Source organism: Paenibacillus sp. EKM211P, assembly GCF_011066175.1.
GTDB classification, from domain to species: domain Bacteria; phylum Bacillota; class Bacilli; order Paenibacillales; family Paenibacillaceae; genus Paenibacillus; species Paenibacillus polymyxa.
Window position 1 is genome coordinate 1 of record NZ_JAAMNS010000003.1, and the last position, 57671, is coordinate 57671.

The window sequence follows — 57671 nt, forward strand, 5'->3', positions numbered from 1 at the left end:
TATATAACATTAACGCGGTGTCGTCTTAAACAAATTTAACATAAAAATAGGCTGTCGAAACTTTCTCGACAGCCTGAGGCCAACTTATGTTGGCCTTTTGGTCTTTCAGTTATTTTTTGCTTTGAGTCACTTTCCCCTTCACATCACCGATGCTTACTTTTCCATTGCCGCTCTGAATAATGACAACATCTTTTGCAACTTGATCAATATCCAGAGAGCCGTCACCTAACTCAATATATGCAGTACCCCCTATTTTATCTGCTTGAATATGTCCGTTTACATTTTCAATATTGACATCAGATGAGCTATTTTGAATAGTAATCCCACCATCTCTGTTGGTTAAATCAATGGCTCCACCGATTTCTTTAAGCGTGATATTACCATTCACATTTTCAATGCTTACATCCGAGGCTAAATTCGTTACTTGAATATCTCCATCTCTATGCGGATGTTTAATTTCTAGTTTCATTTTTTCCGGAATGATTAGCTTGACATCAACTGTTTGGGGACCTGTTGACATGAATTGGCCCTCGAAAAAAGTATTAAGAGTAGCTACACCATCTTTTCCCTCCAGACTTAATTTTAGCTTATCCATGTTGCTGCCATTAGCAACGACACTGGCTTGTATTTTATCTGTATTCTTGTTTCCGACAACTTCAATTTGACCGTTGCTATTATCTAGAACTAAGCTGGAAATACCGGCAGATGATAATTCAAGTTCCTTGTTTAAAGATGTTGCAGGTTTGGATGAACAGGCTGTAATTAACAGTAACATTGAGATCATCACTAAAGTAGTGAGCCATTTCATTACAATCACTCCGTTTCAGAATAGTTAGTATAGATTTAGATTACATCCCGTTTTGTAAAAATAGGATATGAAACGAGATGCATAGCGACCAGATGAAGTAGAAGGAGGAACAGTGAGAAGCCCAAGGTCATTCCTTCCACTGGCGTCGTTCCAAAAAAATAAGGATTGAGATCTGTACTGGAAAACACAAAGTATTTTGTCCAAGGCCATCCATTCATGGTGATACTCAGGACGAATCCTGCTATAGCTGCCAGCATAGAGAACACAATAGAAAATGTAACACTGCGAAATGCTGCAGAAATCATAAATGCAAATGTCAACACGATAACCATAAAAGGTATATTAAATAAAAACCCTCCTAACAAGGCTTGAATCATATCTGCCTGCTGAATGGTTTGATCCTTGACGAAGAAGTAGGGATCGCCGATCCCCTTAAAGCCAAACATTAATCCACCGAAAAATATGGCAGCCAGAAAAGTAAGCAAAACCAAAAATATTCCAAACAAGAGAGTTGCAATATATTTAGAAAAATAAATTTTTGAGCGTGTAGCTGAACGTGTCAGTAAAAATTTGATTGTACCGGCAGAAAACTCAGAGGCTACAATATCGCCAGCCACGATAAGAGCTAAAAGAGAGATACCTACAATTAAATTTCTGGATTGGCTCACTGTAAAACTCCAAGCATTGGATTGAGGAGCGATGTTATGGTCCAAATAATACTGATTCATCAAAATTTTTTCTGCTGCCATTTTTTTCTCAATGGGTAGAGCGTCTGACTTTGCTGCATCTCTCGTTAGCTTTGAATTTTCATGCTGTAAGAGTGTTTTCCATCCTTCATTGTACTCAGTCATACCAGAACTTTTTAAATTAGCCATCTGGATTAATACATACAAAATAAGCAGTATGATGATAAGCCAGGTACGTTTACGCTTATAAATCTTCATGTTTTCATTACGAATTAACTGAATCACTTTTCAATTCCCCCTGTGATTTCAATGAATTTATCCTCTAGTGTCTGTTTCGTAATCTGAACGCTGTATATGTTCACCCCCGTATCCATAAGTTTCTTTGTAATACCCGGAATTTGATCCTTTGTAATGTCAACTTGTAGAGTTTGTTGATCTGCAATAATTTCTTTCCCCGCCAGCATGGACTGGAATACAGGAAGAGCCAATTCGGGTCTGTCTACTTCAAACCGAACAGGAGCAAGCCGATTATCCATCATCTCAGCTACATTATGGATACCAATCAGTTTTCCCTTATTTAAAATCGCTACCTGATCACACATCAGTTCCATTTCAGCCATAAGATGGCTAGAAATAAGAACACCAACGCCTTCTTTTTGAGACAGATTGATTAAATGTTCCCGAAGCTCTCTTATTCCTGCTGGGTCTAGACCATTGGTAGGCTCATCAAGCACAAGTAAGGAAGGTTTATGGGCCAGTACAACGGCTAATCCCAGTCGCTGCTTCATTCCTAGAGAGTAAGTTCCCACTTTCTTATCAATGCTGTCCTCAAGTCCGACGAGCGAGATTACTTCCTGAATACGTTCCGAAGAAACCCCTGGCGACATTCTTGAGAAATGAATCAGATTGTCATAGCCGGATAAATATTTGTACAGATCTGGATTTTCGACGATAACCCCTACATGTCTCATTGCCTTTTCGAAGGAGCGATCAATATCTTGGCCGTGGATAAATACCTGGCCTCCCGATTTTGAACTTAACCCCACGATCATCCGAATAGTGGTCGTCTTGCCCGCTCCATTTGGGCCAACAAGACCCATGATTTCCCCCGCCTTTACATCCAAGGACAGTCCTTCAACAATGGTTTTCTTTCCAATCTTTTTACTTAAATTACGAATCTGTAATAGTGACAACAACGATTCCCTCCCCGCCAACAGTTTGATTGTCTATAAAGTATCAGGAGTGCAGTCATACTCCCTAGTGACAAAATGTCATGACCTTGTTATGATGTGAAAAGATTGAAAAAATTACCTTAATTTAAGAAGAATGGGGTACTTACATGCTTGGATGCAATATGCGCTGGTCTTGGCAGGAATGGATTGTTGCTGTATTCCGAATCTTGTGGTTGATTTGCTTTGTTTTGCTATCGTATCAAGACCGCCCATCTTTCCCTTTCACTGTTGTATTTATCTCTGTTCTCGTTTGCTATTCAATACCTTTGTTCATTGATCGAATTCATTACCGCTGGTATTTGTTGGCGGAAGTATTTCTAGTGGGTGGAATTTCCTTGCTATTTGCTCATCAATATGAGCTTGTCCGACTATTTCTGCCAGCTGTTTTTACGATTTCGTTTTATAGCCGTGGCCGTTCACATGCGGTAACTTTTCCTCTTGCGTTGGTGATGTTTTGTCTGGGAGGAAGAGGGGCGTTTCATTGGACGATAGAAGACGTATTCCAGAACCTAGTGGATGCTTCGTTTGTATACGGTATTGGTTTCGGATTACAAATGGCATTTCGTTCTATAGATCGGATCAAACAAAAACTCGAATTAATAAAAAAGCAGTATCAAACCCTGGAGCAGTATTCGACTCAGGTTGAACAAATGACACTATTGGAAGAAAGATACCGCATGGCTCGCGAGCTGCATGACTCGATTGGCCATACATTCACTTCCATTATCTTAGGTATGGAAACATTACGTCCTTATATCTCTTCTGAAGAGGGGACTGAAAGATTGCAGTCTGTTCTTCAACTTGGTCGCACAGGGCTCGAAGATATCCGAAAGCAAGTTCATCAGATGGACCCTATGGAGGAGGATCCATCTTTGGATCTATCCTTGCTAAATATCATTAATGAATTCAAAAAGAATACTGCCATTCGTGTTGTGTTCAGAACGATGGGGGAGCCGCTTCCTGTCATAAAACAGTCAAAACTGACCTTGTACCGCTGTTTACAAGAATTATTGACTAATGCCAGCCGACATGGGCATGCCAATTCTATTCAGGTGCTTCTTCACTACGACCGTAACCAGATCATTTTGCAGGTGCAGGACAATGGGAAGGGAAGTGACGAAATTAAGTTCGGGTTTGGTCTTTCAGGAATGAAAGAGCGGCTTTCGTCTCTTCAAGGCAAGCTATACCTTCATTCCAAAGAAGGCGAAGGAACGATTGTGACCTGTTCTATACCATTGCTTCAGGATACAGATGTTAGTAATCCAGAGATCAAGGTATTGTTGGTCGATGATCAATTACTCATTCGGGACAGTTTAGGCCTGTTGCTCAAAAACGAACCTGATTTTCGAATTCAAACGGCGGAAGACGGAAACGTTGCTGTAGATCAATGTGCCAGCGACCCGCCAGACGTTGTATTAATGGATGTACATATGCCCCAGATGGACGGTATTACTGCGACGAAGCTAATTAAAGAAAGCTGGCCTAACATACGTGTAATTATGATCACCACCTTTGATGACATTTCGTATGCTACGAAATCACTTGCTTTGGGTGCTGAAGGTTATGTACTAAAATCAATTGATCCAAGAGAGCTGGCTAATACGATACGGCTAGTGCATCACGGAGGAACGATGATAACCCAAGAAGTAGCAAGTACATTGTTTCAGCAAATGACAGGGACGATGAAGAATCCTTATGGACTGACAGAGCGGGAGTTGGAAATTCTGCATTGTTTAACTGAAGGACACCGTTATAAAGCAATTGCAAGCAAGGTTCACTTGTCTGAAGGAACGGTTCGAAACTATATTTCGACCATATACTCAAAAATGCAAGTGCAAAGCCGTGACGAAGCAATTGAAAAAGCTAAAACAGAGTTGCTTACAGACTATTAATAAAATGCAAGATGGATAGACTGCGTGTGTCACTTGTTTAAACAACGTGAAAGAGATATCCTACATTAGATAGAGGTTTTCAGCTTCGGAATTAAAAGAGTAGCTATATACGACCGAACCTAATAGATTGAAGTGAAAATAGCGTCGTCCTAAATTTGGTCAACGCTATTTTTGTATGCTGTGATCCGCAAGTATGTGCAACGTTTACCTTAGCAAAACCGTATATGTAGAATAGCAACTGTATTTTGTTGCATATCCATAGAAGTCTACCATTCTACAAACTTGCATTTGCGCTATCAAATGGGTGATAATGGAAGAGATACTTTCGACAGAAAATAGGGCTAAAGATAGAGAGGATACCTACAAAAGGTAGATCGGATTTACCGCATTTTTGTATATTATTGTAGAATAAGATCGTAATTCAGGTTATAGTAAAGGAAGAAATTAACTAGGATAGATTATACCCAAATACGTAATTGTGGAGGGAAATATGAGTACATTTAAAAATTGGTTGAATACAACTAAAAAAGGACTGGGCGACCAGGTTAAGAAATTTAAGAACAAAGATTTTATGGAAGCTGTTGTTGCAGGTTGTGCATTAGTGGCATTTGCCGACGGTACTATTAGTCCGGAAGAAAAAACAAAAATGGCCGGATATATAAATATCAGTGAGGAATTGAAAGTGTTTGATATGGGTGAGGTCATCAACCGTTTCAATCACTATGTAGCAAACTTTGAATTTTCACCTGAAATCGGCAAACAGGAAGCGTTAAAAGCGATTGGTAAATTAAAAGGCAAGCCTGAAGTAGGTCGACTTGTCGTCGGCGTATGCAGTGCCATTGGTGCAGCTGACGGTGACTTTGATGCCAATGAGCAACGGATTGTTGCTGAGATTTGTGGTGCGCTTGGTTTGAATCCGTCTGAATTTAGTCTGTAAATTTTACGGAAGGGAGGTGTGTTAATCAGTGGCTGTAATTAATCTGGTCAAAGGCCAGAAAATTGATTTGACCAAGGGAAACACAGGACTAACCAAGGTTATAGCCGGATTGGGATGGGATCCCGTGCAGTCCAAAGGATTTTTTGGTTTCAAGAAGCAACCCAATATTGATTGTGATGCTTCTGCCATTTTGCTGGATGCCAACGGGAAACTAACTCAATCTGACAATGTAGTATGCTTCCATAATAAAAAAAGCCCGTGCGGCTCAGTCGTGCATTCCGGTGATAATCTGACCGGAGAAGGTGACGGCGATGATGAACAAATTATGATTGACCTGGCACGGATTCCGGCCAATGTCGATAAAGTGCTTGTTGTTGTGAATATATATGATTGCGTAAACCGGAAACAGGATTTCGGCATGATCGAGAAAGCGTATATCCGCATTCTGGACGGTGCTAATTCTAAGGAACTGGTGACGTTTAATTTATCTGATAATTTTGAGGGAATGACTGCACTGATCTGCGGAGAGCTCTATCGCCATAACGACGAATGGAAGTTTGCTGCAATCGGTGCAGGCACCCATGCCGTACATATTGATGTGCTGGCTCAGCGTTATATGTAATTTTAGATTGCTCATACAAAAACTAATGAGAAACGGGGTACTTACTCATGGCAATTAACTTATCTAAAGGTCAAAAAATCGATTTGACGAAAACAAACCCAGGCTTGTCCAAAATCACGGTTGGTCTCGGCTGGGACACCAATAAGTACGATGGCGGTAAAGATTTTGACTTGGACGTATCCGTATTTTTGGCGAATGCGGACGGCAAAGTGGAAACGGAAAAGAACTTCGTCTTCTTTAATAATCCACAAAACGAGAACGGTTCTGTCGTTCATACCGGAGATAACCGCACAGGTGAAGGTGACGGAGATGACGAGCAAATTAAAGTTGATCTGAGCAATGTACCTGCTAACGTAGAAAAAATCGCTTTTACGATTACGATCTATGATGCACAAGAACGCAGCCAAAACTTTGGACAAGTGTCCCGTGCCTACGCACGTATCGTAAATGAGGCAAACAATGAAGAATTGGTTCGCTTTGATCTGGGAGAAGATTTTTCGATCGAAACAGGCGTCGTGGTAGGCGAGTTGTATCGCCATAGCGGTGAGTGGAAGTTCAATGCCATTGGCAGCGGTTACCAGGATGGTCTTGCAGGCTTGACACGTGATTACGGCTTAGCTTAAAAAATCTACACAAAGAAGGCAGGTATGCAGTATGACGATTAGTCTTTCCAAAGGACAACGTATTGATTTGACCAAAACGAATCCAGGCTTGACTCGTGTTGTCGTAGGTCTTGGCTGGGATACCAATAAATATAGTGGCGGCGCAGAATTTGACTTGGATGCTTCGGCTTTCCTGCTATATGAGGACGGTAAAGCGAAGGCAGCTGACGATTTTGTATTCTACAATAACCCAACAGGTGGAGCGGGTGCTGTTACTCATACAGGCGATAACCGCACAGGTGAGGGCGACGGGGATGACGAGCAAATTATTATTGATTTTGCAAAGATTCCTGCAAATATCCATCGTATTGGAATTACAGTTACGATTTATGACTATGAGGCACGTGCGCAAAACTTTGGACAAGTGTCCAATGCCTTTGTACGTGTGGTAGATGCGGCAACGGATCGTGAAGTGTTGCGCTACGATTTGGGAGAGGATTTCTCCACCGAAACAGCTGTGGTATTCTGTGAATTTTACCGTCACAATGCAGACTGGAAATTCCAGGCTATCGGTAGTGGTTTTGCTGGTGGATTGGGTGCGCTTGCTAAAAACTATGGCTTGGACGCTCAATAATATCCACATGGGGGTGGTGTCCAAAGGGCGCTACCCCTTTCTTTTTAAGCCATTGAAGGGCGTACGCTGAACACGACAAACGGACAGAAAGGTGACACAATCATGGCTGTTATCGTAGTAAAGGGGCAGAAGGTGGATTTGACCAAAACGAATCCGGGCCTGAGCCATGTCAACATAGGGATCGGTTGGGAGTCCTCAGCGGCTCTGGAACTTGATACTTCTGCATTTTTGCTGGGCCCTGGAGGGAAAGTATCAGGCGATGAGGATCTGATCTTTTACAATAATCCGACTACACCTTTTATCACCTATTCAGATGGACAACAGTTTGGTGACAAGAAACAGTTTTCCCTGGACCTAACCAGAATACCTTCCCATATCGAGAAGATTGCGTTTACGCTGACCATTTATGATGCGGATCAGAAACGGCAAAATTTTGGACAGGTTCAAGGCGGATTTATACGTTTTGCTCATCCGATAAGTGGAGAGGTTTTACGATTTAATTTGGATAGTGGCTTTACAGTCGAGACGGCCATTGTAATAGGCGAGCTGTACCGCCATAACGGTGAATGGAAATTTAACGCGATAGGCGCAGGCTTTTCTGGTGGATTGGATGCATTGTGTGAAAATTTCGGCATTGAAGTGGAAAATAATCCGGTTCCTCCGGTGCCGGTGCCTACACCACCTCCAGCACCTCGACCAGCACCAACACCGCCGCCTGCACCTCCTGTTCCAAAGCCAGAGCCATCTGCAACTCCGGTAAATCTGAATCTGCGGAAAATTGAGCTGAAGAAAAAGGGAGATACCATTAACCTGAAAAAGGGCTCAGGCGGTTTAGGTGAAATCCTAATCAATCTGAACTGGAATCAGGTACAGCAGAGTAAGGGCTTTTTCAGTCGTGGCTCCAAGGGTGTCGATCTGGATCTGGGCTGCTTGTATGAGATGAAGAACGGGGATAAAGGTGTCGTTCAGGCGCTTGGGGAAGTTTTCGGTTCTCTAAATCGCTTCCCGTACATTGCTCTGGATGGTGACGACCGTACGGGCTCTGTGAAAACAGGGGAAAATCTCCGTATTAATGGGGCTAAAATTTCTGAAATTAAGCGAATTTTGGTGTTTACCTTCATTTATGAAGGAGTCACGAACTGGTCACAAGCAGACGGGGTAGTCACGCTGTACCAGAAGGACGGGCCAGACATTATCGTTCATATGAATGAACATGACAATCGCAAAGGGATGTGTGCGATTGCAATGATCCAAAATGTGAACGATGAAACGTTTAGTATTGAGAGACTCGTACAGTTTTATGGCGGTCATCGTGAAATGGATCAGGCATATAACTGGGGCATGCGCTGGACGCAGGGTAGTAAATAAATTGAATTATCGGAGGCACTCTTTTCATGTTGAATGATTTATTTAAAAATATCAGCGAGAACTACGGGCATTTCTTTTCATGGAGTGATGTGGTAGGTACGCTTACTGACCCGGTGAGTTGGGGGATTATTGGAACTCTCATTTTGCTGGAAGGTCTTTTGTCGGCGGATAACGCCTTGGTTCTCGCAGTTATGGTTAAGCATTTACCAAAAGAGCAGCAGAAGAGAGCCTTATTTTACGGGATTTTAGGTGCGTATATATTCAGGTTTCTGGCCATCGGCTTGGGTACCTTCCTGATTAAGTTCACGCTGATTAAGGTACTGGGTGCGGCTTATCTGCTCTACATCGCTTACAAGGGCTTATTCAAGTCCGAGGGTGATGGAGAAGTGAAAAACAAACCTACTTCTTTCTGGAAAACCGTATTAATGGTCGAACTGATGGATATTGCCTTCAGTATTGACAGTGTCATTGCCGCTTTTGGTGTGAGCGAGAAAGTATGGGTTCTGTTCCTGGGTGGTATACTCGGCGTTCTGATGATGCGTGGTGTTGCACAAGTGTTCCTCAAGCTCATTGATAAATTTCCGGAACTGGAACAGACAGCCTTTATTATGATCGCCATTATTGGGGGTAAAATGTTGGCTGCTGCTTTTGGCTTTCACATGTCGCAAGTATTATTCTTCGGCATTTTGATTGCCGTCTTTGTAGGCACAATGATTCTTAGCTCGGCGAAAAGAAAGAAAAAGGCCGACAAAGAGGCTTAATGTACAAAGTATAGCGAAATCCCTCCTGAAACTAAGGGGGGATTTCTTTTATACCCGAGGCACAGGGCTTCAGTCAGGCGAGATAGAGCAAGAGGAGGGGAAGGGCCCTGAAATATTTTAATGATTTAACCTCTGAGGAAGTAGAAGCGATCTTTTGTACTCCACCGATGGAGTTTCATAACCGTTCACCCAAAAATATATTGGCTTATGCCATAGGAGCGGCTTTGTACATGCCGGCAACCCGCTCGGAAGTAGCGCAAGAGATCAAAAATGGAAAGCATGAAGGACTAACCACAGTCATTCTGGACTTGGAGGATGCTATAGGGGATCAGCAGGTCGGACAGGCCGAAGAATCGCTGGCACAGCAACTGCTTCTACTCTTGTCCTATGTACGGACAGGGGTGATGAGTGAACAGCAATTACCTTTGCTGTTTGTACGTGTGCGCTCTGTGGAACAGCTGGAACGACTGCTGAACAGTTTGGGAGAAACCCTGGCGCTGCTCACGGGCTTTGTCCTCCCCAAGTTCTCTTCTGATAATGGACGGGCGTATTTTGCACTCATTGCTGAATATAACCGGACTATGCATACAGGGGCAGGAGACGCAAGCCTTACGCCTGTGTTGTATGGATTGCCGATTCTTGAAAGCTCTAAAATTATTTATCGGGAAACCCGTTGGAAAGAACTGCTGGCGATTAAAGAAATTTTGGATGAGGTTCAGGAATATGTGCTGAATGTACGAATTGGGGCCACCGATTTCTCCAGTCTGTATGGGCTGAGACGCAGCCCGGATATTACGATTTATGAAATTGCCGTCATTCGGGATTGCATCGCAGATATTATTAACTTGTTCGGACGCGTGGACTCGGATTATGTTGTTTCCGGTCCTGTATGGGAGTATTTCTCTCACCGAGAACGTATCTTTAAACCTCAATTAAGAGTATCGCCCTTCGAAGACGCATTTGGGAAGCCGGGACGCCACTTGCGAATGGACTTCATCTCAGATGCAGTGGACGGACTGATTCGCGAAGTCATGATGGATAAGGAGAATGGTATTATCGGCAAAACGATCATTCATCCGTCCCACATTAAGCCGGTACAGGCCATGTATGCGGTGACCCATGAAGAGTACATGGATGCACTTGAAATTGTTGAACGTAACGACGGTAGCCTAGGTGTATTCAAGAGCACCTATGCCAACAAAATGAATGAAATTAAGCCTCATTTGAATTGGGCTTATCGTATTATAAATAGATCTAAAGTATACGGGGTGTTACATGAACAACAACATTTTGTCAGCCTCTTACCCAACCATGAAAACACATCTGCTGCCAATTCTGGAGCAGTTCAGCGTTAGAATTACGGAGACTCATAATCCATTCCGTCTTCCTGTGGACAAGCTGTTTGCAATGGCGGCACGGGTCAATAAAAAGCGTTCGTTTTTGTTTGTCAGCAAGGTGCTGGGCAAGCATATTTCGGTAAATCCATACACCTCTCTGTTAAGTGGGGCGGCCCTGGCGATCCTCCTATATAAAGAGCTTGTCCCACAGTCAGGACAACAGATGGATAAACTGATTGGAGAGGCCGTGAGAGGACTTCTTGACCCGAATTATGCAAAAGAGGCCTATCAAAAGCTGATGGATGAGCGTTTGGCTTTTTCTTTTCCAGAACCGATTAAATTTGTTGGTTTTGCCGAGACCGCTACAGCACTGGGACACAGCATGTATCGGTTGTTTGATGGCGGTGCCACGTATATTCATACGACACGCGAGGATATTCCGGGCCTTCGGCCTATTATTCGGTTTGAAGAAGAGCATTCTCATGCTGTTGATCATCGTTGTTATGCACTGAATGAGGATGCTTTTGCCGGAGATGGACCCATTGTGCTGGTAGATGATGAGATTACGACGGGAAAAACAACGCTTAATATTATACGGGATATTCAGGAACATTTTCCGCGCAAACAGTATGTGATAGCTTCGTTATTGGACTGGCGGACAGACAGCGATGAGCGAGCTTTTGCTGATCTGGAAGCAGAGCTAGATATTAGGATTACGCCTCTAAGTTTGCTCAAAGGAAAGATAGAAATACAGGGAACACCGGTACTGGATCACGCAGAATATGCCGGACAGACCGGGAACGCAGAGCATGCAGCCACTAGCACCGCAGAGGTTAATAAAGATTTGTCTGGAACAATTGACCGCTGTTTTGAAGAGGATGCTTCCGCTTTTGAGCGGATATCACATACCTCCATATCTACCGACGGGTACGCCAATACAGCTCCTTATCTTAAATATACAGGCCGTTTTGGTCTACAATCCGCCGACAATCCAGCGCTGGATGCAGAAATCGCGTACACAGCTGAACGACTGAACCAACTTCGTTCAGGACAACGAACACTGGTAATGGGTACGGGGGAATTCATGTACATTCCAATGCGGATTGCAGCGGAGTTAGGCCCGAACGTATATTATCAGTCCACCACACGCAGCCCGGTGTATCCCCATAGAGAAGAAGGGTATGGCGTCGCAAGTGGCGTGACCTATCCCTCACCTGAGGACAGTACGGTACGCAATTTTATTTATAATGTAGAGCCAGGTCAATATGACGAAATATTCGTTTTGCTGGAAAGAGAGTCGGACCCAGAGCGAATGAAGCCCATGTTGGAGGCATTGAGCCGTCTGGGCTGTGATAAAGTGCATGTCGTTTATTTTAATGGTTTAACTAGGCAGGAGAGTAAAGGAGCGCGGATATGAAGCAAGCACTTATGGAGCAAATACAGCAGAAGAACATTCATCCGCCCGTACCGCTAGGCAGTTATCCTGCCTCGGATGTCACCTTTTTATTAAAGGATTTGAGCCAGGTTGCGTTGGAAAAAGGGACGGAGGATCGGGAAGAAGCGATACAGTCGGGCGTCCATTATTCAGAAATGCTGCCAGTGGAATATCAGCCCACAGCAGAGTATATTGGATTGTTTCACGACACGCTTGCCCAATCTGCCGAAAAGGTTGCATTAGCGGCAGCTTCTGTGGCTGAGATGATTGTGAGAAAAAGAGGATTGAACACGGCGATTGTTTCTCTTGCCAGAGCAGGGACGCCTATTGGTATCCTGATCAAGCGTTATATTGACTGGAAGTATGGCGTATCCTTGCCGCATTACAGTATTTCTATTATTCGTGGCAAAGGCATTGACCGGAATGCTATTTTGTACATTCTACAGCAGCATGGGCTGGGGATTGAACTTCAGTTTGTCGATGGCTGGACGGGGAAAGGCGCCATTCGTCAGGTGTTGATCGAGGCCTGTCGTGAGATGAATGCAGATTACGGGCTGCGCCTAAATGATGATCTGGCGGTGCTGGCCGATCCGGGTAGCTGCTCGGAGACCTTTGGTACACGAGAAGATTATTTGATCCCGAGCGCTTGTCTGAATTCAACCGTATCAGGTCTGATGAGCCGGACGGTATTACGCGATGATCTGATAGGTCCGGACGACTTTCATGGGGCTAAATTTTATGAATCCTGGCGGTCGGTGGATCAATCCAATACGTTTGTGGATACGGTGTCCGGTTATTTTCAAGCCGTGGCTAAAACGGCGGCTGCCTATGCGGAACAGATGACATTGAATCCGCCTGTCGTGACGTGGCGGGGCTTACGGGATATTGAGGCGATTCAGCAGGCATTTGGGATTCGGGATATTAATCTGGTCAAGCCGGGAGTGGGGGAGACGACTCGCGTACTGCTCCGCAGGGTGCCATGGAAAATTCTGATTGACCGTGAAGATAATCCGAATCTTCAGCATATTATGCTGCTGGCCAAGGATCGTGGAGTGCCTGTTGAGGTATTTGAAGGATTGACCTATTCCTGTTGCGGGATCATCAAGCCGCTCAAAGGGGGACAAGAATGATCTACGCCAGTGACCTGGATCAGACGCTGATTTACTCCAAACGCTCGCTTGGCGTGCCGCTGGAGTCCCCTGGTCTGTTGCCTGCGGAACAGATCGATGGGGCGACGTCGGCCTTTATTTCTGCACAAGCTTTGCAATGGCTCAAGACACTACCGGCAGATGTCATGTTTATGCCTGTGACGACTCGGACCATGGAACAGTATAGACGAATCACCGTGTTTCAGACGGAGCTGGTTCCCGCATATGCCGTGACCAGTAATGGCGGAAACATCATTGTCGGAGGCGAGGTGGACCGAGGGTGGAATCGACGTATTCACGAACAAGTACGCCGCGATGGTGCTCATGCGGAAGAGGCACGTCAGGTGTTCGGACAGGTTCTTCATGAAGACTGGGTCGTAAACGAGCGTTTTTGCGATGAACTATTTTATGCTTTTGTAATTGAACGGGATCGGATGCCGCTGGAACAGGTGCTGGAGAAGGGGCGGATGATGCATGAAATGGGCTGGGAGGTATCCATTCAAGGGCGCAAAGTATATCTGGTGCCTGCGGCCGTGAATAAACAGGCAGCCGTGGCGCATATCCGTAACCTCACCAATGGGGGAGCTGTGGTTGCATCCGGTGACTCTTTACTGGACCGTTGTCTGCTTGATTATGCCGACTATGCGATTGCCCCGCGTCATGGTGAATTGTATCGGGAACAGCAGCGGGATAAGCTAGAGGTCAATTACCGATTTACGGAAGTGTCGGGGGTTTATGCAGCAAATGAAATTATGGAATATGTCTATGAGGTACACGGGAGCATGACAGCGTCTCGTACTTCATGATTAAAATAATAGGGGACGTGGCGTTGTGAAGAAGGTCAAAGTGTATTTTAACCGCTGGTTTTCGGTGGTGTATCATTATATGAATGCTATACGCAACAATGAGGACGGTATTCCGTTCGAGATCTATGCCACGCACTCTGATCCGCAGCACATGGCACTGCAGGCCAGTGATGTAGCTGAAGTAGAGCCGCGCACGAGCGGTGTGGAGTATGCACAGTTTTGTGCTGATTTTTGCAGACGCCATGAAATTGATATCTTTATTCCACGGTGGAATATGCTCGATATTAGCAAGCATCTTTATTTGTTCGACGATATTGGTACAGAAGTAATGGTGTGCCGGGATACCGAACTGCTGGAGCAATTGATGGAGAAGGATCTTTTTTATGAATCTATTCGTCAAAAGGATATTGTCACCATTCCCGATTATGCCATTGCCAGTAATGCCGAGCAGTTTAAACAGGCTTACGAGTCATTAATGGCGCTTGGGCATAAGGTGTGTTTCAAGCCATGTAATGCAGAAGGTGGAATGGGCTTTCGTATCATTGATAATAAACGTGATCCGCTGGAGGAACTGTTCGGCCATGCACTGAATCATATTTCGTTCGAGGAGGCCTATCGCGTATTGTCTTCCACAGAGACGTTTCCCAATTTGATGGTGATGGAACTGCTGGAGGGATACGAATACAGTATCGACTGCTTGGCTGACCGAAACGGAAAATTGTTAGCAGCTGTTCCGCGTAGGAAGGCAGGAGGACGATTACGGCTGCTGGAGCAGCATCCTGAGCTGTTGAAGGTGGCAGAGAAGGTCGCTGAGGCGTATCACATTCCGTACAATTATAACATTCAAGTGAAATATAACGGCGAGCAGGCCAAGTTGCTAGAGATCAATCCGCGGATGTCTGGAGGACTTCATGTATCGTGCTTGTCTGGTATCAATTTTCCTTACCTGGCGGTGAAATCGGCTTTGGGTTATGAAATCGGTTCACTACACCCGCAATACGACATTCTAGCCAGTCACATCGAGCAGCCAGTCACGATACGCAAATCCTTACATTGACATAGGCAAATATTGTTTTCTACAATATGGTAAGGGTTTACGTCAGGAGGTATAAGCTATGACTTCTAAAATGTGGGGTGCCACGATTGCTGTGGTCAGCTACCTGATTGCGCTTTTACTAAGTTATTGGTTGCCGTTGTTTGTGTGTCTGGCAATCCCGATCATTTGTATCGGAGGATACAGTGCTGTCATGGCTGTTCGCCATCCTCGTCCTAATCTGACCGGTTCCGTGATTCCGGTGATGCAGGAGCAGGCTGATCAGGCACAGCAACATGAAAAGGAAACTACCGCTCTGCGAGAGTCTATCACAGGACAAGCACGTTTGCCAGACCAGATGACCAGTGAATTTATTCAGGTCATGGAGTATTTGGATGTACTGGAGGATATGGTGATCTCCGAGGGACAGAAAGATGCGCTTGATAACGAAATTGTCGAAAAGGCGCTGGCTCTATTTGCACGTTTACAGCGGGTCATCCCGCTTTTGCATGAATTGAACAATAGTGAAGTGAATCACACGGTTCGGAGATTGATTTTGAAGGACTTGAATGGACTGATTAACCCGTTTCTTCGTCTCAGTGGCGACGCGAAACGGACCAACCGCAGGACGCTACTAAACGGATTGCGAGATGTAGATAGCAAAATATCTGTAATTGTATCCACGGTGGAGCATAAGGACCTGATGGAATTACAGAGCAAAGCAGAGCTTATTCACCAGCGGTACAGCAGCTCCGAATTGTAGGTTATTTTAATAGAATACAAAATCAGCAGCATAGCTGCTCTGAAAAACACTATTAGCTTTCAGCAACAGTTGTTTTCAGAATAGGAGGTTAGCATGATGGCGACCCCATGGGCTGAATTGAAAAAAGAAGATGAACAAAAGGTGACTGAGGAGGCTTCACAGCTGATTCAAAAGGTATCGCAAAGCGATGTTATGAGTCTGGATACCTTAATGGATGACATTGGCAAGCTGGGGGTTAAAACGCAGGAACGGGCGGGACAAACCCTTAAAATGTTGGATCGTCCGGTAAACGACCTCATGTCTGGTGACCGGGCTGAGGTTTCGAATATGATCTTAAAACTCCGGGATGAATGCGAAACGCTCCAGCAGAGTAAAGATGTAGGTTTTTTTGGCAAGCTCCTGCGTAAAAGCCCGTTGAAAAACTATATCTACAAGTATCAGTCGGTGAAGACGAACATCGAGAAAATCATTACTGCCTTGAGAGATGGTAAGGATAATCTGGAAGAGAATATCGTCAGCATGAGGCAGTTGAAGAAGGCTTCCATTGAAGAAATCTACAATTTACAGACGAAAATTGCCTTTGGTAATCGCTTGAAAGAGCTGTTCGAAAGCGAGATTGCCAAGCCGGAAAATGAAAATCGTAAGCCTCATCTGGAGCGGGGATTGCGCAAAGTGGTTACTCGCACACAGTCGATGACTGAAATGATTTTGTTATACAATCAGGCGATTGCAGCAACGGATATTATTAATGATAACAATGATAAACTGATTGATTCTGTTAATAATGCGATTGATAAAACATCGAATCTGATCACCGTATCGGCTATGATCGCGATGGCACTGGCGGATCAAGATAAAATTATTTCGGCCGTTTATGCGACTAACCGTACGATTGAGGATCAATTCAAGGAAAATGCGAAGCTTCTCAAAACGACGACCGAGAGAACAACGGATCTGCTTAGCAAGCCTTCTATGTCATTGGAGGCTGTGAATCAGGCGATTGGTGATTTGGTATCTGCTTTGGATCTGTCTGAAAAATCGAACCGTCGAATTATTGAAAGTTGCCACGATTATACAAGTAAAATGACAGCAATCAATGCCAATCTTAACCAGCGTTTGGGCATCGAAGGGAAAGAACAATCCAAACCACTGAAGGACAACCATTCTTCTGAGGGGCTAAGTTCGTTTTTAAACTGATAGCTAATATACAATAACACAATAATCTATGAAAAAAGACGCCAGGGTGATTTCAAAAGGCGTCTTTCTTTGGTTTGGCAGCGGACCATAAAGGACATGATGAACATATATAGCATTCTCGTGCATAAACTCTTAAAAAGTGAAATGACAAAGGAGAGAATGAGCGTATGATGTCCTTTATTTTGGGGTGTGTGATTGTCTTTTTACTCGTGGCTGCCAGTAGTGAAAAAGCAGACTCTATTGTGGAGTTAAATGAAACTGTGAAATAAAATTTTTTATTGAAAATCATGCATTTTCTGATAGGATAGAGTTAAATATTGGAATCCCAAAGGAGAATGCATGCTGGAATTTTCATTTGAAATCATCGATGAATCGAAAATCAACATTGTATATCAGTATGGGAGCAGTAGCTTCAATTTTAATTTATTTTTTAACTACGGTGTGTGGACGCTGCATCCCTTTGATGGGATTCTGCTGCAAAACAAGGAAATGTGCCGTCTGATCGTTACGGATCTGTTTAAAAACAAAGATTTTCATGTCATGCTGGCACGTGAAAATATTTTATTGTCAACCCTGCGTACCTCTATTGATCTCAATCCCGAAACTCGGGGAGAGCGATATCAGGAACAGGATTTTGATGAGCTGTCTGAATTTGCTGAGACACACAGCTTTGAAGATGTGCTGCAAATCGAACAGGATTCCATCCGCGAGCGTATGGATTTTTTCCAAAACATTATCCAAAGGATGTATATGGAAGGATTCGGTCCGGAAGACAATGATTTTAACAAGGTGCAAGCGATTCTCCGCATTTATAAGGCTGCACATGACCAACTCGGAGAATTGAGCGACTTTCCCCTAAGTGGCGACGAGCGACGACGCAGATGGTAGGTTAGACGAGTTCCCGTCATGGCTGCAAGAAGCAAAGGAAAAGCGCATTTATTAAAATAAAAAAGAGAGAGTCCCATGAATAAAATCCACGGAACTCTCTCTTTTTTTTGTAGATCAGTTACAAAGCGGCAGGACAAGTGATTTACTCTTGGTCTAATTCACTCCTACACCTACTCTAAAACATGTAGAAGCTCTATTGGCGGTTGCCAGCGGAGCGGGCAGAATTGTTCTGGGGAAGCGAAGCGTTCGCTTTTGTCCCCGGATTTTAACCTTTACAGGTTCTAATAGAAATCCGGGGGCGGTGGCGATCGGAAGAACAATCTGCACGTGCAGCGCCCACCAACTGCAAGAAAGCTCCTCATCCCCCTAACTCATCCCCATTAATACTATCGAGCAAAGTAAAAGCCCCGCTCCGCACCCCGAAGTATATACCTTGAGGTGGCGGAACATGGATGTTTTCCAGGCTGACAGAGATTCATCGGAACGCAAACGTTCATTTTCCTCCTGCAATGCCTTGGATTGACGAATGAACAACTGCCCGATGTCGGCAAATCCCCGCAGGAAGAGGGTGAGAAAACCACTTTGCAGGACATGGAAGATCGCACCGATTACCAAGCCTAGCAATCCTAATAGAAATAGCAGATTCGCGGTAACCAGGTTTTCACGACCGTACACGAGGTGGGGTGCGGTGTATAGAAATCCTAAGGTACCAACAATCAGGACAGTGATTCCAAAACGTAAAATCATTATTTTACGACCCGTTTTGCAAAACGGAGATCTGGATTCGAACGAGCATCGAATACGATGCCTTGAATTTTAGGACTAATTAATGCAGTGTCCGCAGAGAACTGGATCGGTATAATCGGCAAATCTTCCATCAATACATCTTCCGCCTGATGAAGCTGTTCAAAGCGTTTTGCCGGATCAAGCTCAAAGGTTGAGGATTCGATCAGCTTGTCATACTCCGGGTTGCTCCAGTTGGTAAAGTTGTTCGAATTTTTGGAAGTATAGTGTCCCAATACGCCAAGTGGATCAAGGAAGTTTCCTTCCCAGCCCATACGGGCGATCTGGAAGTTCTTTTGCTTAAAGGTATCAATGTATGTTTTCCATTCTTGATTCTCCAGCGTCACTTCAACGCCCAGATTCGTTTTCAGCATTTCCTGAATAGCTTCAGCTACTTTTTTATGCTTGTCCGATGTGTTGTACTTGAAGGTGATCGGAGGCAGCTTGGTCAAACCTTCTTCTTTCAGACCTTCGGCCAGCAATTGTTTTGCTTTTGCTGCATCAAACTCATAGTATTTTTTCGGCGCTTCATCACGGAAGTCCTTACCAGATGGTGTTATTGTTCCGTATGGAACATAGCCGTATGCCGGAGTCTCGCCACCTTTGGTTACGTTGGTAGCCAGTGCTTCACGGTCAATGGCGTAGGCAATGGCCTGTCTGATTTTTTTATTGTCAAACGGCTTTTGTTTTACGTTGAAAGAATACGTGTACACACTAAAAGATGGGTGCGACAGGAATTCCTTGCTGCTCTTTTCCTGATCCAGTGTATCTACAGGAAGGCTCAAAATCAGATCCAGATCACCTGTTTTGTACATTTGATAATAGGTTGTGGAGTCTTGAACCATTTTGAAGTTAATCGTTGCCATTGTAATAGCATCTTTGTTCCAGTATTGATCGTTTTTCGTCAGCGTAATTTGCTCGTTATGTTTCCATTCCTTGGCTACATACGCGCCGTTGCCGACAATTGTGTTAGCTTCTGCTGCCCATTTGTCGCTTTTCTCCACAACAGCTTGGTTCACAGGTAAATAGGCGTGACCGACAGCAATCGTAGGGAAGAAGCTCAGCGGTGATTTTAGCTCAACGACAAGTGTTTTATCATCTTTAGCCGTAACACCTACGTCTTCAATTTTACCTTTGCCTGTGTTGTACGCTTCGGCACCTTTAATGTAGTAGAGGGCAGAAGGGTCATAAGCAGCCGTTTTCGGATTCAGTACCCGTTTCCAGGCGTATTCAAAGTCTTTAGCCGTCAGCGGGTCTCCATTCGACCATTTTGCGCCGTCGCGAATGGTAAAGGTGTATGTTTTGCCGTCAGGAGACACGTCTACTTTGCTGGCAGCACCTTCTACGATTTTACCGGCTTTGTCGTATGTATACAGCCCTTCGTACAAGTTATCAATGACAAAATAGGACGTTGTATCTGATGCGAAAGCAGGGTCCAGTGTATAAGGCTCACCACCTGCCAGATTGGCTGTAATTTCTTGCGGGACATCTGCTTGAGACGCAGCGGACGAGTCATTGCTTGCTGTCTTATCCCCAGTGCCAGAGCATCCTGCCAAAGCCGTTATGGCCAAAAGTAAGATGATTGTCATCCAATGCATTTTTTTCATCATGGTTTTCCTCCATTATTATGGTTAGTTATTTGAACGTTGTGTATAAATCCCAAAACGATTTCAAATCAGCAATATTATAGAGAGCGAAACGATCAGACGGGATTTATTTATCCTCCTTTCCGAAATGGTATGCCGCGTGTGTGCATTTCCATAAAGGAACTTCCGTTTTTTCTACAGTTAAGCAAGAAGCTGCGGATCATGGTGATACTCCTCCTTGTCCAATTTGAATATCTGCGTTGTTAATGCTGTGAACGCGGATCAAGTGCATCCTGAAGCCCGTCTCCAAGTGTGTTGAACGCCAGCATTGTGAGCGATATCATCAGGCCGGGGAAGAATAGGCGCCACCATTGACCGCTTAAAATAACGCCGAGCGAATCGTTAGCCATCGTTCCCCAACTGGCTGAAGGAGACTGAATCCCCAGACCGAGAAAGCTCAGGAACGATTCGGCAAAGATAGCTGACGGAATAGTGAACGTCAGGTTTACGATAATGATGGCTGCTGCATTCGGCAGTAGATGCCTGAAAATGATGCGTGAATGAGATGTCCCCAAGCTGCGGGCGGCCAGTACGTATTCCTGCTGCTTGAGCTGTAGGATTTGCCCACGTACTACCCGGGCCATGCCGACCCATCCCGTAATAGATAAAGCAATAATCATCGTGAGCAGGCCGGGCTTCATAATGACGAGCAGCAGAATGATGACCAGCAGATAAGGAATGCTGTACAAAATCTCAATAATTCGCATCAGGACATTGTCGATTCGGTCGCCCATTTTACCATGGCCTGCACAATAACCAGCTACACAGCCGACGAGAATGCCAAGCACTAAATCAATGGCAGCAGCAGCAAAACCAATCATAAGTGAAATTCTAGCTCCGGCCCATGTCCGTGCCCATACGTCCCTGCCCAGATCATCCGTGCCAAACCAATGCTCTTTCGAAGGAGAGAGATTCGTCTTCAAAAGGGACTGGTCACTCGGAGCATAAGGAACCATGGAAGGTCCGACAATCGCCAGCACAATAATGATGATAAGTAGGGAAAGCCCCAACAGAGCAAGCTTGTTGTTAAAAAGTCTGCGAAGCCGATCCCGCCAGGGTGACTCTTGGGGTCTAGTCAACGCGGGGGTGGGCATCTGGCTGCGGTCTACAAGACTAAAAAGGCTGTCCTTTTCGACAGTAGGTGCTGCTTTCATGTTAATCTCCTTTGCTGACTAATTTGATTCGTGGATCGACAAGGCGATAGGAAATATCAATTAAAAATAAGGTGACAACCAGAATGGCACTGTAGAAAATGGTCGTACCCATAATGACTGGATAATCCCGGTTAAAGATACTGTCTACAAAATATTTACCGATGCCGGGAATGGCGAATATTTTTTCGACGACAAAGGTACCTGTAATCACGGAAGCGAATAGCGGTCCGATAAAGGACAGCACCGGAATCAATGCATTGCGTAGTCCGTGACGAATGACTACTGCCCAAGAGGACAATCCTTTCGCTTTGGCGGTGCGTATGTATTCCTCATGCATGACTTCCAGCATACTTGTCCGCATAAAACGGGCGATAACAGCAAGAGGTGAAACAGCGAGAGCTAGCGATGGAAGCACCGTATGCTGCCAGGTTCCCCATGAGGCGACCGGAAGCAGATACCATTTGACGGCAACATACTTGATTAACAGTGGTGCCAATATGAAGCTGGGAACGGAAATACCCACAATGGCGATAAACATCGAAATATAATCCAGTGGTCGATTATGGTGTAAAGCAGCCAATGTTCCAAGCGCAATACCGGCTATAATCGCAACCACGATGGATTGAATACCCAGCAGTGCAGAAGGTGGAAAGCCTCTGGCGATAAGCATATTTACGTCGGTTGTTTTCGATTGAATAGACGGCCCCATATCCAGCACGAGCAGATTTTTGAGATACAACACATACTGCACCGCGAGCGGCTTGTCCAGATTGTACCTAGCACGCATGTTTTGCAATACGGCCTCCGGAATAGTCTTGGAATCGTTCGAGAACGGATCTCCCGGAATGATGTGCATGATAATAAACGTTAAAGTGACGATAATCCATAACGTAATGAGCATCGTGAAAAGACGTTTTAAAATGTACATGGGACTTTATTTCTCCTGTCTTTCAAGCTGATTTACATTCTATTGCTGCTGAATCTTTGAAATTAATAAAAGTATATAAGAATACTAGGAAATAATAAAACGGATAAGTTAACATGTCAAGGTAAGGTTTTACATTATAGAACACAGGTCAAATTTCCGTCACAAGTTTTCCATTTTTATAAGGCTAAGATTCCGCTGATTCCTCTCGACGAGTATCCTGCGGTATGTTATGATGATACTCTGATAACGTGTTAACGAACTAAAGCGTTTGCCACCTGTTCTTGAATCGGGGGTCACCATTGTTGGAGGGGAATAAGATGAGAAAAGCAGCCATGTTTACGATGATGATTGGGTTGATTATGATCGTGTTGGCCGGATGTTCCGGCGCTAAGGATAACAGCAAGTTGATTATTGGAATTGATGATAAATTCGCGCCGATGGGCTTTAGAGATGAAAATAATGAGCTGACCGGTTTTGATATTGATTATGCGAAGGCGGCAGGGGAACAAATGGGCAAGCAAGTGGAATTCCAGCCGATTGACTGGTCTGCCAAAGAATCCGAGCTGAACAGTGGACGTATTGATCTCATTTGGAATGGATACACCATTACAGATGAGCGTAAGGAAAAAGTACTGTTCACGAAGCCATATCTGAAAAACAGTCAGGTCATTGTTGTTCCAGCTACCTCCAGTCTTTCCAAGCTGGCTGATCTGGCAGGCAAAACGGTGGGACTCCAAACGTTGTCCTCAGCAGCCGATGCATTAGATGCGAATCCGATTAAAAGTAAATTGAAGTCAGTGTCTGAGTACCCGGATAACGTTCTTGCTTTGACAGATCTGAAAACCGGTCGCCTAGATGCAGTTGTTATTGATGAGGTTGTTGCCAAGTACTATATGTCCAAGGAACAAGGGACGTATAAGCTGCTTGATGAATCACTGGCCCCTGAGGAATACGGCATCGGCGTGAAAAAAGGGAATGAAGAGCTGTTGACGCAGCTACAATCTGCTTTGGATGAGCTACACAAGAACGGAAAAGCAGCTGAGATTTCAAAAAAATGGTTCGGTGAAGATAAAGTATTAAATTAATACGTAATGTAATGAACTAAGGGTTTAGGAGTCGAAGGTTATGAGTATGGAATATATTTTACGAATTATGAAGCCTATGCTTGAAGGGGCACAGATGACGGTCATTTTATTTTTCATTACGCTCATCTTGTCTATTCCGCTCGGATTTATCGTTACGCTGCTGGCCAAAAGTCGGTTTAAGCCTATTGCCTGGTTGATGCACACGTACATCTATGTTATAAGAGGTACGCCGCTTTTGCTGCAATTATTGTTCTTTTGTTTTGGTCTGCCGATGTTGCCTGTCATTGGGGAGTATCTGGTACTGGACCGGACAACGGCTGCGGTACTGGCATTTGTACTGAATTATGCGGCTTATTTTGCAGAGATTTTTAGAGGTGGAATGTTGTCGATTGATAAAGGGCAATACGAGGCTTCGCAAGTGCTGGGCTTGAGCAAGTCGCAAACGCTGATTAGAGTCATTGTGCCGCAAATGGTACGGATTGCTTTGCCTGCGGTAACCAATGAGGCGACGACCTTGGTGAAAGATACGGCTTTGCTGTATGCGGTAGCGGTACCGGAACTTTTGCATTTTGCCAATACGGCTGTAAACCGTGATTTTACGATTGTGCCTTATGTTGTAGCAGCCGTTATTTATTTGTTGATGGCTTTGGTGCTTACCATATTCTTCAGGGCGCTGGAAAAACGTTTTAAATTCGAGTAAAAGGAATGTCGGGATATGAACACTAACGCAATAGAAGTAACCGATTTGAAAAAATCATTCGGCCAGCTCGACGTTCTGAAAAGAGTAAGCTTTAACGTGAAGTCGGGCGAGGTTGTAGCTGTTATCGGTCCTTCAGGTTCAGGGAAAAGTACCATGCTCCGTAGTTTGGTACACCTGGAAGATGTGACGGGTGGGACGATTCGCATCCATGATAAAGCACTGGTGGAAAATGGTCACTATGCTCCGGCAGGCGACATTAAAAGCATTACTACCGGAATGGGCATGGTGTTTCAGCATTTTAATCTGTTCCCTCATTTGACGGTGCAGGATAATCTGGAACTGGCTCCAAAGCTGGTGAAAAAGGTGAGCAAGGCTGAACTGCGACGCCAAAGCGCCGAGTTGCTGGCTAAAGTCGGCTTGGCGGATAAAGCGGATGCGTATCCGTCCCGATTATCGGGGGGACAGAAGCAACGTGTAGCGATTGCCCGGGCAATGATGATGAACCCTGATATTTTACTGTTTGACGAGCCGACCTCGGCCCTTGACCCCGAGCTGACAGGCGAGGTGCTGCGAGTGATCAAAAAGCTGGCTGAAGAGCATATGACGATGGTCATCGTGACCCACGAAATGAATTTCGCGAGAGATGTGGCGGATCGCGTCATTTTTATGGATAATGGAGAAATTGCGGAATCTGGTACACCAGAGCAGATTTTTGGCAATCCGCAGCTGGAACGGACGAAGGTGTTTTTGAATCGGGTGGATGCTTAAAAACATAGTTCTTTCCAGGGGAGGCGCTGTGCGTGCAGATTGTTCTTCCGATCGCTGTTGCAACGGGATTTTTTCATTTATATGACACCTGGTAAGGTTAAAATCCCGTTGCAAAGGCGAACGCTCCGCTTCTTCAGAACAATTCTGCCCGCTCCGCTCACCGACCACCCGTATAGGGACTATGTTTTTAAGCAGGAAGTATGAGTAGGAATAAGAGCATGGGAGATGGCGAGCGCCATCTCCTTTTTTGCAGTTGCAGGGCGTACTGCAAAACTGGGCTTGTTTAAGCTGATAAAGCACTCTTTTCTCAATCATTTTCCTTATCGTTTATGACCAGCAACTCATTCTTTCTCACTGCTGAATACTTCAATCATCGTTAATGCCCCCGTCCGATAACCGTGGATGAACGCTGCTGCGGAGTGCAGGGAAGTTGACTCGCTTAATAAATCAAACATGACTTCAATTTGCTCAAAATCGACTGCGGGTAACTCATTTTTTAATATTTCCATAAGGTCGCTAATTTTTTGATTCACTTTTTGAGATTCAGGGTCGGTTGACTTTATTTGTTCACTGGGACGCCATTTCCCATAATACATATCCTCCAAAATCATTTTTTATCCTGCCTCCTATGAATACTGATTATTTATTAAGTTGAGCTTAAGATGTACATACAGCGCCACTACGCGGTCGGATGGTGCTTCCCATCACTGTTGTGCCCGGATTTCTTAATCAAGCTAAGAAGGTTGAAACCCGAGCACAAAGGCGAACGCTATCGCTTGTACAGCACCATTCCACCCACTTCGTTTTTATTCAACTTGTTGTACTCTTCAAATAAACTTTATGCGAAAAACGCATAAAAATCAATATGCAGTTTTCGCATGAAGTAAACTTTGCTTGGGTGATGAGCAATGTATAAGAGAATTCGCGATTTACGTGAGGACAAAGACTTAACACAACAGAGCATGGCAGACTTTTTACATATCTCACAAACGACCTACTCTCGATATGAAAATGGAACCTTGGACGTTCCAAGTGTTGTCTTAATCAAATTGGCAGATTTCCACAAAGTAAGTATCGACTTTATTCTTGGTCAGACAGATAATCCTGAACGTTGTACAGGAAGAAAAGAATAGCATAGCATGCAAAATAAAGCTTTATGTTGACCACAGAGCTTTATTTAAATATTCTGTTATATGCTTATCTGGAAAATACCAACTTTAATAAAACTAATTTGGCAGAATATATCTGCCCCAATTGAGAGTTTTGCATATGAATTAATTTTGTGGGCGAGCCAACTTTCTTTTTATGCTAAAAACGCATAAAAATCAATATGCAGTTCTCGCATGTTGTAAACTTTGCTTGGGTGATGAGCGGTGTACAAGAGAATTCGCAGTTTACGTGAGGACAAAGACTTAACACAACAGAGCATGGCCGACTTCTTACAAATCTCACAAACGACCTATTCCCGATATGAAAATGGGAACCTGGACGTCCCGAGTGTTGTCTTGATCAAGTTGGCGGATTTCCACAAGGTGAGTATCGACTTTATTCTTGGTCAGACAGATAATCCTAAACGTTACAGGTAAAAATGAATAATTCCAGAAATAACGCTCCCGCGATGATTTGCAGGAGCGTTATTTTCTAAAATTATTCATTAAATCGTCCTATCATAACTGTGTTGCGGTACTGGTAAAGACCTCATTTTATAGACTCTGAAAAAAGACTCTATGCTATAAGCTGCTTCTGATACTCTTTAGGAGGCAGCTTATTTAACTTTCTTTGTGGTCGACTTTGGTTGTAAAATTGCATATATTCTTCTATTCTCCTTTGTGCCTAGTCCATATTTCGATAACATATGGGTAGAGCTCTTCCGTTTTGAGATGCGGGAAAAGCCCTCCATCGAGGTATTATCATAACAATTGCCTCGGCAAGACATGCTGATTCGGGCACTAACCTTTGGCATCATGTCATGGCACGCATGGGACGTGTACTGGAATCCCTGGTCGCTGTGAACGGTGAGATCAGTCACGTCTTCTTGCTGTTTCCATGCTTGCCGAAATGTCTGTAAAACTAGTTCGTTATCATTTCTATTGCTTATCTGAAACGCGATAATTTCGTTATTGAACAAGTCTTTAATCGCAGACAGATATAGCCAGCAATCACCCATACGATATTGCGTGATATTTGTGCCCCATTTTTGATTAGGTTTGACCGCTTTGAAATCCTGTTTTAGCGGATTTTTCGCCATACGACCTTACGTAGAAGAAACATAGTTGCAGCGTGATGCTTCTGGCGAATTTGTGAGCGGATTCCCAAGACCTGCATGAGCCGGAGTAATTTTTTATGTTTCATCCAGACTCCATGATCGTGCTGCAAAAATAGCTGCCAAAGCCACGGCTTGAGGCAGAATCATTCTGGAATGAATATATTTATACTTGGCCTCTTATCTGCTTGGATCATGGATTGGCTATTATGTACTTAGATTCATTCTGTAAAGCTTGATTGTGTTTTCACTTCTTACCTTGTTTATGGGAGGCTAATTTGGTTCGTGTGGACGGGACTCAAAAGCGGCTTATTCTGATTTAGTAATCCAACCTAAGTTACAAATTTTCAATTTCACTGATATATAACATTTCCTCGTCTTAAAATCTACATAATAGCAGTCTTTTACAACTATTTAGTCCAAAAAGGCTGATAGTACAAAGATTTCTGGAGGAACTGGGCGAGATTAAGATGAATATGTCAAAGGGACTACCAATGACGCATTATAAAGATCCAGTGGGTTTTCTGTATAATACATGGTACAATATTCCTAATTAATTAGGTGAAATTGATTACTAAAGCCGTTATTACAAGTGAGCTAAGACTTAAAGAGCCCTGACTGACAGCTGGAAATAATCAGTCATTTGGATAAACGGTGCTTTTGAATCTATGACTAGGAACATGATTTATCATAAAATGAAAAGAGGGATGTAAGTAGTGAAGAATATATGTGTACTTGTATGAGTTAGCCTTCTCCATCCCACACTATGTAATGGATTTAATGAAGGGATGTGTAGATAATGGCAAGAGCAGATTTATTAATAAGCCTTGTTAATGCTGGTTCTAGTGGGGATACTAAGTTGTTTCAGCGAACAGTAGAGGCCTTAATTGCGGAGGAACGTAGTAAGCAACACCATGTACTTGCAGAAAGGCTGGAAGAAAGTCTTAAATCAAGATCAGTAGTAAAAGAAACGACAAGTTTTATAAACGATGGGATTAGGGACTTGTTATATGAACAAACTCCCTACAAACCACTGAGGGAACTGATACTTAATGAGATTGTACTTGAAGCTTGTCACGAACTAGTAGAGGAGCAACACAGGGCTGAGTTATTACAATCATATGGATTAGAGCCCAGGAATCGAATTTTGTTAATTGGCCCTCCAGGCAATGGGAAAACTTCTTTAGCAGAGTCCATTGCAACTGAACTTATGGTTCCATTGTTTAGTGTAAGATATGAAGGAGTCATAGGTAGTTATTTAGGTGAAACAGCTACTAGGCTAAAAAAGGTTTTTGATTTTATAAAAACACAGAGATGTGTTGTGTTCTTTGATGAGTTTGATGCAATTGGTAAAGAAAGAGGAGATCAACAAGAAACGGGTGAGATCAAACGAGTAGTTAGCTCATTATTGCTGCAAATAGATAGCTTACCCAGCTATGTAGTTGTTGTGACGGCTACTAATCATCCTGAACTTTTGGATAGAGCGGTTTGGAGAAGGTTTCAGCTTAGGCTTGATTTACCTAAGCCGGAGAAGTCGCAAATTGAGAAATGGTTTAAGTCTTTCCAAATAAAGTTTGATCAGTCCTTAGGGTATAGTCCTAAAATCCTTAGTGAAAAGATGTATGGGTTGAGTTTTGCAGAAATTGAACAGTTTACTTTAGATATTCAACGTCGATATGTTTTATCATTACCTAATTCCAACTTGAAAACAATCATCCGAGATCGACTTAAACAGTGGGAGGCAAGGTATGAGGTCAAGTCAAATGAGTTGGAGTGATAATATATGGAAAGACCGATAATAATTCTTCCACAAGCAGTGACAGCGAATAGAGAGACTCATCCGTTTCCACCAACTAGGCCAAAGTTTCCGACTAGAGAAAGACAGGTTGAAAGACTAGAACCTAAGATGCAGAGAATGGAACAGGCGTTTGCTAACCAACGCATTAGTGTGAAGCGTGATATATCAGGTAGTTTACCTGAGCAAACTTTGGTTTTAGTTACGGCAGATTCTGTTCAAAACTTTGCTAATGCAGTTAAGAAGGTCGAGGGGCTTGATTGGTTGGTGGAATGGGAAGAAAAACTCGAAGCCGACGATGACTTTCATTATACAAAAAAGGATAAACCTAATGAAAAAACTGACAAGCAAGTTGATGGAAGACTGTTTTTGATTATGTCTGACCAAAGAGCGATGTCTGAATTGCAATCAATGTGGCATCTGTATAAAAATAATGGGAGTTTCGAAACTGGGAAGGCCCCTTTGAAGCATTTATTCGAACAGTTAAAGGATATCCGTTTATGGGATATCAATGATCGTTTTTCAGGAACTGGCTTCGAGGAAGAGTGGAAAGAAAGAGTTGATGCTGGACTTGAAGTAATCAGATTTGAGGTTGAATTGTGGTATCGATCTAAGACGGATGCTAGACGTAACGCTTCTCAAGGTATAAGAGAATTAGTTAACCAAGTAAAAGGGACTATTATTAATGAAACCATCATTGATAATATTCAGTACCATGCCTTGTTGGTAGAGGCACCGATTTCAATTTTCAATAATTTAAGTGAAAGTACCCATGTGCAATTGATTAGATCCGAGCACATAATGTTTTTTCGCCCAATTGGACAAGCAATGGTATCTATTCCAGAGGAAGATGGCGATCTAGAAGCTTTCAATATTCCCTCAAATACTTTTGAATCCTCTTTAGAACCAGTTGCGGCACTATTAGATGGAGTTCCATTACAGAATCATTCACTATTAAAAGGCCGACTTATAATTGATGATCCTGACGATTTTTCACAAAACTATCAATCTCATGAACGGGTTCATGGTACCACAATGGCATCATTAATTATCCATGGAGAACTTGATGAAAAAAATCAGCCTTTAACTCGTCCTTTGTATGTAAGGCCGATTATGCAGCCTGATCAACGGGATTGGATGAATGATGCTAGAGTAGAATGCATACCAGACAATATCCTACCAATTGATTTGGTACATAGAGCTATAGTAAGAATGTTTGAAGATAAAACTGGTTCTAAGCCGATGGCTCCATCTGTGAAAATTATAAACTTATCAATTGGGGATTTAGCTCGACCTTTCAATTTTACATTGAGTCCTTGGGCTAAATTAATTGATTGGCTCTCTTTCAAGTATAGAATTTTATTTATCATTAGTGCTGGAAATCATGCTGATGGAATAAGTATTAATTCTGATGGCAAGATAATTGTAGATCAACTTAGTGCCAAACAATTATCATCAGGAATACTTAAGGTAATGTTAGATAATGCTCATCTACGTAGAATTTTAAGCCCTTCAGAAGCAATGAATGCATTGACAGTGGGTGCACTTCATAGCGATGCATCTGGAGAGAAATTTAATTTGGGTAATCGAAAAGAGCTAATGTCATACTCTCCTATGGTTAGCCCAGTAAGTCGATTTGGCCTTGGTTATAGACGTTCAGTAAAACCGGATGTACTTTTTAATGGTGGTAGGCAATTGTACACTAAAGACATGTTTAACAATTTTGATTTCATTATTAATAAATCTTTGTTAGCTCCTGGGCAGAAGGTGGCCTATCCTACCAGACAAGGAAATCTAGAAACAGTTGCATATACTAGAGGAACTAGTAATGCAACGGCATTAGCAACGAGAACCGCAATCCAAGTTTATGAGAAACTCATCCAGCTAAGAGAAGAGCAGACTGGAAATGAAGTTTTTAAAGAAAATTTGATGTCTGTTTTAATTAAAACTTTGATGGTTCATGGAGCAAGTTGGGGGGCGATTAAGCCAATCTTAGAGGAAAATCTTAAGAAGAAGGATGATTATTTTAAAGACAGGGTAGCTCCACGATTTATAGGTTATGGCACCGTAGATTCATCAAGAATTTTTGATTGTACTGCTCAACGAGTAACTCTCCTAGGTTGTGGCGAGTTGACCAAGGACAAAACACACATATACCGAATTCCTTTGCCTCCTTCTTTGAGTAGTAAAAAGGTTTGGAGGAGACTGACTATCACACTTGGATGGTTAACTCCTGTTAATTGTAATGATCAGAGATACAGACGAGCTCACCTATCATTTACACCTCCAACAAAAGAGTTGGCAGTCAAAAGAACTGATGTGGACAATAATGCTGTTAAAAGGGGGACAATTCAGCACGAGATACTTGAAGGTGACAAAGCCACACCATTTATTGACGGAACAGACTTGGTGATTGAAGTTAATTGCAGAGAAGATGCAGGGGGCCTGGCAGAAAAAATACCATATGGATTGTCGGTCTCACTTGAAGTGAAGGATGGTATTGATGTCGAAGTCTATCAAGAAGTAAGTAACCGTATTAGACCAAGAATCAGACCTTAATTAAAAGCGACATCACCTAAGTGCAGGGATGTCGCTTTTTTATCTCTTGCAAGAATTATACTACACTAGAAATTGTCCTGGCTGCGAAAATAAGATTAATGATTCCAGGCACATTTATTGCAAAAACCATTGCCCCCATCATCATCAGATGAAAATGCACTTCCACAGTCGGGACAAGTATGTTCCCCATAATTTTAATCACTTTTATTGAGTTCATATTTTTCTGTCTCTCCTCAATCTGTAATCTTAATTCAGATAAATCTGCCGCATCTTTGTCGATTGCCGATCTAACGGTATAATGTAGCCCATTCACATAAAATTCTCTCTTTTTGCAGTTGCAGGGTATAACAATAGATCTAATATCGGCAACTTCATTCCTTAATCATAAAATCATTTCTAAATTTGCGGAATTCTTTAGGTGTTTTATTATAATGTTTTTTAAACGACTGAATGAAGTGATTTACGTGATTGAAGCCCGCTCTGTGGGCTATTTCAGTGATGGTATATTGTGTTGAGGTTAGTAATTCACTGCTTTTCTTGATGCGGTATTTAATCAAATAATCATAAGGTGTCATATGAATAGTTCGCTTAAAACTACGAGTGCACTCTGAAACACTTAAATGTGCTATATCGGCAATTTCTTGTAGTGTTATGTTGTTGAAGTAGTTTTGATGGATAAAGCTAAGCATCAATTGAAGTCTTTCCTGTTGTATTTTCACGTATTTAGGTGCTTCCTCAGAAGAAAGCGAAATATTAGATATTAAGATGAACCATAATTGTGCTGTTTTGATGGCTACTTCATATTCCCATCCCCAACTTTTTTTCATATCAAACTTCTGTTTCATATCCCACAGCATTTGTAGTATTTGAATTTGCCATTCAGCATCTCCTTTAATTACAAGTGACAGTAAGGAAGAGTTTGTATAAGGCAGTACATAATTTTTTTCCATCGCACTATCCGCATAAAAGGCCAACAGCTTCTCTGGAAAATTAAAGCTGACATATTGACCGTGATGTGAAAGCTGGGTAGTCACGTGAAGAACACCCTTATTAATTAAAATAGCTTGACCTGTGTCTAATTCATGATCAATCCCGTTCACTTGTATAACAAGTTTTCCCTTAGTAACCAAAGTGATCTGTAGTTCTTCATGCCAATGTAAATCGTTAAATCCTCTACCTTTAGGAATACTTTCATGAACCGAATGGGTGTACATGATGTATGGAAATGAAACATCGGGATAGAGAATGGTCTCGTGCAGTTGTTTTTCCATTGAAGAGAAGGTCCTTTCTTATGACGATATTCCTATATAAACGAAAGATATACTTACACAAAATAAATAAAAGCGGTGATATTATTATACTCAGTTCAGTTTATTATTCAATTGTTCTGTGCACAGACAATGGGTCAAAAACATCTGAGAGGGTCATTATGAAAATAAATAAAACATCGCTATCTTTGAATCCGTATTTTATGCTGTTCATCAGTATTTTGTCGGTTTCCGTCTCTTCCATCATGATAAAATCTTCACATACTCCAACCTCCGTGGCTGGAATGTATAGATTGTATATGTCAGTCATATTAATGCTTCCTTTTGTACCCTGGAAAATGCTCCGTACCTCAGATATGACCAAAAAAGATTGGGGTACCGTTTTCTTGGCTGGTCTTTTTCTCGGGTTACATTTCTTATTCTGGATGGAATCTTTGGTATATACCTCAGTTGCGAGCTCCATGGTCATCTTATCCTTGCAGCCTTTATTCGTAATGATTGGTTCATACTTTATGTTCAGAGAACGAGTAAACCTATTCACTATTTTTTGCTTGATCGCTGCTCTTATCGGTTCAATCATTATAGCTTGGGGAGACATAGGGACTTCGAAAGGGGCATTAATCGGAGATGGGTTATCCCTATTAGGAACAATCTTGGTTTCGGCTTATATGATAGCAGGACAGAAGGTAAGCCACAAAATAAGTGCAAATTTTTATAGTGTGATTGTCTTTTTTCTTGGCGGCAGTGTCCTGCTAGTCTACAATTTGGTGAATCATTATTCCTTGATCGAATATGACTCGTCGGATTGGACGTATTTCTTATTACTTGCAGTAATTCCAACTATTTTTGGTCAATATATTTTTAATCTGCTGTTGAAGTCAATGGGGGCAACTACGGTGTCAGTGGGTATTATTGGAGAGCCTGTTCTCGCCATACTTCTCGCCTACTTATTCTTGGGAGAAATCATGTCTGCATTTCAATTCATAGGTGGAATCATGACTTTATTCGGTATGGGGATGTATTTTTGGGCAAAATCGCTAAAGTTTGCGGTTGCAAAATATTAAAATTGTCTACGGTTTATCGTGAAATTTAAGAAAATAATGGATGAGGAGAATACTTACATGGCAACGATTGATGATTTTTTGAAACTTGATATTCGGGTTGGAACCATAATTAACGCTGAGTTTTTTGCAGAAGCCAAAGTACCTGCTATTAAACTTGAAATCGATTTTGGACAAGAGATTGGAATAAAAAAATCGAGTGCACAAATTACAAAAAGATATGTGGCGGAAGAGATTATAGGAGAACAAATCATAGCTGTAGTCAACTTTCCTCCTCGACGGATAGCAGGCTTTAATTCAGAGGTATTAGTCCTTGGAGGTATCCCCGAGAAGGGGGACGTGGTTTTATTGAAACCAGATATTAAACTACCTGATGGAACGCCCATCGGATAATAAATGGTTCCTGTTTCATCTGTGACCTTTTCATGAAGAAGGGAATTGGTTGCGAATATAGAATGAATACCTTAGAAAACTACTAAATTTTGGAGGGTGGTAGCATGGCTGTAGTAGCTCAATATCTTCAGGAATGGCTGAGGCACAGATCGGTGTTGCAAGAATTGGTTGAAGTGATACCTGATGAACATATTGACTTTAAACCCTGGGACAATGCGATGCCCATGGGTTCCCTAATCGTTCACATAGCCAGTTCTATGAAAATGTTCGTGGATACCGTAAAAAATGGTACCTTCACTCCCCCGACAAAAATAGATCAATATCACACAATAGCCGATGTACGCAACATCGTCGATCAATTGACGGAGGAAACAATCCGAGAATTAAAGCAATTAAATGCTCAACAGCTAGAAAAGGAGATTGAATTTAGAAACTTTCTCGGCACTGGGAGCTTCTGGCTATCCACGGCGAAAGACCATGAGATTCACCATAAAGGTCAATTATTTACGTATGTACGAATGGTTGGAGTAGAAAATGTGCCTTTTATGATTAAGCAACCACCTCAAAGTAAAAACTAACGTTCGATGTATTATCTAACGAGCCCCAACACCTCAAACAGTAACTTCATAAATATAATGAAACGGCAGCCATAAAAAAGGCTGCCGTTTTCTCCATTAACGAGCAGTTTTATCCTAATGCCTCCCCATAAGCTTAGCTTACTCTGAGAGCGGGATATCTTCTCTTGATTGGTTATTTGAAGAAGGCTTTTTATTGAATGCCAATAACAATATCAGTCCGATGATACATATTACACCCACCCATTGGAAAAAACCAAAAGGCTCTTTTAACCAAAATACAGTTGTTAGAACAGCAGCTAGAGGTTCCAGACTACTTAGAAAGCTTGTTTCTTTTGGTGAAAGACTTTGTAAGCTTTCTATATAGAACCAAAATGCGATCATTGTGCCGAATATGATAACGAATGCTAGATATAAATAGGTGTCTAGTGTCAAGGTTTTAAAATCGACCTGCCAAGGTGGATGAATCAAGCTTAATCCAAAACCGCCGATAACCATCGCCCAACCCACAATAACTAGGGAATCGTATTGCTTTAGAAGAGGTATTGCGTATAAGGTATAAAAAGCTAGGGCTATTGCTGATAAGATCCCCCAAACGATTGCGACCGTCGGAACGGATAGCTGAGAAATGGAGCCGTTTGTTAACAAGAAAAAACAACCCACTAAAGCCAGCAAAATCGCTGACAGATCCTTTCGTGTGAAGACAGTGTGCTTTCGCAGAATTAAATAGATGATAATCATTATAGGTGCTAAATACTGTAATAATGTCGCAACAGCAGCATTACCACTTTGAATGGATGCCATATACGTATATTGAACCGATAGCATACCAACCAAACCGTAGACAATGAGTTGAAAAGCTGTCCTTCTATTTTTCCATACAGCCCATATTTGGGAACGTTCCTTTACCAAAAATTGCACGGCCAACAGTAAAACACCAGCCATGAGCAAGCGTGTTGTTACAAGCCAATTTACATCGATTTGTTGAAAAAGTTTTTTTGCAACGGTCCCACTGATCCCCCAAAATATAGCTCCTGTGATAACAAGAAATAATCCTGTTTTTCTAGCTGATTTATCCATGAATGTTCTCCACCTTGAAATATAATAATAGTGTTATAATAGGTGAAAAAAATTTTAAATTATACCTGAATTTGATGTTAAAATATAAATATATTGAGGTCGTGATGATTTGCAAATAAAAGATTTCATAATTGGCCAAAACCTAAAAGAACTAACCGAGCATCGGACGGTCGTACTACCGGTTGCATGTTATGAAACAACGATTAACCAAAATATACATGGATACATACCACTTCATTGGCATGATGAAATTCAATTTGTTCTGGTTGTAAAAGGGGAGGCGATCTTCCAAATAAATGAGGATAAACGAATCGTACGACAAGGTGATGGGTTATTTATAAATAGTGGCTGCCTACATATGGCGGAAGATCAGAATCAATCGGGTTGCGTCTATGTCTGTTTAAATGTTTCTCCTCATTTCGTTTTATCACAAGAGCTTTACACACCTTACGTAGCTCCTTACATTCAAGCGACAAATTTACCTTATGTATACATAGATTCTAACGAGCTTTGGGGGAAAAACATTTTAGATGCCATGTTGAAGATTAATCAATGCATTCAACATAGATCTCCATACTATGAAATCGATATTACGATGTATTTAACATTAATTTGGAAAAACCTAGTCATGAATGGTTTTCCATTAGAATACGACCAGGTGGAAATGGTAAAGAATCAACGGATCAAACAAATGTTAAACTGGATCTATTTGCATTATGCTGAAAAAGTCACATTAGATGATATTGCAAAATCTGGTCAATTGAGCCGTTCTGAATGCTGCCGATATTTCAAACGAATTTTAAAGGTAACTCCGTTGAATTATGTAATGGATTATCGGATTCAAAAAAGCTTAGTCTTATTGCAACAAGCAGAATCTAACGTTACAGAAGTTGCCTATAAGGTTGGATTTAACAGTACCAGCTATTTTATAGAAAGATTCAGAAAAGCGATGAACATGACACCGTTAGCCTACAAGAAATTAAAAATGGATGATTGATGTTTCAGGGCTTTTTTTATTACCACGCTAAGTAGCGGCGGAATCTAAAAAGACAGGATCGGTTAATGTCCTTATCCTGCCTTCTTGCATGTTATATGTTTTCTACTGTACTAAATGATCCAGCTCTGGCTGCAATCTGTTCCGCAGCACATACAGCATAATAGTTCCAACAAGGAACGCGACGGCATCCGCAATGACGAGCGACCAGACCACCCCGTGGAAGCCACTCATTCGATTGGCAATGTATAGCACGGGGATCAGAGTAATTCCCTGTATGACGGACATAATAAACGCAGCGGTTCCCTGCGCCGTTGCTTGGAAAATCCCCGTAAACAACGTGGTCATCCCCGTAATGAACAAGGATAAGAAGGTCACATGCAGAATGTAGCTGCCCATTACAATTAATTGCGGGTCATTGGTAAATAAACCAATTAGATGGTCGGAAATCAGATAGACGATGATGCCAAACACGACTGCCAAGGCCAAAATCGCTTTGATTGTAAATCCAATGGTTTGTTTCATTCGTAATTTATTCGCTGTAAAACTAAAGGCAATCAATGGTACAACACCCTCGCATAAGCCCATCAAAATAAACTCAGGAAATTGTAATAAGCGTGAGGAAATTCCGTAAGCCGCTATGGCCTGATCCCCATACTCGACAAGAAAATGGTTAAAGACGAGTGACATTGCACCCATGAAGAGACTCATAATAAACACGGGAACTCCGATTTTGAATACATTGCTCAGAATATCCTTGGTAGCCTTGAACCATTTTATGGAGATGGTTAAAAATTGACTCTTATATCCCATATGGAAGGCGTAGAATATACTCGCAACCACATTAGAAATAACCGTAGCTGACGCAACGCCGATCACGCCCCAATGGAAAACGAAGATGACCAGCGCATCGAGAATAATATTCACGACAACACTGAGTATCATACCGATCATCGACGTAATTGCAGCACCCTCCGAGCGCACAATATTCTCAAGTGTGAAGAATAATACGACGAATGGCGAACCTATAAGCATAATCGTGACATAGTCCTTCGTGAAGCCGAAGGAGTCAGGTGTCGCCCCCAGACCCTGAACGAGTGAATCGATCAACGGGAGACCAAGGGCCATCAAGATAAGACCGAGAACTAAACTGCTGTAAAAGGCGAATGAAGACACATTCTTTACATCAGCATACTTTTTCTCTCCCAGCAATCGGGAGATAAATGCACCGCTGCCGATGCCAACCAGGTTTCCTATCGCCATAATGGCCGCGAATAACGGCAAGGTTAGTGCGAGTGCGGTTAACATGGCGGTATTGTGGAGAGTGCCAAGGAAATAGGCATTTAAGATGGAATAGATGACACTCATTGACGTACCTAGCATCATCGGTACAGCGAAGTGAGCTACGGCTTTAGCGATCGGTGCTTTTTCAAAGTAATGGAGGTTTTCTGCATCCATGCGAGTCACTGCTTTCTTTATTTATTTGGTCTAATCTAACACCGTTAGATTGAACCTTACAGTGTTAGATGTTATCATGAATTAATAAATCTGTAAAGAATAAACTTACACTGTTAGATTAAAGGGCGGATAACCGATGAAAAAGCAGCAACCTCAGATTTCGGAAGATAAGATCTTAGAAGCTTCGTGGGAGCTTCTAGGGGAGGATGGTATCGAGAAATTCAGCTTGAGACGATTGGCCGATCGGCTGGGAATTCAGGCTCCCTCTCTATATTGGTACTTCAAAAGCAAGCAGAATCTCTATCAGCGTCTGGCCAACCAGGTATCGAAAACGATTCTGGAGGAGTTTCATTCCGAGGGGGACTGGAAGGAGCAACTGAGGGAGCTGGCGGTAACGATGCGGAGTGTACTGTATCGGTACCCCTGCTCCACGCAGCTCATGATGATGACGCTGCCCCACGAACCGGACATCATCCGGTTCACCAACCGTATGCTGCTCTGCGTGGAGTCGGCGCCGCTTGAGCAAGAGCAGAAAATGCAAGTGGTTACAACGCTTGTGAACTATGTCTCCTACTTCGTCCTGGACGATTATCAGCATGAACGTAATGTCTCCGCGCTCCTTAAGGATAAGGACAAGGGAGCACTTCCGGGTGAAGAGATGGTTCACCTTCTGGATTCCATGAGTGAGACAGAAGTAGGACTATTCCGGCGGATGTTCAAAAATGGGCTGTTCGAACTGATGGGAACCGATAGAGCGTTCGAGTTCGGATTAAAGCTGATTTTGTTGGGAATTGAGCAGGTGATCAAGGAGCAGGAAAGTAGTATGTAAAAAAACCGCCCATCCATTATTGGATGGGCGGTTTTAATTAGGTTTGCGTTTACTCTAAATTGTTATTGAATATATAATCCCACGACACAATTAGGTTGAAATCCTATATAAATCGGTTGAAAATGTTGATTTTACCAATGGACAAGGCTTTGTACAATAGAGTTGTAGCGCTTACATTTCCAAGGAGGTTGCGGCGAAATGAAGAGACTTCAGGTGATTGGCAAGCAAATCAGGACCCCGAGATCAAAAAGGAGGCCGTGTTGATGAAATTTAAGGGAATATTGGCGGCGTTTTTGTTTTTAACCACAGCGTCTGTGTTGTTTGGGGCGCATACGGCAGAGGCTCATGAGCTATCTAATGACAAGCTGACAATCCAGACAGGAGAGCATGGGGAAATTTCATCTATTCGTATCAAAGGAGATGCTTTTCCGACGGAATATGTCATGAACGCATCGGTGACACCTGAGCAGAACACGGCAGATCATCAGTGGCTAGGGGAGCTGATGTTCACGTACCGACTGGATGAAGGTAGCTGGACGAAGGCATGGACAAATAAGTCGGCAGACGCACGTAAGATTACGACCAGCGGCAACCGTGTTACGGTCACGTATGAGAACTCAAATAATGCAGAAGGCATACGCAATTTTAAAGTCATTGAAACCTATTCAGCGGAGTCGAATGGTTCAGTACTGTGGAATATACAGGTACAGAATACGAGTGGCAAAAAATTAGAGATTGGCGATTTTGGATTGCCTTTACCTTTTAATGAGCAGTGGACCAATGGTGATGCGATTTATGAAACGAGAGTCGTGACGCATTCCTTCGTCGGCAATAACAGCTCCTATATTACAGCTGGGCGCCCCAGCGGCATTGGTTCTTCCCTGCTTTTGATTCCTGATTCCACCACAGGTGCTGGTTTTGAATATCAAGATCATTGGCGAGATGAGGAGCATCCGGGCAGCAAGTGGGCCTGGAATCCGGCCAACGAAGGCAAATGGCTGGAGGGATTGAATGTATTTTATATTCATTCCAATGTCATCAAGTCCACCAACCGTGGATATTTACCCAACACAAGCCTGATCCTGAATCCCGGTCAAAGCAAAAACTATGGCTTCAAGTTTCTGGCGGTGAAGGACGAGCATGATGTAAAGGATACGTTGTATCAAGAAAACTTGGTGGATACTACGGTCGTACCAGGCATGATTGTGCCTACGAATCAAAAGGCGAAGGTGGATCTGCGTACCAAGCAAACGATCAACAAGGTGACCTATCCAGACGGAACCGTTATTCCGCAGACGGATAGCAAGGCCGGAGGACACCACATTTATGAACTGAAATTTACTAAGCTGGGCCCGAATTTCATTACGGTGGAATACGGCAATGGCAGCAAAACGGTTTTGCAATTCTATGCCATCGAGCCGATTGATCAGGCGCTACAACGGCACGCTACCTTTATGGTAGACAAAACCCAGTGGAACGTGCCAGGTGATTTGCGCGATAAGGTATTTGACGATTGGATGATGCATACCAAATCCAAACGCAACATTTTCAACGGCTATTGGGGCTGGGGGGACGATTGGGGTCTGACCCACGGACAGTTCCTGGCTGAGAAAAACACGCTTTCTCCAGTCGCCAAAGAGGTGCGGGCCGTAGACGATTATTTGGAGACGGCAATTTGGACGAATCTGATGAATGGACATCATGAGGACTATTTAATTCATGATTTCCTGATGCCGGAGCCAAATGATACACCGACCTACCGGGGATATGCATACCCGCATGTATACAACACGTATTTCAGTATGTATAAGATTGCCAAGGAATACCCGGATCTCGTCACTTACAAGCATCCGAAGGAAACCTATTTGCTGCGGGCCTATAACATTTTCAAAGCATTATATGAAGGACCCGTTGCGTACAACTGGGAAACAGGTTTGATGGGTGAGCTGACCACACCGGATATTATTCAGGCCCTGCATGATGAGGGCTACGATGATGAAGCGAATGATCTCAAGGAAAAAATGGATCGCAAATATAACAATTTTAAAAATACAAAGTATCCTTACGGTTCTGAATATAGCTACGACAATACAGGCGAAGAGGCTGTATATACGTTAGCCAAGCAGAATATAGATACAGAGGGCGAGCAAAGTAAAGCCCTGGAAATGATGGGGAAAATTAATGCCAAAACTCGTGCGTCACGCGGTCATATGCCTGTATGGTACTACTATACCGATCCGGTGACGATTACCGGGGAGAACTGGTTTAACTTCCAGTACACGACTTCACTTGCGGGATATGCGATGGATGACTGGATTCGTCATCATGAGGACAATCATCGCGAGGAGCAACAACGGCTGTCCTATGCTGCCAAAATTGCCAATGTCGGAGCGATTAACTCCGGGCAAATCAGCTCGGACCCTGAGAACATCGGGGCGGTCGCATGGACGTATCAAGCGGAAAAAGGCAATAACGGAACAAACGGCACCGGCGGCGGTAAAAACGTCCCGCTCTTTAACGGCTGGCGCGGCATGAGCGGTGAGGCTGACCTCGGATTGTTCGGTGCACTTAAAACCTTAAGCGCGGATATCGCGGTTGATCCGATATTCGGATTGACGGGCTACGGTGCAGAGGTGAGCAAAAGCGGTAACGTGTATACGATCAAGCCGCTGGACGGTTTGTTCAAACGGGTCAATTTGATCACGGAAAAGCTGTATATCGAGCTGGAAAAGGATCAGTATACTGAAGCCAAGCTGGCAACATCCAAGGATAATGTATGGCTTCAATTGAAAAATCAAACGCCGGGCCAAGCTCATTCTACGTACGTTACATTTGATGGTTTAAAGAAAGGAACGTACCTGGTTAAAGTGGGGGGACAATCGCAAGGCAAGTTTAATGCGTATGCACCAACCAATAAGCTTAAATTGGAAATTGGTACAGCATCCTCCTATACGGTAGAGCTGACACCAACCACACCAGATCCCAACAAAGCACCTGTCGTTGATGCAGGCAAAGATTCCAAGGTGAAGTTGCCGGATCAGATTATTCTGAAAGGTACAACTACAGATGACGGGCTTCCGCAAGGAAAAGTGACAAGCGAGTGGAGTCTGGTTGAAGGACCACAGAACGCGAAGGTCACATTCAGCAGCAAGACATCAATACGTACGAAGGTGGATGTTTCCGAGCCAGGAACGTATATCTTCAAGCTGACAGCCAGCGATTCCCAGTTATCAGGAGAGGCTAAAGTAACTGTGATCGCTGAACCGGCGGCACCGTTACCTGAACGGCTTGCCGTTTACAAGTTTGACGAAACAAGCGGTGCTCTTGCTGTAGATTCATCAGATAGCGGCAATGATGCTACCGTTAAGGGGACCGTGGCATGGGCTGCGGGTAAAACAGGCAATGCTGTCAGCCTGAACGGCAAGGACAGCTATGTGCAGCTTCCGGCAGGAATTGTCAGTCGGGCACAGCAATTGACCGTATCCGGCTGGGTCAAAGCGAACAGCCTGAGCGATTATGTGCGGATTTTTGACTTCGGCTCCGGGACCAATGAATATATGTTCCTGACCCCTAAAGCCGGGAACCGGATGCTATTTGCCATTACGAATCAGGGTAACGGGCAAGGACAGGAACAGACGATTGATGCCCCTGTATTGCCGACAGGCGTATGGAAGCATGTTGCGGTCACGCTTTCGGGCTCCACAGGTATTTTGTACGTGGATGGGAAAGAAGTGGGACGCAATACCAACCTGACCTTGAATCCAACCAGTCTGGGACAGACGAAAAATAATTTTATCGGTAAGTCCCAGTACCCTGATCCATATTTCAATGGTCTGGTGGATGACTTCCGGATCTACAGCCGTGCTTTGAATGCAAACGAGGTGGCAGGTCTGGCCTCTGGTACAGCACAGAGTCTGGTGGCAACTGAGGACATCACTGCGTTAAAAGAGGTGAATGTAACCACTCATGTGGGTGAAAAACCTGAACTGCCAAGCGTAGTGGAAGCTACGTATGGAGAAGGCTCCACCAAATGGGTAGCTGTGGAATGGGAGGATATAGACCCTGCACAATATGCTGCTCCAGGTTCGTTTGAATTGAAGGGCAAAGTGGAAGGGACAGAGTTGAAGGCAATAGCCAAGGTAACCGTAATGGAGGCAGGAGCCGTGGCTTCACCGGCAACATCAGTTAGCCCGGAGACTTCAACAACTCCGCCAACTACGACATCTCCGGTAACATCTGTCTGGCCGCCTCGGCTTATCAGCCCAGCTAAATCAGTGGGAGTATCCTGAGTGGGAGGCAACAACGCATAGTCATGGCTAATCTTTCCCATCGTCACTTTCTTCCTGTAAAGGGGAGAGTGGCGATGGGTATCCTTGCATTTGAGGTGTAAAGCTGCGAACAAAAAGGTGAATGGGGGACAAAGTATGAGCAAGATTACATTTCTGGGTGCAGGCAGTACGGTATTTGCTAAAAATGTACTTGGCGATTGTATGTTGACGCCTGCTTTGCAGGGCTTTGAACTGGCATTGTTCGATATTGATCCCGTTAGGCTGAAGGATTCGGAAAATATTTTATCCAATTTGAAAAAAACGACGGGGAGTACCTGTGTGATCCGCTCTTACACTGATCGCAAGGAAGCACTGCGTGGAGCAGCCTATGTAGTAAATGCCATTCAGGTGGGCGGCTATGATCCGTGTACGATTACGGATTTTGAGATTCCTAAAAAATACGGTCTGCGCCAAACGATTGCCGATACAGTCGGCATTGGCGGCATTTTCCGCAATTTAAGAACGATTCCGGTGATGCTCGATTTTGCAGCAGACGTGCGCGAAGTATGCCCGGATGCACTGTTCCTCAACTATACAAATCCGATGGCTGTGTTGACGAATGTAATGAACGTACACGGCGGTGTCCGGACAGTAGGGCTGTGTCATAGCGTACAGGCGTGTATACCGGAGTTGTTCAAAAGTCTTGGACTGGAGCAGGCAGGGGTAAAGGCGAAAATTGCAGGTATCAATCATATGGCATGGCTGCTCGAAGTGAGCAAGGACGGGGTGGATTTGTATCCTGAGATTAAAAAGCGGGCTGCCGCCAAGCAGCAGGAAAAGCATCATGATATGGTGCGCTTTGAAATGATGCTGAAATTCGGCTATTACATTACGGAATCGTCCGAGCATAACGCAGAGTATCATCCGTATTTTATCAAACGGACATATCCGGAGCTGATTGAACGGTTCAATATTCCTTTGGATGAATATCCGCGCCGCTGCGTAAGCCAGATTGAACGCTGGGAGACGATGCGTGAGGAACTTTTGGGCAATCAGGATCTGCGCCACGAACGGTCGAACGAATATGCTTCTTATATATTTGAGGCAATTGAAACCAATCAGCCTTTTGCCATTGGCGGTAATGTGATGAATACAGGTTTGATTACCAATTTGCCGAAGGAAGCCTGTGTGGAGGTGCCCTGCCTGGTGAATCGTAATGGGGTTACGCCGATCTTTGTCGGGGATTTGCCACCCCAATGTGCTGCACTGAACCGAACGAATATCAACACCCAACTATTAACGATTGAAGCTGCGATTACGGGGAAAAAAGAACATATTTATCACGCCGCTATGCTGGACCCGCACACTTCAGCTGAGTTATCCATGGATGATATCATTTCTCTGTGCGACGACCTGATTGCAGCGCACGGGACATGGCTTCCCGCTTATGTGTAAGGGAGGCCAATGAATGGGGGGCCGGGGTCGTCAAAAGTTCGCCGGAATTCCTACGATCCGTGTGAAATTTATCGTATTGACGCTGGTACTGACCGTCATTCCGATGGTGGTGCTGACCTTTACCTTTTACCGGATTGCGGCCCATTCTCTTGGTGAGAAGTCAGAAGCACTGGCAATGCAGTCCCGGCAAATGAGTGAAAATTACGTTAATGCGACACTCTCCGATTTGAATGATCTAACCAACGCCATTCTCAGCAATCCTGATGTGCAGTCCACACTGGAGACCAAGCCGGAAGATGATTATGAATACTTGCGGAACGACGAAACACTCAGCATGGTCGTTCGTACGCAAACCCAGACCAAGCCGTATATCACGTCCTCGCTCATCTATGCCGCCAATGGCGGACTCAAACATTCTCTCTATCAAGGGAATGTTTCGGTCCGTTTTGGCGGCCTTCCTACATTAAAGGAAGCACGTGTGTACTACCGCCGTCTGCTCGCCGAGCAACCTATGATGTGGATGGCTCATCCGCCGTTTGAATCAGGACGCGGGATGGCGGAGGAGCGTATATACGTCGGGAAGCTGCTGCGAAAAACGACGGGAGATTATGAGCCACTTGGATTTTTGCTGTTGGAAATCGACAAGGCCAGTCTGTTTCGTGGGCTTGCTTTTCATGAAACAGACAGCAATACCCAGATGTGGGTGCTCGATCAGGAGGGCGAGCCTGTATACCGATTGCCGGAGCAGAGCATTGCGGACCCAGTGCTATTGCGACAAATCGCCAAATCTGCTGTGGATAGACCCGTGCTTACGAAGGACTGGAGAACATGGAACGGCCGCCAGACGATGATTTCCTACGGACCGTTAAACGAGGGACAATGGACACTCCTACAAAAAGTCGATCAGTCCGTGTTATTCGAGGATGCGCGACAAATTGGGGCCTGGACCATCTGGACCTTTTTGATTGCACTGGTGTTGGGCTGGATGCTGTCTTATCGGCTAAGTGATACAATTCGTCGCCCCTTGCTTCAATTGAGCCGATTAATGGCAGTGGATGGGAGTGTGACCACCACGGCCTCAGCCCAAGCTCCTGAAGCTCCTGCTTCCGTTGTATTTAACCCTAAGGATGAGGTAGGGCAGATCGGGGAGCGATTTCTTCATATGATGCAAAAAAATCATGAGCTGTACGGGCAAGTATACGAAGCGTTGCTGTCGCGCAAACAGGCCGAGTTTCGCGCGCTTCAGGCGCAGATTAATCCGCATTTTCTGTACAACACACTGGAGTCACTGAAGGGAATGGCGCTGGCGAATGGGCAGCGGGATATGGCAGAGGTGATTGGTGCCTTCGGTAAATGCTTTCGCATTTCGCTAAGTTATGGTCGAGAGCAAATCAGTTTGGGACAGGAAGTCGAGCATGTAAGCGCCTATGTAAAGGTACAGCAGTTTAGGTTTCGGAATTCGTTCGAGTGGATATGCGAAGTCGAGGAGGATATTTGCGGGTTTTACGTACCCAAGCTGATTCTCCAGCCACTCGTTGAAAATGCCATTTACCACGGTTTGAAAGGGCGTACCGACCGCGGCTATATTATGTTATCCGGTGCGAGGGAAGGCGATGCTTTGCGTTTAACGGTCAGTGATGATGGGGGCGGTATTGGAGCCGAGCGTCTGGACGATATTCGGAAATCGCTAGATGCCGAGCGGGGGAGTGCGATTGGCTTTGGACTCCGCAATGTACATGAACGTCTTCGGCATTATGGTCCCCAATATGGTCTGTCTGTGACAACCGAGCTGGGTCAGTACACCTCGGTTACCTTACTGGCACCCATTCGAACCGAATAAGAAAGGGGAGATGGCATGTACCGGCTGCTGATTGTGGACGACGAATATCATATTCGGGAAGGACTGAGGCTGATGGTGGCGGAAAGTGGCCTGTCAGTGGAAGTCAGTGATATGGCGGAGAACGGCGCAACGGCATTACGGTTGTATACAGAGCGGCGACCGGACATGATTTTACTGGATATTAATTTACCGGATATGAGTGGGCTGGACATAGCCAAAACCATTCGGGAAAAGGATCAGCAGACCCCGCTGTTATTCCTGACAGGGTACGAATCCATGACGTATATTCGTCAGGCCGTTTCGCTTCAAGCGGTTGATTATTTACTCAAGCCAGTGACAAGCGAAGACTTTGAAGCGGCTCTGAGACGGGCTGAGGATCGCATTGCGCAATGGCGTAGAAGCGAGGAGGAAGCTATTCACCGTCATCGTTCATTGGAGCCATTGTACAGGGAGCACTTGCTGCTGGATCTGCTCCAGCAGCGGCGCCCCGCAGCGGAGGTCGTTCAGGAGATGGACGGGCTGGGATTTTTCGACGAGACGAGCAGACCGCCTTATACTGTGCTGTGCTGTGAGCTGGAGGAGGCCTCGCAGCAGGTAGCATCCGCTCCTAGCGAGTCGCAGAGTTCCACCAATAAGAGCACACATGTATTCGCCGAGTTGGCTTGGGAGGCTGCGGCAGCAGCCGGGACGAAGGCGCATGGTGCGGCGGTTTCCCGTGATCGGCGTGTTGTACTGCTGGCGGCGGCATCTTGCAGGGCAGCGGAGCAGACGGCCCGGCAGATTCGTCAGGCGGTGCAGGAACGATTGAGCCAAGGGATGTCCATTGGGATTAGCCGTCCCGTACAACGGATGGAGCAGCTTCCTGAAGCATATGAGGAAGCAGTACAGGCTGTGGAGCATCGGGGGTGGGTGGGCTATAGCCAGATCATCCCCTTCGAGAGCATTCAGGCGGCTGAGCCGAACAGTAGTCATTTGCTGGAGAAGGAATTGCTGATGATTACGGAAATTCGTGCCGGCAATGATGCTGCTGTACATGCGATTTTGCAGGAATGGTCTGGACAATTAGCGGGCTTGCCTGTCAATCAGGTGAAAATGATCGTCACTCAGCTTGTTCTGTTCGTTATGCGTATTGTTCAGAGCGATGCATCCGAAGGACAAACATCCATACAGCAGCAAGACCCATTATTGGAACTGTCCCGATTGCGGCACGGACCTGAGATGATTGATTATGTATCACGCTATTTTGTCCGGGTGGGTCGCCAAGTCCGGGAATCGCGCGAAAAGGGGATTCCGCGCAAATTCCAACGGGCCAAGGAATGGATTCGTGAGCACCTTCAGGAGGATGGGGGATTGAACCGTCTTGCAGCGTACATGAATATGAGTCCCAAATATTTGAGTGCCCGTTTTAAGCAGGTTACAGGTGAAAGCTTCGCTGAGTATCAGACGCGTGTGCGCTTCGAGCGAGCCCGGGAATTGCTGTTGGACCCGAATCGCAAGGTGGCAGAGGTGGCGGAGGCTGTGGGCTTCACAGATACGAACTATTTTAGTATTGCCTTTAAAAAGCATACCGGATTAACGCCAACGGAATTCCGCAAAACATTTTTGTAAACGCGCTGTTAAAAAAATCATACCAAAACAAAGAGAGTCTGGAGTCGTTAGGTGGTCGGCTTCGGGCTCTCGGCGCATAATAGGCTTGTAAGGAGAAACCAGTTCAGGAAGGGGCCGGTTGATTTGCGAAAACGAAGGTTACGGACATGGATGGCTCTGGTGATGACGGCGATGCTGACAGGGCTGACGGCGTGCAGTGGTAGCGCTGGCGAACCGGCTAATCCCAATGCGGTCGAACTCAAGTTTATGTACTGGGGGAGCAATGACGAAAAGCAGGCGATGGAAAAGATGATTCAAAGCTTTAATGCATCCCATCCGAACATTCGGGTGAAGGGCGAGCATGTTCCTGGTGACTACACCACGAAAATTAACACTTTAATGGCTGCCAATCAGCTTCCTGATATCGCCTACCTGGGTGATTCGCTCACGATGAAATGGGCAAGTGAAGGTAGACTCCTAGATTTATCCTCCTATTATGACGAATATCCCGAATTAAAAAACAAGCTCAAATCCTCCTATCTTTACAGCGAACCCGGCAAGTCTATCGGTAATTACACTGCTTTGGAAGTGATGCAGCTATTTTATAACAAGGAGTTGTTTACAGAAGCAGGGGTACCCGTTCCTCCGGCTGATCCTGAAAAAGCGTGGACATGGGATGAATTTCTGGAGATTGCCAAAAAGCTGACCAAGGATCAGAATAGCAAGCATCCGGGAGACAGCGGATTTGATCCGAAAAATATTGTGCAATACGGCTTTGCCTTTGGCAACGACCGCAGCTCCTGGGGGCCGCTCTTAGCAAGCAATGGCGGAGGTTTAACCGACAAAACAGGCAAGAAGTATACTCTGAACCGCCCTGAGTCGGTAGAGGTGTTTCAGAAGCTGCAAGATCTGGTTTTCAAGGAGCATGTTTCTCCTGATTTGATCCAACAGCAGGACATGCCGTCCAATACGATTCGGCTCCAGACCAAAAAGGTGGCTATGGTGGTAGACGGAACATGGTCCCTGCTCGATTTTTCAAACAACAAGCAGCTGCAATGGAGTATCGGCGTTTTGCCGAAGCTTAAAGAGCCCAAAACGATGATCGTTGCGGGGGCCACAGTTATTTTCCAGAGCACCAAGCACCCGAAAGAAGCGCTCGAATTTTATTTGTACCATAACAATCCTGAAAAGGTGGATCTGTTCAAGTCCGGTCTGTGGATGCCTATCGAAGAAAAATATTATACCGACGAGCAGGCCATCCAGTCGTGGACGAATAATGCAGCACATCCACCGGAATTTCAGCAGGCTGGCATTGAGTATGCCAGAGATTATGCGATCAAGCCGTCAACTTCGACTCTTCGCAACTGGCCTGATATTGGTTCCAAGCTGACCCCAGGGCTGGATCTAATCTGGACGAACAAGAAGACGCCGCAGCAGGCACTGGAAGAACTGGAACCCATTATTCAGCCACTACTTCAAGGAGTGTATCCGGATGAATAATGCGGCAGGACAGCTGCGAAAGGAGAACGGCCCATGAAGCGACCAAAATCAGGAATGATGCGCATGGAGCGAAACTGGGGTCTGCTATTCGCGCTGCCTGCCATCCTGGGATTAATGATATTTACGATTGGACCGATTGTGGCATCGTTCGTATTCAGCTTGACCGATTGGACGATTGGTGGACAGATGACCTTTATTGGATTGGATAATTACCGAACCATTTTGACCGAGGATACTACCTTTTCCCAATCCATGTTCGTGACCTCGTATTATGCACTGGGCAGCGTACCTCTAGGCTTGGCGGCAGCTTTTATCATTGCACTTCTATTAAATCAAAAGGTAAAAGGTTTGTCGGTGTTCCGCACGATTTATTATTTGCCTACCATTGTGCCGAGTATTGCCAACACGATGCTGTGGCTGTGGATGTTCAATCCTGATTTTGGTCTGTTGAATTCACTGCTGGAGAGTGTTGGCCTGCCGGGGAGCAAATGGATTTATGACGAGAACACTGCAATACCCTCGCTCATCATGATGAGCACTTGGGGGATCGGGAATACGGTCATTATCTTTTTGGCGGGACTTCAGTCGGTGCCCACCCATCTGTATGAAGCAGCTGAGGTAGACGGCGGCAATAGGTTTCACAAATTTTTTCATATTACGATTCCCTCGATGACACCAACCATCTTCTTCAATTTGGTTATGTCTTTAATTAGCACCTTTCAGGCATTCAATCAGGCGTATGTCATGACAAACGGGGGACCTAACAATTCAACCCTGTTCTATGTGTTCTACCTGTGGCGTACAGCCTTTACGGAGACGAAAATCGGCTACGCCTCAGCGCTGGCCTGGATCTTATTTTTCGTCATTATGGTCCTAACAGTTCTGATTTTCTCCACGTCCAAAAAGTGGGTTCACTATGAAGGGGGGGAACGTTCATGAATCAGGTTACTTCTTCTGTCAAACCTTCAGACACACCGCAACATCCACTTCCACAGCCTGAACGCTCCCGAAGTCCTGCTACCGCCGCCCGTTCCAAACCATTCCAAATCAGCCGCATCCTACTGTATATCGTTTTAATGATAGGCAGTGTTTTAATGTTGTTGCCATTTGTATGGCTCATTCGTAGCTCTCTGATGGGAACATCGCAAATTTTCGTATTCCCGCCAGAGTGGATACCCTCTCCTTTTCAATGGAGCAATTACCCAGAAGCGCTGACTTCGGTACCGTTCGGCAGGTATTTTCTGAATACGTTCATCATTGAGGTGTGTGTGCTGGCAGGAGTAATGATGACCTCGATTGTGTCGGCGTTTACCTTTGCCCGCCTGCGCTGGCCTGGACGTAATCTGATTTTTTCTCTGCTGATCGGATCGATGATGCTGCCTTATGCGGTGACGCTCATACCTACTTTCGTCATGTGGCGTGAACTGGGCGGGTTGAATACATTTCTGCCGCTGATTGTTCCTGCATGGTTTGGAGGAGGGGCGTTCAACATCTTTCTGATGCGACAATTTATGCTGACGATTCCGCGCGATCTGGACGAAGCCGCTTATATGGATGGAGGTACACCGCTAACTGTATTATGGCGCGTCATTATTCCTTTATCTTCGCCTGCATTGATCGTGATCGGGATATTTACCTTTATTGATGTGTGGAACGACTTTTTGGGCCCGATTATTTATTTGAGTGACGAAAAGCATTTTACACTGGCGCTGGGGCTGGCGACTTTTCGGGGATTGAACAATACCAATTGGCCTTACCTGATGGCGGCATCCAGCACGATTTTGGCTCCGATCGTCCTGATATTTTTTATCGGACAACGCTATTTTATTGAAGGCATCACACTGACAGGGATTAAAGGCTAAAAAGGAGGCTGATGTAGCTTTGGATAAACCCAACAGTTCAGCAAAACGGTTACAGGGTGTTCCAGGCAGACTGGCTCGGTTACGCTCGGAATTCCCGGCTCTAGGGATAGATGCACTACTTATTACACATGGACCCAATCGACGATATATGACCGGATTTACAGGCTCCGCCGGAATTGCGCTCGTTACGCAGGAAGAGGCTTTGTTGGTGACGGATTTCCGCTATATGTTGCAGGCAACAGATCAGGCAGCAGAATATTCAGTTATTCGGCATGAGGCACAAATCTTCCAGACCATCGCTGACCTTACAAGTAGATTGGGTGTTCGTAGACTGGGTCTAGAGAGCCGGCATGTCTCACTTCAACAGTCGGGACAGCTTCAAGCCGCACTGGGCTCGTTGGAATACGTGCCAACGGAGGATGTAATTGAACGGCTGCGTGACGTGAAGGACGAGGAAGAGATTCACACCATCCGTGAAGCTGCGCGCATTACCGATGCCGCCTTTACGGAAGTGCTGAATTATATTCAGCCTGGAGTTACAGAGCGGCGGATTGCGGCGGAACTGGAATATCAGCTCCGGCTCGCAGGCGCGGAATCAGGCGGTTTTGCGTTCATTGTTGCTTCAGGTGAACGCTCGGCCCTGCCCCACGGACTGGCCAGTGACAAGGAAATTGGTCAGAACGAGTTTGTCACGATGGATTTTGGCGCAAATGTGCGTGGTTATCTGTCTGATATTACGCGTACCGTATTCGTTGGAAATCCATCAGAACGGCACGAGGAACTGTATGCTATTGTGCTAGAAGCGAATATGACGACGATTGCAGGACTTCGCCCTGGCATGAGCGGTCGGGAGGGAGACAGTCTGGGGCGGAATGTGATTGCCTCCTATGGCTATGGAGAACAGTTTGGTCACGGATTGGGCCACAGCTTTGGCTTGGAGATTCATGAGCAGGTGCGACTGTCCCGTGAGAGCCAATCTGTGCTTGTACCGGGACATGTCATTACCGTGGAACCGGGCATTTATATTCCGGGCTTCGGCGGAGTTCGGATTGAGGACGATGTACTGATCACAGATGACGGTGCCAAGGTGCTGACTGCCTCGCCCAAGGAGCTGCTTTTGTTATAAAACGCAGTGCATTATAGGTAACTATCCATAGTTTTAAAATCATCCCAAAAAACGAGATGGAGGGATCAAATGAACACGCGTAAAAGGAAAACCAAAGTATGGCTGATCACACTGGCAACTTCTCTCATTGTGGCTTTGACACCAGCTCTTCCGGCTCAACAGGCTTATGCCGAGGCAGAATCGGATGTAAAAGTCATCGACATCTTTAGCCGGACGGTGAACGACTATGGTATAGATCTGGTCGATTGGCAAGGGTATCTGGCGAACCCATATGTGAAGCTAAAAGTGAAGCCGCCTGCCAATGCCGCTTTTCCGTTAACCGTTACGTTAAAAGCGCAAGGCACGTCCCGACTGATGATGGATTTGCCAAGTACGCTGTCGGCGCAAGGAGCAAGCAAAACGCTGACCTTTGCCAATGCACAGGAGGAAAAGGATTTCCGGCTGGCTATTCATCCTGACCGGATTGGAGGAAACGGTGAAATAGAGAACTATACATTGTCTATGTCCGTTGCCGAAAATAACGGCCACACAACCACTCAGTCTATTCCGATTCGTGTGCTAGATCAGGACGATAATGAAGAACCCACAATCCCCCTCCATTTTGACTACAGATTCGATACGATCAAGCCTTATTTCAATGACGCGGCTACCAAAAAAGCCGCAGAGCTGGCAGTGAAGGACTGGTTCTATTTCTTTGATCTGAAGCCGTTTGATGAGGTTCCTGCCAATGCGGAAATAAACCATCTGCCAGGAGATGATTGGCAAAATGAAATACAGGTGACGAATAACAAACCCTACAAAGGCATGTGGGTATTTATGAGGGGGCTAAATGGGCCGTATTCTACGGGCTTTCCGGCAGCGAATGGCAATTATCATACACGTAACGGTGTGACCGTCCCAGGGAACTTAAACCGTTCCTATAGTCTGATCCTGGATTTCTATGATGATGCCATTCCATTCACATCGGTGGACGATGAAGAATGGTATCAATCCGATCTGTCCAAGGTGACGGATGTGCATGGGCTGATCATGCACGAATTCGGTCATGCAATTGTATTCAGCGACACGTTCCCAGGCGTCAAGGCGCTAAAGGAAGCGGCTGGCAATGACCCGGATATTATGGCCTATCAGCACAGACCGGCTGCATTGGACGACAGCTATCATCTCTCTGGAGAGCTTGCAGAGGTCGATAGATTGAGCGGACAAAATGGAGGCTGGCGCCACCTGTTCCCAACCCGGCGCTGGATGAACACGAAGCTTTCGCTGCTTGTAGCAGAAAAGGCAGGCTGGCCGCTGCGCAAGGACCTGACTCCTTTCCTCGCGCCAGAAATCATAACAAAGCAACTGCCAGCACCCGTCAAAGGAAAGACATACACGGCCAAGCTGGAAGCCAAGGGAGGCGTACCATTTTACGATTGGACGGTGACCGGCGGTCAACTGCCCACAGGCTTTACACTGGACCGCTTTACAGGAACGATTAGCGGAAAAGCAGACAGCGGAGCAGCCAACAAGACGTATACGTTCACCATACAGCTGCGGGATTATGACGAGCTGAGCAAGCCTGTCACACAAACCTTTACGCTCAAGCTGTAATGAATGCCCCCAAGAGGTGGCTGTCCCGAATGTCTTGACTGAACTTGGATGGGGCTGAATGACTATAAAGCAACTTGCCTAAATAGAGCTTTGGGGCAAGCCGCCGGATTGTTTTCCATTCATATGGAAACGGTTGAAGGGAGGGAAAACGAATGAAACACGATGCGGCGGATCTGGTCATTGTAGGCGGTGGAATCATCGGTACAGCTATCGCTTATTATGCAGCTAAATCTGGTATGAAGGTCGTGCTGGCTGAACGAGGGGAAATTGCTGGAGGTACTTCTTCCCGATGTGATGGAAATATATTGGCAATCGACAAAGAGCCCGGCTTTGACAGTCGGATGTCACTGTTATCACAGAAGCTGGTGGCAGAGCTGGCTAAGGAACTGGAAGATGAATTTGAGTATCGTGCGCCTGGAAGTATTCTTGTCTGTGAAAACGACCAGGAGATGCAGGCCGCAGAGCAGTGGGTCACCCGCCAGCAGCAGGAAGGGCTTCCGTTTCGCATGCTGGATCAGCAGGATTTGCAAGAGGAATGGCCGTATCTAGCCAAAGATTTGCCGGGCGGACTGGAGTGTGCGACAGATTCTACTGTAAATCCGGTGCAGATGACGTATGCCCTGGCCAGGGCCGCGCGTCGGATGGGAGCCAGGCTATTGCCGCGCATGCCGATACAGTCGGTTCTCAAGGACGAAAGGGGGAACACCTGCGGAGTGGAGACGCAAAACGGCGTGATCCATGCTGATGCAGTAGTGTTGGCCGCAGGTGTATGGACACGTAGCATCGGTGATTCGCTAGGTTTGGACCTTCCGATTATACCGCGCAAAGGACATATACTGGTGTCTGCCCGAATGCCTTCGATCGGAAACCGCAAGGTGATGGAGTTCGGTTATCTGATGAGCAAGTTCGGAGGTCAGCGGAGTGTAGATGAGGTTTATGAAAAATACGGTGTAGCGCTGGTATTTGAGCCCACCGCATCCCAGAACATTTTGATTGGCAGCAGCCGTCAGTTTGTCGGTATGGATACAGGAGTTGATCAGCAGGTGATTCGCTTAATCGCCCGCAGAGCCATTCGCTTCTTTCCTGCCTTAGCCAATGTGCCGCTGATGAGAGCGTATACGGGTTTGCGTCCATGGACCCCTGATCATTTGCCCATCATATCCGCAGTGGATGAAGTACCGGGGCTATTTATCGCTTCAGGCCATGAAGGAGATGGTATTAGCCTGGCGGCGGTTACGGGTAAGCTGGTGACCGAAATGGTACGCGGCGAACCCACTTGTATTCCGGTAGAGCCGCTGCGTTATGACCGATTCGGAGAGGCTTTTACCAGCCACGATATTCACGGGGAGGTAACTGGATGAGTGCAGCGGGCAGAATTACTACGATTGATACTCATACGGGAGGCAATCCGACGCGGACAGTCATCCACGGCGCGCCTAAGCTGGTAGGGCATACCATGCTGGAAAAGATGACTTATATGGCAGCGCACCATGATGATTTTCGCCGTCTGCTGATGTTTGAGCCGCGTGGTCATGAGGTGATGTCAGGCTGCATTTTAACAGAGCCTTGTCATCCAACTGCAGATATGGGTGTGGTCTTTATAGAAACAGGCGGCTATTTGCCGATGTGTGGTCACGATACGATTGGCGTCTGCACGGCACTGGTGGAAGGTGGCCTGATTGCTGCGGATAAAAAATCTATATTGCTGGACACTCCGGCAGGCCCGGTTCAAGTACGGCTGGATATAGATGAGGGCAAGGTGAAACAAGTAACGTTCACCAATATTCCTTCCTTTGTGTACCGCCGTGAGGTGGAGGTTCAGGTAGAGGGCATCGGTCGAGTTACTCTTGATATTGCCTATGGAGGTAACTTTTACGGCATTATAGAAGCGGCTTCCATCGGTCTTGCACTGGATCAGAGCAATGGGACGAAAATTGTACGAACAGCGGTACAGATTCGGGAGGCAGTGAATGCTGCTGTTGAGGTAGTACATCCTGAAAATCCGGTTATTCAAGGATTGACGCATATTGAATTTTACGGAGAACCCGTGGCTTCACAGGCCGATTGTCGCAATGTTGTCGTCATTCCGCCAGGCGGTATCGATCGCTCCCCTTGTGGCACAGGAACCTCGGCCAAGGTAGCGGTGTTGCACGCCAAGGGAAAGCTGGGCTTGCACGAGCCGTTTGTGCATGAAAGCATCACAGGCTCCATGTTTCGGGCTGAAATTGTGGGCGAGACGCAGGTAGGTCCTTATCCGGCCGTGATTCCGCAAATTACAGGCTCGGCTTGGGTGACGGGACATCATCAATTTGTGCTGGACCCTGACGACCCGCTGAGAGAAGGATTTTTGCTGATGTGAGCATTTTGCATCATTTAAATAAGAAAATAAAAATGGGAGAGGGTAGGTGAGCATATGGCACGTTTTGAAGGTGTATATGTGGCCTTGGTTACACCGTTCACGGCAGAGATGGAGGTCGACTACAAGCGTCTGACCGAGCTGTGCGAGCATCTGATTGCAAGCGGTATTAGCGGACTGGTACCTACGGGATCGCTGGGAGAGTATGCTGCTTTGTCTCCAGAGGAACGATCGCAGGTGGTGCATACGGTCATTGACGCTGCGGCGGGACGTGTTCCTGTTGTAGTCGGCTCGGCCGCTCCATCCACTAAACAGGCGGTACATTGGGTGCAGCATGCCAAGGATGCCGGGGCAGCGGGTGTCATGGCGTTGCCGCCCATTAATTATAATCCATTGCCCCATGAGGTAACGACTCACTATGAAGCATTGTCAGAGGTGGGCCTGCCGATCATTGCGTATAACAACCCCCATGATTACAAGGTTGACCTGACCCCGGATATTCTTGCGGACTTGTCACATATTGAGAATATTGTAGCAGTCAAGGAATTTTCCGGGGATGTACGGCGTATTCACGCTATTTTGGACCAGACAGAGCT

At 45.0% G+C, this 57671-nt stretch carries 52 protein-coding genes and 1 pseudogene (1 of these 53 running past the window's edge); 39 read left to right on the forward strand and 14 right to left on the reverse strand.

Going from position 1 to position 57671, the window contains the following annotated elements; genetic code table 11:
• Window positions 1-109: 109 nt before the first annotated feature.
• The 3 genes from G9G57_RS05945 to G9G57_RS05955 are packed head-to-tail and all read right to left on the reverse strand — an operon-like array spanning window position 110 to window position 2687.
• Window positions 110-808, reverse strand: coding sequence for a DUF4097 family beta strand repeat-containing protein (locus tag G9G57_RS05945; RefSeq protein ID WP_044786353.1), 699 nt, complete (start codon window positions 806-808; stop codon window positions 110-112).
• A 35-nt stretch (window positions 809-843) separates the two neighbouring features.
• The gene (locus G9G57_RS05950) at window positions 844-1779 is read right to left on the reverse strand and encodes an ABC transporter permease (protein ID WP_017426299.1); all 936 of its coding nucleotides are present in this window, start codon (window positions 1777-1779) and stop codon (window positions 844-846) included.
• Window positions 1776-2687, reverse strand: a complete 912-nt coding sequence (locus G9G57_RS05955) for an ABC transporter ATP-binding protein (RefSeq protein ID WP_017426300.1) — start codon at window positions 2685-2687, stop codon at window positions 1776-1778. The genes G9G57_RS05950 and G9G57_RS05955 overlap by 4 nt, the downstream gene beginning before the upstream one ends.
• Before the next feature lie 146 nt (window positions 2688-2833).
• On the opposite strand from G9G57_RS05955, the gene G9G57_RS05960 reads away from it, so the two are divergent.
• The 15 genes from G9G57_RS05960 to G9G57_RS06030 all read left to right on the forward strand — a co-directional run bounded on the left by G9G57_RS05960 (window position 2834) and on the right by G9G57_RS06030 (window position 18149).
• Window positions 2834-4618 carry a hybrid sensor histidine kinase/response regulator transcription factor gene (locus G9G57_RS05960; protein ID WP_045244158.1) on the forward strand — a complete coding sequence of 595 codons (1785 nt, stop codon included), beginning with the start codon at window positions 2834-2836 and terminating at the stop codon, window positions 4616-4618.
• Between the two features lie 490 nt (window positions 4619-5108).
• Complete coding sequence (locus tag G9G57_RS05965; RefSeq protein ID WP_013369616.1) at window positions 5109-5555, forward strand: tellurite resistance TerB family protein; 447 nt, start codon at window positions 5109-5111, stop codon at window positions 5553-5555.
• Window positions 5556-5583: 28 nt separating this feature from the next.
• On the forward strand, window positions 5584-6177 hold the full coding sequence (locus tag G9G57_RS05970) for a TerD family protein (RefSeq protein ID WP_017426303.1): 594 nt from the start codon (window positions 5584-5586) through the stop codon (window positions 6175-6177).
• Between the two features lie 47 nt (window positions 6178-6224).
• The gene (locus tag G9G57_RS05975) at window positions 6225-6800 is read left to right on the forward strand and encodes a TerD family protein (protein ID WP_016821472.1); all 576 of its coding nucleotides are present in this window, start codon (window positions 6225-6227) and stop codon (window positions 6798-6800) included.
• A 31-nt stretch (window positions 6801-6831) separates the two neighbouring features.
• Entirely contained in the window at window positions 6832-7413 is a 582-nt protein-coding gene (locus G9G57_RS05980) for a TerD family protein (RefSeq protein ID WP_013369619.1), read from the forward strand.
• A 102-nt stretch (window positions 7414-7515) separates the two neighbouring features.
• Window positions 7516-8781, forward strand: coding sequence for a TerD family protein (locus G9G57_RS05985; protein ID WP_039276823.1), 1266 nt, complete (start codon window positions 7516-7518; stop codon window positions 8779-8781).
• 26 nt (window positions 8782-8807) lie between these two features.
• The gene (locus G9G57_RS05990) at window positions 8808-9542 is read left to right on the forward strand and encodes a TerC family protein (RefSeq protein ID WP_013369621.1); all 735 of its coding nucleotides are present in this window, start codon (window positions 8808-8810) and stop codon (window positions 9540-9542) included.
• Between the two features lie 167 nt (window positions 9543-9709).
• Window positions 9710-10897 (forward strand): HpcH/HpaI aldolase/citrate lyase family protein, encoded by a 1188-nt coding sequence (locus G9G57_RS05995; RefSeq protein ID WP_164964653.1) that lies wholly within the window; start codon window positions 9710-9712, stop codon window positions 10895-10897.
• A gap of 52 nt (window positions 10898-10949) precedes the next feature.
• A complete protein-coding gene (locus G9G57_RS06000; protein WP_107734143.1) occupies window positions 10950-12296 on the forward strand; it encodes a phosphoribosyltransferase family protein in 1347 nt (448 codons plus the stop codon).
• Complete coding sequence (locus tag G9G57_RS06005) at window positions 12293-13444, forward strand: cysteine protease StiP family protein (RefSeq protein ID WP_164964654.1); 1152 nt, start codon at window positions 12293-12295, stop codon at window positions 13442-13444. Before G9G57_RS06000 ends, G9G57_RS06005 begins: the two co-directional genes overlap by 4 nt.
• Entirely contained in the window at window positions 13441-14268 is an 828-nt protein-coding gene (locus tag G9G57_RS06010) for an HAD family hydrolase (RefSeq protein WP_107734128.1), read from the forward strand. The genes G9G57_RS06005 and G9G57_RS06010 overlap by 4 nt, the downstream gene beginning before the upstream one ends.
• Window positions 14269-14293: 25 nt before the next feature.
• On the forward strand, window positions 14294-15325 hold the full coding sequence (locus tag G9G57_RS06015; protein ID WP_107734127.1) for an ATP-grasp domain-containing protein: 1032 nt from the start codon (window positions 14294-14296) through the stop codon (window positions 15323-15325).
• 58 nt (window positions 15326-15383) lie between these two features.
• Complete coding sequence (locus G9G57_RS06020; RefSeq protein WP_107734126.1) at window positions 15384-16064, forward strand: hypothetical protein; 681 nt, start codon at window positions 15384-15386, stop codon at window positions 16062-16064.
• Between the two features lie 96 nt (window positions 16065-16160).
• Entirely contained in the window at window positions 16161-17261 is a 1101-nt protein-coding gene (locus G9G57_RS06025; RefSeq protein ID WP_107734125.1) for a toxic anion resistance protein, read from the forward strand.
• A 339-nt stretch (window positions 17262-17600) separates the two neighbouring features.
• Entirely contained in the window at window positions 17601-18149 is a 549-nt protein-coding gene (locus G9G57_RS06030; RefSeq protein WP_016821461.1) for a hypothetical protein, read from the forward strand.
• Window positions 18150-18515: 366 nt separating this feature from the next.
• Here G9G57_RS06030 and G9G57_RS06035 read toward each other — a convergent pair whose 3' ends face one another.
• From G9G57_RS06035 to G9G57_RS06050, 4 genes are all read right to left on the reverse strand, one after another.
• Window positions 18516-18896 carry a DUF3899 domain-containing protein gene (locus tag G9G57_RS06035; protein WP_164964655.1) on the reverse strand — a complete coding sequence of 127 codons (381 nt, stop codon included), beginning with the start codon at window positions 18894-18896 and terminating at the stop codon, window positions 18516-18518.
• Window positions 18896-20539 (reverse strand): peptide ABC transporter substrate-binding protein, encoded by a 1644-nt coding sequence (locus G9G57_RS06040; protein WP_164964823.1) that lies wholly within the window; start codon window positions 20537-20539, stop codon window positions 18896-18898. Before G9G57_RS06040 ends, G9G57_RS06035 begins: the two co-directional genes overlap by 1 nt.
• A 242-nt stretch (window positions 20540-20781) precedes the next feature.
• Window positions 20782-21732 (reverse strand): ABC transporter permease, encoded by a 951-nt coding sequence (locus G9G57_RS06045; RefSeq protein ID WP_016821457.1) that lies wholly within the window; start codon window positions 21730-21732, stop codon window positions 20782-20784.
• Window position 21733: 1 nt separating this feature from the next.
• Window positions 21734-22660: an ABC transporter permease gene (locus G9G57_RS06050; RefSeq protein ID WP_164964656.1), complete on the reverse strand. Its 927-nt coding sequence runs from the start codon at window positions 22658-22660 to the stop codon at window positions 21734-21736.
• A 317-nt stretch (window positions 22661-22977) separates the two neighbouring features.
• On the opposite strand from G9G57_RS06050, the gene G9G57_RS06055 reads away from it, so the two are divergent.
• The 3 genes from G9G57_RS06055 to G9G57_RS06065 are packed head-to-tail and all read left to right on the forward strand — an operon-like array spanning window position 22978 to window position 25213.
• Window positions 22978-23745, forward strand: coding sequence for an amino acid ABC transporter substrate-binding protein (locus tag G9G57_RS06055; protein WP_164964657.1), 768 nt, complete (start codon window positions 22978-22980; stop codon window positions 23743-23745).
• Window positions 23746-23785: 40 nt separating this feature from the next.
• A complete protein-coding gene (locus G9G57_RS06060) occupies window positions 23786-24445 on the forward strand; it encodes an amino acid ABC transporter permease (RefSeq protein WP_017426315.1) in 660 nt (219 codons plus the stop codon).
• Between the two features lie 15 nt (window positions 24446-24460).
• Window positions 24461-25213: an amino acid ABC transporter ATP-binding protein gene (locus tag G9G57_RS06065; RefSeq protein WP_164964658.1), complete on the forward strand. Its 753-nt coding sequence runs from the start codon at window positions 24461-24463 to the stop codon at window positions 25211-25213.
• A 341-nt stretch (window positions 25214-25554) separates the two neighbouring features.
• Here the strand turns inward: G9G57_RS06065 and G9G57_RS06070 are convergent, their stop codons facing one another.
• Window positions 25555-25824, reverse strand: a complete 270-nt coding sequence (locus tag G9G57_RS06070) for a DUF6809 family protein (RefSeq protein WP_153794359.1) — start codon at window positions 25822-25824, stop codon at window positions 25555-25557.
• 297 nt (window positions 25825-26121) lie between these two features.
• Here G9G57_RS06070 and G9G57_RS06075 point away from each other — a divergent pair, with 297 nt between their 5' ends.
• The gene (locus G9G57_RS06075) at window positions 26122-26346 is read left to right on the forward strand and encodes a helix-turn-helix domain-containing protein (RefSeq protein ID WP_016821451.1); all 225 of its coding nucleotides are present in this window, start codon (window positions 26122-26124) and stop codon (window positions 26344-26346) included.
• Window positions 26347-26586: 240 nt separating this feature from the next.
• Window positions 26587-26799 (forward strand): helix-turn-helix domain-containing protein, encoded by a 213-nt coding sequence (locus G9G57_RS06080; protein WP_014280031.1) that lies wholly within the window; start codon window positions 26587-26589, stop codon window positions 26797-26799.
• A gap of 139 nt (window positions 26800-26938) precedes the next feature.
• Here G9G57_RS06080 and G9G57_RS26360 read toward each other — a convergent pair whose 3' ends face one another.
• Together G9G57_RS26360 and G9G57_RS26365 are read right to left on the reverse strand one after the other, a co-directional pair.
• Window positions 26939-27034 carry an IS3 family transposase gene (locus tag G9G57_RS26360; protein ID WP_410442365.1) on the reverse strand — a complete coding sequence of 32 codons (96 nt, stop codon included), beginning with the start codon at window positions 27032-27034 and terminating at the stop codon, window positions 26939-26941.
• Between the two features lie 154 nt (window positions 27035-27188).
• Window positions 27189-27461, reverse strand: a pseudogene (locus G9G57_RS26365) (transposase); the annotation flags it as partial.
• A gap of 814 nt (window positions 27462-28275) precedes the next feature.
• Here G9G57_RS26365 and G9G57_RS06090 point away from each other — a divergent pair.
• Window positions 28276-29253, forward strand: coding sequence for an AAA family ATPase (locus tag G9G57_RS06090; protein ID WP_153794357.1), 978 nt, complete (start codon window positions 28276-28278; stop codon window positions 29251-29253).
• Window positions 29254-29259: 6 nt separating this feature from the next.
• Complete coding sequence (locus G9G57_RS06095) at window positions 29260-31830, forward strand: S8 family peptidase (RefSeq protein ID WP_153794356.1); 2571 nt, start codon at window positions 29260-29262, stop codon at window positions 31828-31830.
• A gap of 55 nt (window positions 31831-31885) precedes the next feature.
• On the opposite strand, the gene G9G57_RS06100 is transcribed toward G9G57_RS06095, so the two are convergent.
• Together G9G57_RS06100 and G9G57_RS06105 are read right to left on the reverse strand one after the other, a co-directional pair.
• Window positions 31886-32143, reverse strand: coding sequence for a hypothetical protein (locus tag G9G57_RS06100; protein ID WP_153794355.1), 258 nt, complete (start codon window positions 32141-32143; stop codon window positions 31886-31888).
• A 58-nt stretch (window positions 32144-32201) separates the two neighbouring features.
• A complete protein-coding gene (locus G9G57_RS06105) occupies window positions 32202-33101 on the reverse strand; it encodes an AraC family transcriptional regulator (protein WP_044786363.1) in 900 nt (299 codons plus the stop codon).
• Between the two features lie 158 nt (window positions 33102-33259).
• Between G9G57_RS06105 and G9G57_RS06110 the strand changes: the two genes are divergently transcribed.
• The 3 genes from G9G57_RS06110 (at window position 33260) to G9G57_RS06120 (ending at window position 35130) form a co-directional block, all read left to right on the forward strand.
• Window positions 33260-34162, forward strand: a complete 903-nt coding sequence (locus tag G9G57_RS06110) for a DMT family transporter (RefSeq protein ID WP_102998777.1) — start codon at window positions 33260-33262, stop codon at window positions 34160-34162.
• A gap of 57 nt (window positions 34163-34219) precedes the next feature.
• The gene (gene csaA / locus G9G57_RS06115; RefSeq protein ID WP_044786365.1) at window positions 34220-34552 is read left to right on the forward strand and encodes a chaperone CsaA; all 333 of its coding nucleotides are present in this window, start codon (window positions 34220-34222) and stop codon (window positions 34550-34552) included.
• A gap of 104 nt (window positions 34553-34656) precedes the next feature.
• A complete protein-coding gene (locus G9G57_RS06120) occupies window positions 34657-35130 on the forward strand; it encodes a DinB family protein (protein WP_164964659.1) in 474 nt (157 codons plus the stop codon).
• A 138-nt stretch (window positions 35131-35268) separates the two neighbouring features.
• On the opposite strand, the gene G9G57_RS06125 is transcribed toward G9G57_RS06120, so the two are convergent.
• Window positions 35269-36207, reverse strand: coding sequence for an EamA family transporter (locus G9G57_RS06125; protein WP_164964660.1), 939 nt, complete (start codon window positions 36205-36207; stop codon window positions 35269-35271).
• 109 nt (window positions 36208-36316) lie between these two features.
• Here G9G57_RS06125 and G9G57_RS06130 point away from each other — a divergent pair, with 109 nt between their 5' ends.
• The gene (locus G9G57_RS06130; protein ID WP_164964661.1) at window positions 36317-37204 is read left to right on the forward strand and encodes an AraC family transcriptional regulator; all 888 of its coding nucleotides are present in this window, start codon (window positions 36317-36319) and stop codon (window positions 37202-37204) included.
• Window positions 37205-37306: 102 nt separating this feature from the next.
• Here G9G57_RS06130 and G9G57_RS06135 read toward each other — a convergent pair whose 3' ends face one another.
• Complete coding sequence (locus G9G57_RS06135) at window positions 37307-38659, reverse strand: MATE family efflux transporter (RefSeq protein WP_017426322.1); 1353 nt, start codon at window positions 38657-38659, stop codon at window positions 37307-37309.
• A gap of 136 nt (window positions 38660-38795) precedes the next feature.
• Here G9G57_RS06135 and G9G57_RS06140 point away from each other — a divergent pair, with 136 nt between their 5' ends.
• From G9G57_RS06140 to G9G57_RS06200, 13 genes are all read left to right on the forward strand, one after another.
• The gene (locus tag G9G57_RS06140; protein ID WP_016821438.1) at window positions 38796-39488 is read left to right on the forward strand and encodes a TetR/AcrR family transcriptional regulator; all 693 of its coding nucleotides are present in this window, start codon (window positions 38796-38798) and stop codon (window positions 39486-39488) included.
• Window positions 39489-39751: 263 nt separating this feature from the next.
• The gene (locus G9G57_RS06145) at window positions 39752-43777 is read left to right on the forward strand and encodes a DUF5695 domain-containing protein (RefSeq protein WP_164964662.1); all 4026 of its coding nucleotides are present in this window, start codon (window positions 39752-39754) and stop codon (window positions 43775-43777) included.
• 135 nt (window positions 43778-43912) lie between these two features.
• Window positions 43913-45211, forward strand: coding sequence for an alpha-glucosidase/alpha-galactosidase (gene melA, locus G9G57_RS06150; RefSeq protein WP_164964663.1), 1299 nt, complete (start codon window positions 43913-43915; stop codon window positions 45209-45211).
• 13 nt (window positions 45212-45224) lie between these two features.
• The gene (locus G9G57_RS06155; protein WP_164964664.1) at window positions 45225-47051 is read left to right on the forward strand and encodes a sensor histidine kinase; all 1827 of its coding nucleotides are present in this window, start codon (window positions 45225-45227) and stop codon (window positions 47049-47051) included.
• A 15-nt stretch (window positions 47052-47066) separates the two neighbouring features.
• Window positions 47067-48659 (forward strand): response regulator, encoded by a 1593-nt coding sequence (locus tag G9G57_RS06160; protein ID WP_164964665.1) that lies wholly within the window; start codon window positions 47067-47069, stop codon window positions 48657-48659.
• Between the two features lie 123 nt (window positions 48660-48782).
• A complete protein-coding gene (locus G9G57_RS06165) occupies window positions 48783-50138 on the forward strand; it encodes an ABC transporter substrate-binding protein (protein ID WP_238799265.1) in 1356 nt (451 codons plus the stop codon).
• 33 nt (window positions 50139-50171) lie between these two features.
• Window positions 50172-51077: a carbohydrate ABC transporter permease gene (locus tag G9G57_RS06170; RefSeq protein ID WP_126666070.1), complete on the forward strand. Its 906-nt coding sequence runs from the start codon at window positions 50172-50174 to the stop codon at window positions 51075-51077.
• The gene (locus G9G57_RS06175) at window positions 51074-52000 is read left to right on the forward strand and encodes a carbohydrate ABC transporter permease (protein WP_126666071.1); all 927 of its coding nucleotides are present in this window, start codon (window positions 51074-51076) and stop codon (window positions 51998-52000) included. The genes G9G57_RS06170 and G9G57_RS06175 overlap by 4 nt, the downstream gene beginning before the upstream one ends.
• A 19-nt stretch (window positions 52001-52019) precedes the next feature.
• On the forward strand, window positions 52020-53126 hold the full coding sequence (locus G9G57_RS06180; protein ID WP_164964666.1) for a M24 family metallopeptidase: 1107 nt from the start codon (window positions 52020-52022) through the stop codon (window positions 53124-53126).
• A gap of 69 nt (window positions 53127-53195) precedes the next feature.
• Window positions 53196-54719: an Ig domain-containing protein gene (locus tag G9G57_RS06185; RefSeq protein WP_126666073.1), complete on the forward strand. Its 1524-nt coding sequence runs from the start codon at window positions 53196-53198 to the stop codon at window positions 54717-54719.
• A gap of 152 nt (window positions 54720-54871) precedes the next feature.
• On the forward strand, window positions 54872-56080 hold the full coding sequence (locus G9G57_RS06190; protein WP_164964667.1) for an NAD(P)/FAD-dependent oxidoreductase: 1209 nt from the start codon (window positions 54872-54874) through the stop codon (window positions 56078-56080).
• Window positions 56077-57078, forward strand: coding sequence for a proline racemase family protein (locus G9G57_RS06195; RefSeq protein ID WP_164964668.1), 1002 nt, complete (start codon window positions 56077-56079; stop codon window positions 57076-57078). Before G9G57_RS06190 ends, G9G57_RS06195 begins: the two co-directional genes overlap by 4 nt.
• Before the next feature lie 54 nt (window positions 57079-57132).
• A protein-coding gene (locus G9G57_RS06200) for a dihydrodipicolinate synthase family protein (RefSeq protein ID WP_025364158.1) crosses the window boundary here: on the forward strand, window positions 57133-57671 show its 5' portion. Its footprint extends 349 nt past the window's final position; only the first 539 of its 888 coding nucleotides appear in the window; its start codon is at window positions 57133-57135; the stop codon falls past the right edge of the window.

Excerpts from the sequence above, each read along its gene's own strand:
- G9G57_RS05965 (WP_013369616.1), top strand. The coding sequence starts at position 5,109 with ATGAGTACATTTAAAAATTGGTTGAATACAACTAAAAAAGGACTGGGC.
- G9G57_RS06065 (WP_164964658.1), top strand. The coding sequence starts at position 24,461 with ATGAACACTAACGCAATAGAAGTAACCGATTTGAAAAAATCATTCGGC.
- G9G57_RS06090 (WP_153794357.1), top strand. The coding sequence starts at position 28,276 with ATGGCAAGAGCAGATTTATTAATAAGCCTTGTTAATGCTGGTTCTAGT.
- G9G57_RS06195 (WP_164964668.1), top strand. The coding sequence starts at position 56,077 with ATGAGTGCAGCGGGCAGAATTACTACGATTGATACTCATACGGGAGGC.
- G9G57_RS06160 (WP_164964665.1), top strand. The coding sequence starts at position 47,067 with ATGTACCGGCTGCTGATTGTGGACGACGAATATCATATTCGGGAAGGA.
- G9G57_RS06000 (WP_107734143.1), top strand. The coding sequence starts at position 10,950 with ATGGCGGCACGGGTCAATAAAAAGCGTTCGTTTTTGTTTGTCAGCAAG.
- melA (WP_164964663.1), top strand. The coding sequence starts at position 43,913 with ATGAGCAAGATTACATTTCTGGGTGCAGGCAGTACGGTATTTGCTAAA.
- csaA (WP_044786365.1), top strand. The coding sequence starts at position 34,220 with ATGGCAACGATTGATGATTTTTTGAAACTTGATATTCGGGTTGGAACC.
- G9G57_RS06025 (WP_107734125.1), top strand. The coding sequence starts at position 16,161 with ATGGCGACCCCATGGGCTGAATTGAAAAAAGAAGATGAACAAAAGGTG.
- G9G57_RS06070 (WP_153794359.1), bottom strand. The coding sequence starts at position 25,824 with ATGATTTTGGAGGATATGTATTATGGGAAATGGCGTCCCAGTGAACAA.
- G9G57_RS05985 (WP_039276823.1), top strand. The coding sequence starts at position 7,516 with ATGGCTGTTATCGTAGTAAAGGGGCAGAAGGTGGATTTGACCAAAACG.
- G9G57_RS05995 (WP_164964653.1), top strand. The coding sequence starts at position 9,710 with ATGGAGTTTCATAACCGTTCACCCAAAAATATATTGGCTTATGCCATA.
- G9G57_RS05990 (WP_013369621.1), top strand. The coding sequence starts at position 8,808 with ATGTTGAATGATTTATTTAAAAATATCAGCGAGAACTACGGGCATTTC.
- G9G57_RS05980 (WP_013369619.1), top strand. The coding sequence starts at position 6,832 with ATGACGATTAGTCTTTCCAAAGGACAACGTATTGATTTGACCAAAACG.
- G9G57_RS06050 (WP_164964656.1), bottom strand. The coding sequence starts at position 22,660 with ATGTACATTTTAAAACGTCTTTTCACGATGCTCATTACGTTATGGATT.
- G9G57_RS05960 (WP_045244158.1), top strand. The coding sequence starts at position 2,834 with ATGCTTGGATGCAATATGCGCTGGTCTTGGCAGGAATGGATTGTTGCT.
- G9G57_RS06045 (WP_016821457.1), bottom strand. The coding sequence starts at position 21,732 with ATGAAAGCAGCACCTACTGTCGAAAAGGACAGCCTTTTTAGTCTTGTA.
- G9G57_RS06060 (WP_017426315.1), top strand. The coding sequence starts at position 23,786 with ATGAGTATGGAATATATTTTACGAATTATGAAGCCTATGCTTGAAGGG.
- G9G57_RS06185 (WP_126666073.1), top strand. The coding sequence starts at position 53,196 with ATGAACACGCGTAAAAGGAAAACCAAAGTATGGCTGATCACACTGGCA.
- G9G57_RS06175 (WP_126666071.1), top strand. The coding sequence starts at position 51,074 with ATGAATCAGGTTACTTCTTCTGTCAAACCTTCAGACACACCGCAACAT.
- G9G57_RS06125 (WP_164964660.1), bottom strand. The coding sequence starts at position 36,207 with ATGGATAAATCAGCTAGAAAAACAGGATTATTTCTTGTTATCACAGGA.
- G9G57_RS06055 (WP_164964657.1), top strand. The coding sequence starts at position 22,978 with ATGAGAAAAGCAGCCATGTTTACGATGATGATTGGGTTGATTATGATC.
- G9G57_RS06170 (WP_126666070.1), top strand. The coding sequence starts at position 50,172 with ATGAAGCGACCAAAATCAGGAATGATGCGCATGGAGCGAAACTGGGGT.
- G9G57_RS06110 (WP_102998777.1), top strand. The coding sequence starts at position 33,260 with ATGAAAATAAATAAAACATCGCTATCTTTGAATCCGTATTTTATGCTG.
- G9G57_RS06135 (WP_017426322.1), bottom strand. The coding sequence starts at position 38,659 with ATGGATGCAGAAAACCTCCATTACTTTGAAAAAGCACCGATCGCTAAA.
- G9G57_RS05975 (WP_016821472.1), top strand. The coding sequence starts at position 6,225 with ATGGCAATTAACTTATCTAAAGGTCAAAAAATCGATTTGACGAAAACA.
- G9G57_RS06155 (WP_164964664.1), top strand. The coding sequence starts at position 45,225 with ATGGGGGGCCGGGGTCGTCAAAAGTTCGCCGGAATTCCTACGATCCGT.
- G9G57_RS06105 (WP_044786363.1), bottom strand. The coding sequence starts at position 33,101 with ATGGAAAAACAACTGCACGAGACCATTCTCTATCCCGATGTTTCATTT.
- G9G57_RS06145 (WP_164964662.1), top strand. The coding sequence starts at position 39,752 with ATGAAATTTAAGGGAATATTGGCGGCGTTTTTGTTTTTAACCACAGCG.
- G9G57_RS06035 (WP_164964655.1), bottom strand. The coding sequence starts at position 18,896 with ATGATTTTACGTTTTGGAATCACTGTCCTGATTGTTGGTACCTTAGGA.
- G9G57_RS06005 (WP_164964654.1), top strand. The coding sequence starts at position 12,293 with ATGAAGCAAGCACTTATGGAGCAAATACAGCAGAAGAACATTCATCCG.
- G9G57_RS06020 (WP_107734126.1), top strand. The coding sequence starts at position 15,384 with ATGACTTCTAAAATGTGGGGTGCCACGATTGCTGTGGTCAGCTACCTG.
- G9G57_RS06040 (WP_164964823.1), bottom strand. The coding sequence starts at position 20,539 with ATGAAAAAAATGCATTGGATGACAATCATCTTACTTTTGGCCATAACG.
- G9G57_RS06120 (WP_164964659.1), top strand. The coding sequence starts at position 34,657 with ATGGCTGTAGTAGCTCAATATCTTCAGGAATGGCTGAGGCACAGATCG.
- G9G57_RS06075 (WP_016821451.1), top strand. The coding sequence starts at position 26,122 with ATGTATAAGAGAATTCGCGATTTACGTGAGGACAAAGACTTAACACAA.
- G9G57_RS05945 (WP_044786353.1), bottom strand. The coding sequence starts at position 808 with ATGAAATGGCTCACTACTTTAGTGATGATCTCAATGTTACTGTTAATT.
- G9G57_RS06140 (WP_016821438.1), top strand. The coding sequence starts at position 38,796 with ATGAAAAAGCAGCAACCTCAGATTTCGGAAGATAAGATCTTAGAAGCT.
- G9G57_RS06095 (WP_153794356.1), top strand. The coding sequence starts at position 29,260 with ATGGAAAGACCGATAATAATTCTTCCACAAGCAGTGACAGCGAATAGA.
- G9G57_RS06010 (WP_107734128.1), top strand. The coding sequence starts at position 13,441 with ATGATCTACGCCAGTGACCTGGATCAGACGCTGATTTACTCCAAACGC.
- G9G57_RS06190 (WP_164964667.1), top strand. The coding sequence starts at position 54,872 with ATGAAACACGATGCGGCGGATCTGGTCATTGTAGGCGGTGGAATCATC.
- G9G57_RS06030 (WP_016821461.1), top strand. The coding sequence starts at position 17,601 with ATGCTGGAATTTTCATTTGAAATCATCGATGAATCGAAAATCAACATT.